Here is a 56,210-nt window from a genome sequence, read left to right as displayed (position 1 = left end):
GGCGGACGGCAGGACGACCGGCACCGGGGCGCTCTACGGGGTGCCGGGCGGGCTGTCGTACGAGGGCGTCTACTACAACAAGAGCAGGGTGCGGAAGCTCGGGATCACCGTCCCGCCCGCCACGGTGACCGCGTTGGAGGAGCTGTTCGCCAAGGCCAAGGCGGCCGGTGAGACCGCGCTCGTCGCGGGCAACCTCGACGGCGGCCTCAACCACCCCTTCAACGTGCTCCTTTCGGCCTACCTGAAGCCGGCGGACCGGCAGGCGTGGGCGTTCGGGCACAAGGGCGCGAAGATCACCGGCCCGGAGGCCGTCACGGCGGCGACCACCCTCAAGCGCTGGATCGACAACGGGTACGTGACACCCAAGGTCAACGGCGTCAGTGACAACGACGCCACGGCGGCCTTCGCCAAGGGCGAGGGGGTCTTCCGCATCAGCGGCAACTGGGCGGCGGCCGCGGTCGCCAAGGGCCAGGGCTCCAACGCGGGCCTGTTCCCGATGCCCCCGGCCACGGCGGGCAGCACGCTGCGCACCACCGGCGCCGGCGTCTACTACTGCGTGTCCAGCAGGACCGAGAACGCCGCGGCGGCCGCCGCCTTCCTCGACTTCTGCGCCACCGGACAGGCCGCCGCCGTCACCGCCAAGGCGGGCTTCATGGCCCCGGACGCCTCCGCGATGCCCGCCCAGAGCGGTCTGCTCGGTGATGTCGCCACCGGCTGGCAGGCCATTGCCAAGGACTCCGGGCTGCAGCCGTTCATCCAGAACGCCTCCACACCGACCATGCCCGACACGCTGACCACCCAGCTCCAGCTGCTGGCGGGCGGGAAGGTCTCCGTGGAGAAGTTCCTCGCCGCCCTGCAGGCCGACTTCGACCAGTACCACTCATGACCGCCACGACCCACCCGACCCCCGACCGGACCGTCGGCCCCGTGCGGGCCCGCGCGATCGGCGCCCGCCCGCCCCGGGCGCCCGGCCGCGCACGGACCCTGCGGCGGCGCCGCCGTGCCGTGGCGCTGCTGTACCTCCTGCCCGCCCTGCTGCCGTACACGCTGTTCGCCGTCGCGCCCGCGCTGCACACCGCGTACCTGTCGCTGTTCGACTGGGACGGCGTGACCCTGCCGTCCTTCGTCGGGGGCGCCAACTACCGCCGTGTGCTCACCGATCCGCAGCTGCGCGCGGCGGCCTGGCACGCGGGGGCGCTGATCGTGTTCTTCTCCGTGCTGCCGATCTGCCTGGGGCTGGTGGCGGCCGCGATCGTCGCCCGCCGTCCGGGCCGGCGCGGCACCTCCGCCGTACGCACCCTGCTGTTCCTGCCGCAGGTCGTCCCGCTGGTCGCGGTCGCGGTGATCTGGCGCTGGGTGTACGCGGACGACGGCACCCTCAACCAGGCGCTGCGCGCGCTGGGTCTGGGGTCGCTCGCGGACTCGTGGCTCGGCAGTTTCACCTGGGCGCTGCCCGCGGTCGGGCTGATCGGCACCTGGGTGGTCGCGGGGCTGTGCATGGTGCTGTTCCTGTCCGGGACGCAGCGCATCGACCGGGAGATCTACGAAGCCGCGCGGATGGACGGGGCGGGCCCGGTGCGGGAGTTCTGGTCGGTCACCGTGCCGCTGCTGCGGCCGGAGATCGCGGTCGCCCTGTCCATCACGGTCATCGCCGCGCTGTCCAGCTTCGACCTCATCTACATCACCACCGGCGGTGGCCCGGGCAACAGCACGGTCGTACCGGGCGTCCTCATCTACCGGCTGGCGTTCGGCGGCGGTCAGGTGGGCTTGGCGAGCGCGCTGGCAGTCGTCCTGACCCTGGTGATCTCGGCGGCCGTGCTGGTGATCAACCGCCTTGCCAGGGAGGCCCCGTGACGAACCGCACCGTCTCCGGAACCAGCGTCTTCGAAACCGGCGTCTCCGGCCCGCGCGCCTCCGTGTCCAAGGGCGGCGGGCTCGCCGCGCCCGCGGTGCTCGTGATGTTCTGCGCCGCCGTCCTCGTGCCGTTCCTGTCGCTGCTGCTGGCCTCGGTGCAGCCCGCCGGTACACCGCTGACGGGCCTGGCGCTGCCGAAGGACGGCATCCATCTGGAGAACTTCGTCCACGCCTGGTCCGCGGCCGGCTTCGGGTCGCTGCTGCGCTCCAGCGCGGTGATCGCGCTGGCCGTCGTCCCGGCCGCCGTGGTCTGCGCGACGCTCGCCGGCTACGCGCTGGCCACGATGGACGTCCCCGGCGGCGGCGCGTTCTACGGCTATCTGCTGCTCGGGCTGGCCATCCCGACCGAGGTCACCGTCATCCCGCTCTACTACGACCTGCGGGCGCTCGGGCTGACCGACACCGTGCAGGGGCTGGCGCTGGCGGAGATCGCGGCCTTCATGCCGTTCGGCGTGTTCTGGATGCGGGCGCACTTCCTGACCATGCCGCGCGCCCTGATCGAGGCGGCCCGCCTGGACGGGGCGTCGTCGTGGTCGGTGCTCTGGCGGGTGCTGATGCCCAACTCCCGCCCGGCCGTCACCACGCTCGGAGTGCTGTACTTCGTGTGGAGCTGGAACCAGTTCCTGCTGCCGCTGATCCTCGTCCAGGACCCCTCGCGGCGCACCGCCCCGGCCGGGCTGGGCTTCTTCACCGGCCAGTACGACGTCGACGTGCCGCTGCTCGCGGCGGCGACGCTCATCGTGATCGCCCCGGTCGTCGCCGTCTACCTCTTCTTCCAGCGGCACTTCATCAACGGCGTCCTCAGTGGCGCGCTCAAGGGCTGACCGGCATCGTCTCAGGAGGCTCCCCCGATGGCAGAACTCGACGTGGCGTTGATCGGCGCGGGCGGCATCGCCCGCATCCATCTGTCCGCCTGGACCGCGCTCGGCGCCCGGGTCCGCGTGTACGCGCCGGACGGGCGGGCGCCCGGCCTGGCGCGGGAGTTCGGCGCCACCGCGGCCGGTTCGCCGGAGGAGGCGCTCAGGGGGGCGACCGTGGTCGATGTGTGCACGCCGACCGACACCCACCGCGAGATCTGTCTGGCCGCCGTCGCCGCCGGAGCGCATGTGCTGTGCGAGAAGCCCCTCGCGCTGACGACCGCCGACGCCGCGCACGTCGCTCAGGCCGCCGCGGCCGCGGGCGTACGGCTCTACCCGGGCCACGTGGTCCGCTTCTTCCCGGCGTACGCCCGGCTGCGCGACCTCGTCGCGGGCGGCGCGCTGGGCCGGGTGGCCGTGGCGCGGTTCACCCGCACCGGGTGCTATCCGACCTGGAGCCCCTGGTTCGCCGACCCGGCGCGGTCCGGGGGGATCCTGGTGGACCAGATGATCCACGACTTCGACATCGCACGCTGGCTGTTCGGCGAAGTCGTCCGTGTGCACGCACACACGGCGGGACACGTGACGGCCCCCGCGCCGATGGGGGCCGTCGCGGCCGGCACAGCCGTTCTCACCCACGCGGGCGGGTCCGTCACTCAGGTCGTGGGCGTGTGGGCGCCCGAGGACACCCCGTTCCGTACGACCTTCCACATCGCCGGGACCGGCGGGACGGTCAGCCACGACTCGCTGGCCGCGCCCGGACTGCGGATCGTCGGCGGTGCAGGCGGCGGGCGGGCCGACGGCATCCCCGCGGGCGACTTCGGTCAGTCGCCGTACGCCACTCAGATCAGGGAGTTCGCCGCCGCGTTCAGCGGCCGGGGGCCCGAGCCCCGGGTCGGCGCGGCCGACGGTGTGGAGGCCGTCCGTATCGCCGAGGCGGCGGCCGAGTCGGCCCGGACCGGCCGTGCCGTCACGATCCACCGGTCCGGAGAGAACGAGGCAATCGAGGAGAACGCAGCGTGAGGATCGCCGTCCTGTCCTTCGCCCACGTCCACGCGGCCGCGTACATCCGCCTGCTGCGGGACCACGCCGACGTGGAACTCGTCACCGCCGATCCGGACGCACCGCCCGGCGACCCCGACCGCGGCCCGACCCTGGCCGAGCGACTCGGGGCGCCGTACGCCGCGACCCTCGACGAGGTGTTCGCGACCCCGCTCGACGCGGCCGTGATCACCAGCGAGAACTCCCGGCACCGAGAGCTCGTGGAGCGGGCCGCGACAGCGGGCGCGCATGTGCTGTGCGAGAAGCCGCTCGCCACGACGGAAGCCGACGCACAGGCCATCGTGGCGGTGTGCGCCCGTGCCGGGGTGAGCCTCATGACGGCCTACCCGGTGCGGTTCGCCCCGGCGTTCGCCGCGCTGCGCGCCGCCTTGGAGGACGGCCGCCTCGGGCGGCTGGTGGCCGTGCACGGCACCAACAACGGCTGGAACCCCGCCCGTTCGCGGCCTTGGTTCGGCGACCGGGAGCTGGCGGGCGGCGGCGCGGTGATGGACCACACCGTGCACCTCGCCGACCTCATGGACGTCCTGCTCGGCGGCGAGCCGGCGGAAGAGGTGTACGCGCAGGCCAACACGGTCCTCGACGCCGATCTCGGCCTCGACGTGGAGACGGCGGGCCTGGTCACCGTCCGCTACCCGAGCGGCGTCACGGCCGCCGTCGACTGCAGCTGGAGCCAGCCCGCGCACCACCCGACGTGGGGCGGCCTGACCCTCACCTGCGTCGGCGAGCGCGGCATCGTGGAGTTCGACGCCTTCCCCCGGCTGCTCGGCGGTTTCGACGAGACGGCCGGCCGCGACCGCTGGGAGCCGGGCGGCGACGACCTGGACGCGGCGATGCTGGACGAGTTCCTGGACGCCTGCCGCACGGGGCGCCGCCCCCGCCCGGACGGCGAGGCGGGACTGCGCACCCTGCGCATCGTGCTGGCGGCGTACGAGTCGCTGCGGCGCGGGCAGCCCGCGCCGTTGAGCGCAGACCCGCTGCCGGACCGAACCGGCGGTGGGGCCTCCGCCGAAGAATCCGGGCGGCGCGCGTTCCCCGTCCCGCCCCGAGGCGCGGTGCCGGACTGAACCAGCGGTGGGGGCCTCCGCCCAAAACTCCGGGCGGCGCGCGTTCCCCGTCCCGCCCCGAGGCGCGGTGCCGGACTGAACCGGCTGAACCAGCTGTGGCGCCTGCGCCGGAGGAGCCGGGCCACGCCCGCCTTCCCGGTCCTGCCCGTGGAGCGCCGCCACAGCCTCGTACCGGACGGGTGAGGGCTGTGCGCCGGCTCGGGTGACCAAGCCCGGCGCCCGGGCGGCCGGCCCTGCGTCGGGGCCTCGGCGATCAGACCGGTCCCTGGCCGGCCCTGCGCCGGTGCCGTCGAGGCCTCGGCACCCAGACCGGTCCTCAGTTGCTGGAGTGCGGGTCCGGCTCCGGAGCCCGCCGCGCCGGGGCGCGGCCCGCCAGCGCCTCCAGCAGGAGTTCGACCGCCTCCTCGAAGGAGCTGTTCCCCATGGTGTGCAGCTCCTGGCGTACGCCGGTCAGCGCGGGGTACGACGCGGGGTCCAGCCGCTGGTAGACGTCCTGCCACGCCTGGTGGTCGGCGTCGCGCTGCTGTCGGGGGAGTGCCTGGAACGCGGCGTCCATGGCCGCATGGCTGAGCACGGTGTCGATGAACGTCAGATACAGGCGCGTCGCGTCGGCCGGCGCGAAGCCCGCGGACAGCAGCAGGGCGATCCCGGTCTCCACGGCACGGATCTCGTTCTCGCGCCGGGTCACCCGGTACGAGGCGAAGGCGGCCGCGCGCGGGTGGGCGAGGTATCCGGCGCGCACCCGGAGGGCCATCTCACGCAGCCCGGCCACCCAGTCGTCCCCGGGGACGAAGCCCGCCATGGCGTCGCCGATGATCCGGTCGGCGATGGCGAGCACCAGGTCGTCGGTGCCGTGGAAGTAGCGGTAGAGGGCGCTCGGATCGCAGCCGAGGGCCGTGCCGAGCCGGCGGACGCTCAGCGCCTCCGGGCCGTGCTCGCCGATCAGCCGCAGCGCGGTCTCCACGATCAGGTCCTCCGACAGCAGGACCCCTGCCCGGGTGGGGCGTCGGCGTCTGCGCTCCTGAGGGACACGGGTCGGCATACCGGGACTCCTCTCGCCACGGCCCCTCCGAGGGACCGCGTACCGGCAGTGAAGGGGCCCGTCCGCCTTATGTCAACAGGATTGACGCAAGGAGAAGCCCGGGTGTTCCATCACAGTCCCGCGCGGCTCTTCCCTCGTCCCCTTCCCGCGAGGAGCCTTCCATGCCATCTCCCGCTCCCCAGCCGTCCACGCCCCCCGTGGCCTCACCACCGTCCCCTTCGGGCGGACCGGGCACCGGGCTGCGCCGCTCCCTCGGTGTCGTCGACGGTGTCGCCATCGCCGCCTCCAGCACCGCCGCCACCACCAGCATCGCCATCGGCATGGGCACCATCGCCACCATCGTGGGCCTGCAGGCGCCGGCGCTCCTGCTCCTCGCCTTCCTGCCCGTGCTGGGCATCGCCACCGCGTACTCCCGCCTCAACCGCTCGGAACCCAACTGCGGCAACGGCTACACCTGGGTCGGCAAGACCCTCGGCCCCTGGCCCGGCTTCCTGACCGGCTGGGTCACCATAGTCGGCTCGGTCATCTTCTGCGCCTACACCAGCGCGGTCATGGGGTCGGTCGTCCTGGTCTTCGCCAACAAGGCCGGCCTCCACAGCCTGGCGGGCATCGCCCTCGATCCGGCGTCCACCGGCGTCAGCACGGCCGTCGGGCTGGTGCTCCTGCTCGGCCTCACTGCCCTCGCCGTCACCGGAACCCGCGCCACCACCCGCTTCCAGTTCGCGCTGCTGATCTTCGAGTACGCCGTGCTGCTGGGGTTCTGCGGCTGGGCCCTGATCACCGGCGACCAGTCCTTCTCCTTCTCCTGGTTCAACCCCTTCGCGATCTCCGACGGCACCGCCTTCGCCCAGGGCATGGTCCTCGCGGTGTTCTTCTTCTGGGGCTGGGACGCGGCCTTCAGCGTCACCGAGGAGACGAGGAAGCCGGGCGACGCGGCCCGCGGCGGCCTGATCGCCCTGGTCGCGATGCTCGGCCTGTTCCTCTTCGCCTCGGTCGCCTTCCAGCGGGAGATGAGCCTCACCGAACTCATCAGGAACGGCCCGCAGGCCCTGCCGTACCTCGGGCAGAAGCTGGCCGCCGAACCCTGGGCCACCCTGCCCGTGGTCGCCCTGATGTTCTCGGCCGCGGCCTCCGTGCAGTCCACGCTGATCCCCACGGCGCGCGGGCTGCTCGCGATGGGCCGCGACCGCACCATGGGGCCGCTGTGGACCCGGGTGCACCCGCGGTACGGCACCCCCGCCGCCGGAACCGTCGTCGTGCTGAGCATCGCCACCGTGATCGCCCTGCTCGCCGTCGCCCTCCCGCGGCTGAGCGACATGCTGCTGGCCGCCGTGAACGCCATCGGGCTGCTCGTCGCCTTCTACTACGGCCTCACCGCGCTCGCGTGCGCCGTCCGCTTCCGCTCCGCCCGTCACGAGGGGCTGCGCACGGCGGTGCTCGCGGTGGGCGTGCCCGCCGCGAGCAGCCTGGTGCTGCTCGGCCTCGGCGGCTACCTCGGATACTCGTACCTGACCATGAGCGACCACTTCGAACTCAGCCCCGACAACGGGTGGTTCATGTTCTCCCTGCCCGCCCTCATCGTCCTCGCCGGGCTCGGGATGGCCGCGGTCGCCAAGTACGTCCGCCGGTCGCCGTACTTCACCACCGGGCGCGGCACCGACGCCGAGGCGATCACCCTCCCCATGGACAGCGCGGCCGTCTGAGCCCGGCGCCGTCTCCCCGTCAGGTTCCTCCTCCCTGGAGTTCACTCCCCATGTCGCAGTCACAGGTCACGGGTCCGGCCGATCTCGTCTTCACGGGCGGCCCCGTCCACACCGTTGACCCCGCCCGCAGCCGCGCCACCGCCGTGGCCGTGCACGGCGGGCGGATCACGGCCGTCGGCCACGACGAGGTGCACGCACTGATCGGGCCGGGCACCGAGGTCGTCGACCTCGCCGGGAAGCTGCTGCTGCCCGGCTTCCAGGACGCCCACGTCCATCCGCAGGGAGCGGGCCTGGAACTCGGTCTGTGCCACCTCGCCGACACCGTCGACCCTGCCGAGTACCTGCGGCGGATCCGGGTGTACGCCGACGAGAACCCGGATGCCGAATGGATCACCGGCGGCGGCTGGTCCCTGGAGGCGTTCCCCGGCGGCGCCCCCACCGCCGCCGCCCTCGACGCGATCGTCCCCGACCGGCCCGTCTTCCTGCCCAACCGCGACCACCACGGCGCCTGGGTCAACACCCGGGCGCTCCAGCGGGCCGGCATCGACGCCCGCACCCCCGACCCCGCCGACGGCCGCATCGAACGCGACGCCGAGGGCAACCCGACCGGCATGCTCCAGGAAGGCGCCGTCCACCTCGTGGGCCGACTGGTGCCCGATCCCACCCCCGAGGAGCAACTGGCCGCCCTGCTGCGCGCCCAGGCCGTGCTCCACTCCCACGGTGTCACGGCCTGGCAGGACGCCATCGTCGGCGCCTACGCCAACATGACCGACCCGGCACCCGCCTACCGCGCCGCCCTGGACCGGGGGCTGCTCACCGCCCGCGTCGTCGGCGCGCTGTGGTGGGACCGTGAACGCGGCGCCGAGCAGGTCCCGGAACTCGTCGCACGGCGCGATGAGCTGAGCGGGGGCCGGTTCCGCGCCGGCACGGTCAAGGTCATGCAGGACGGCATAGCCGAGAACCACACCGCCGCCATGCTCGACCCGTATCTCACCGGCTGCGGCTGCGCCTCGGACACCAGCGGCATCAGCTTCGTCGAACCCGGCGAGCTGAAGAAGTACGTCACCGAACTCGACGCGCTCGGCTTCCAGGTCCACTTCCACGCCCTCGGCGACCGCGCGGTGCGCGAGGCGCTCGACGCCGTCGAGGCGGCCCGTACCGCCAACGGGCACCGCGACACGCGCCACCACCTCGCGCACCTCCAGGTCGTCCACCCCGACGACGTACGACGCTTCCGGGCCCTCGGCGCCACCGCCAACCTGCAGATGCTGTGGGCCGCCCACGAGCCGCAGATGGACGAACTCACCCTGCCCTTCCTGGGCCCCGAACGCGGCGCCCGGCAGTACCCGTTCGGCGATTTGCTGCGCGCCGGAGCGACGCTCGCCGCGGGGAGCGACTGGCCGGTCAGCAGCCCCGACCCGCTCCAGGCCGTCCATGTCGCCGTCAACCGCGTCTCCCCCGACGCGCCCGAGGGCACCCCCGAGTTCCTGCCCGGACAGCGCCTCGACCTGGGCGCCGCCCTCGCCGCGTACACAGCGGGCAGCGCCTACGTGAACCACCTCGACGCCCTCACCGGCAGCATCGTCGTCGGCAAGGCGGCCGACCTGGTCGTCCTCGACCGCGACCCGTTCACGGTTCCCCCCGAGGAGATCGCGACCACCCGGGTCCTGGAGACCTTCGTGGAAGGGGAACGCGTCCACGCGGCTCCTGACGCCTGACGGCATGGCAGCTGCAGGGGAACGGGTACGCTGCGGCAGCGTCCGCCGTACGGTCATGGCCCGTGGCCCGCCCAGCGGTACGTCCCGCGGGGTGAGAACCTCGACCCTGCTCACCGCCGGCCACCCCTCACCCAGAATGTTTTATATTCAACTATGACTCGACGGATCTTCATCGACAAGCAGAGCCCCAAGGCCTACCACGCGCTGGTCCAGACGTCCGAGGCCGTGCGCGCGACCGCCGCCGACGCGGGCCTGGAACGCTCCGTCGTGGAACTGGTCAACCTGCGCGTCTCGCAGCTCAACGGCTGTGCGTACTGCCTGGACGTGCACACCAAAGCGGCCCTGCGCGCCGGCGAGTCGACGCGTCGGCTGGGCGTGCTCGCGGCCTGGCGGGACACCGGCCTCTTCACTCCCCTGGAGCGGGCGGCCCTGGCGCTGGCGGAGGCGACCACCGTCCCGTCCGACGCCGCCGCGCAGGAGGCCGCCTACGCCGAGGCCCTGGAGGTCCTCACCGAGGACCAGATCTCGGCGGTGATCTGGGTGGCGGTCACCATCAACGCCTTCAACCGGGTGTCGATCCTGAGCAAGCATCCCGTGCACTAGGACGTCCCGTCAGCTGCACTAGGACGTCCCGTCAGCCCGGACGGGCCAACTCCAGGCCCGGTTGCTCGCCGAGCACCTGGTGGACACGCCTCTGGTGCGCTCCTGAGAACGCCTAGAGGGCGGTGAGGAGTTGCGGCGCCTGCTCCTTGATCAGCGTGTTCGTCCAGCGCATCTGCCGCAGTGTCCGCGGATGGCACCGGCTGACCAGCTCCAGGAGTTCCTCGTCGCGCAGGGCCTGTGCGGCCTGGGCGAGCATCTCCCAGTGCAGTGAGTTCCGGACGGCCGCCAGATGGAGGTCGCGCAGGTCGTGCAGGAGGAGCAGGCCCGTCGCGGGGCGCCGGCCGAGCGCTTCGGCGGTCTTCTCGCGCAGGGCGGCGAGGGCGCCGGGGGCCGGATCGTCCGGCGGCCCGGGCAGGTCGAGGCCGTGGCGGCGTCCCGTCTCGGCCAGCCGGGCGGTGTGCTCACGGGACCAGCGGGCGAGGTCCGTGGCGACGTGGTGGACCTCGTGGTCGGTGCGGTGGCGCTCCGCCACGGCCAACAGGTCACGTTCCAGGGAGCGTTCGCCGTCGTGCAGGGCGCGCAGGGTCGCGCTGACTCCGGTCGTCATGTCCGGCTCCCCTCCGGTGTTCCGGTGGCCTCCGCTCCGGTCGTCCCGGACCCGGTCGCCCCGGTACCGGGGGATCGGCGGGCGACGAGGGTGACGCGGGCGGCGGCCGTTTTGAACAGGGGCTGCCTGGAGACCGGGTCCCAGTCGGTGACCGTCGTCTCGTTGGCGGCCCGGCCGGCGCCGCCGTCCGGCGGGCGATGACCCTCGGGGGTGTCCCAGTAGCCGTAGTGGAACGGCAGGAACACCGTGCCGTCGCGCATCACGGTGGTCCGCAGCCGGGCGCGCACCGCGCCGCGCGGCGTGGTGATCTGCACGAGGTCGCCGTCGGACAGGCCCTGCCGGGAGGCCTCGGAGGGGGACAGCTCGGCCCATACGTCCGGGGCGGCGGCGTTGAGCTCGGGGACGCGGCCGGTCTTCGTCCGGGTGTGGAAGTGGTGCACGGTCCGGCCGGTGATCAACTGCAGCGGATACTCCGCGGAGGCCTCCTCGTGCGGGGGCAGGTACTCGGCGGCTTTGATGACGGCCTTGCCGTCCGGGTTGAGGGAGCGGTACTCGACGGGCTCCACCGCCGCCCCGGTGACGAGGTCCTTGCCGTAGCTCTCGCACGTGTCGGGGGCGGCGAAGGTGATGCCGTCGGTGTAGAGGCGCGCGGTGCCGTCGGGGGCTCCGGCGGTGCAGGGCCACTGGACGCCTCCCGCCTCGCGCAGGCGGTCGTAGCTCAGGCCCGTGTAGTCGCAGGGGCGTCCCGCGCTGCACCGCTGCCAGGCCGCGAACGCCGACTCCGGGTCGTGCCAGGTGATCAGCGGGCCGCCGTCCTTGTCGCGGAAGTCCATGCGGGCGGCGTAGGCGAGGAAGATGTCGAGGTCGGCGCGGGCCTCGCCGGGCGGGTCGACGGCCTTCTCCGAGAGGTGGACGGTGCGGTCGGCGTTGGTGACGGTGCCGGTCTTCTCGCCCCAGGTCGCGGCGGGCAGGACGACGTCCGCCCACTGCGCGGTCTCGGTGGGGAAGAGGTCCTGGACGACGACGAACAGGCGTTCCTGGGCGAGGATCGCGCGGATGCGGGACAGCTCCGGCAGGGAGACGGCCGGGTTGCTGCCGGTGATCCAGAGCATGCGGAGGGAGCCCTGTTCGGCGTTGCGGAAGATCTGCATCGCATGGGTGGGCGGCGCGTAGTGCGGGATGCGTTCGGGGGCGACGTTCCAGATCCGGGCGAGGTCGGCGACGTGCGTGTCGTTCTGCCAGTTGCGGAAGCCCGGAAGGTCGCCGTCGGCGCCGCACTCGCGGGTGTTCTCCGCGCTGGGCTGCCCGTTCATCTGGAGCAGCCCGCAGCCGGGGCGGCCCAGCATGCCGCGGACCAGGTGGAGGTTGTTGACCTGGACGGCGGCCGCGGTCGCCTGGTGGGACTGGTAGACGCCCTGCAGAACCGTCGACATCAGCCGCTTGGCGCTGCCGAGCATCTCCGCCGCGTGTTCGATGTCGGCGGCCGGGACGTCGCAGATCTCGGCGGCCCACTTCGGGGTGCACTGCTCGACGGCGGCGGCCAGTTCCTCGAAGCCGACAGTGTGCCGCCCGATGTACGCCCGGTCGATCCGGTCGGTGCGGATGACTTCGTGCAGCAGGGCGTTGAGCAGCGCGACGTTCGTGCCGGGGCGGGGGTCGAGGTGCAGGTGGGCTTGGCGGGCCACGTGGGTGCGGCGCGGGTCCACGCAGAGCAGGGTGGGCGGTGCGGGGCCGGCGAGCCGGTCCAGGACGCGCGCCCACAGCACCGTCTGCGTCTCGGCCATGTTGTGTCCGAACAGGGCGATGGTGTCGGCGTGGTCGACGTCCTCGTAGGAGCCGGGCTGCCCGTCGCAGGCGAACGTCTGTTTAAGGGCCTCGGCGGCGGTGGCCGTGCACAGGCGGGTGTTGCCGTCGAGGTGGTTGGTACCGATGCCTGCGCGGGCGAGGACGGCGAGCGTGTAGTACTCCTCCAGGAACAGCTGTCCGGTGGTGTAGAAGCCGACGGCTCCCGGCCCCTGCTCCTCCAGCAGTTCGCGGGAACGGGTCACGATCCGGTCCAGCGCGGTGTCCCAGTCGGTCTCCACCAGTCGCCCGCCCTCGCGCACCAGCGGCCTGGTGAGCCGGTCCGGAGAGTGGTTGGCCTGCCAGCCGTAGAGGTCCTTGGGCCCCAGCCGGCCCCGGTTCACCCGGTCCCCGGCCCGGCCCCGTACGCCGACGATCCGCCCGTCCCGTACGGCGATGTCCATGGCGTCGCCGTTGGAGTGCAGCAGGGACGCCGAGGGCACCCAGCGGTCCACGTCGTCCTCGGTGAGGCCGGACGCCAGGTGGGTGTCGGTGCGGGTGGGCCAGGGGGCGCCGGGCCCGTAGGGCGTGCGGGCTCCCCAGGGGTCCTGGATGCGGTCGGTTCCCTTCACCACCACGTCACCTCCGCCGGTCGGACCACAGCCCTCGGCGAGTACCCCGATCCGGCCGTCCCGTGCGTCACACACGAAACCGGGCGACTGACCGGTACGCCTCCCGGCGAGCATCCCCGGCACCCCCTCCACCCTGTCCGCGCTGTCCGCGCTGTCCACGCCGACTGACCCGCTTGTCCCGGAGGCCGACCGTGCCGCACCCGCGCTCACTCGCGACGACAGATCCCCCAGGAACGAGTCGTCCGGCCCCGCCCGCGGGAACCCGCCGGCGTGGGCGCTGCCGACTGGGAGCCCGGGCCGCCATCGGCCGTACACACCAGCTCATTTCACACCGTACGACCACGATTCCGGTCAACCATCCCTCTGGCCACAGCGCTTGACTCAACCGGATTCGACCCCTTTCTCACTCGTTCTCGTGGTGTTCACACCCCCCTCCGCCGGCCGTCCCCGCAGGTCATGAGAAAGTTGCGGCCACGAACCACCCAGGGGGGTCTGTGACACGACATCAAAAACGGTCCACGAAGCGCAGAACGTCGCTGGTGCTTCTGACGGCCCTCGGCACGGTTGCCGGGGGCCTGCTCGTGGGCGCGGTACCGGCCGGTGCCGCGACCTGGACCACTCTCGCGGCGGGCGTGGCCTACCGTCAGTACGACCTGTCGGCCGCGGCCGGCACCACGCACGTGCATGTGCTGAGCGTCGACCTGACGAACACCCACGTCCGCCTCGGCCTGCTGTACCCGGGGAAGGTGGCCTCCCGCGCCACCGTCTCCCAACTGGCCACCGCGCAGAAGGCCGTCGCCGGCGTCAACGGTGACTTCTTCAACATCTCCGAGGTCCAGCACCCGGGCGTCGCCGCGACGGGCGCCAGTGTGGGCCCGGCGATCACCAACGGGGCGGCGCTCAAGGGCGCGGTCCCGGACGCCCAGCGGTTCGGGCCCGAACTGCCGCCGGGCACCAGCACGAAGAACGTCGTCGGCGTCAGCACCGACGGGCGGGCCCGGCTGGACAGCCTGGCGCTGAACGGGTCGGTCAGCACCCTCGGCCGGCGCCTGCCCCTGGGCGGCCTGAACCAGTACGCGCTGGCGGAGAACTCCATCGGCGCGTACACGTCCGACTGGGGCAGCGTCTCCCGGGCGCGGGCCACCTGCGGCACGGACACCGACCGGGCCGCGCCGTGCAGCACCAGCACTTACGAGGTGACGCTGAAGAAGGGCGTGGTCGTGTCGGCCTCGGCCACCCCGGGCAGCGGCGCCATCGCGGCGGGTACCACGGTGCTCGTCGGGCGGGAGGCGGGCGCCCAGCGTCTGCGGAGGTTCGTCAAGGGCCAGCGGGTCGCGGTGCGGTACGGCCTCACGGCGGCGTCGCAGCGCGCGTACCGCTTCGCCCTCGGGGGCTACCCGGTGCTCTCCGGCGGGCAGTCGCTGGCGGGGCTGGACGCGCGGACCTCGGCCGTGCGTACGGCCGTGGGCATCTCGAGCGGCGGGCAGCGCGTCCTGCTGTTCGCGGTGGACGGGGCACCCGCGTACCGCAAGGGCCTGACGATCGCCGAGGTCGCCAAGGCCCTGAAGAGCCTCGGCGCGACCGAGGGCTTCAGCCTGGACGGCGGCGGTTCGACGACCCTGGTCGCCCGGGCGCCGGGCGCCACCAAGGTGACGGTGCGCAACCACCCCTCCGGGGGTGCCGAGCGTCCGGTCCCCAACGGCATCGGCGTCTTCACGCAGTGATCCCGCACGGCCTCACGGCCGCAGGCTGCCGACGATGTCAGCCGTCGCCGTGAGGCCGCTGTGGATGGTGGGGGCCATGCTCGTACCGGCCAGGAAGAAGCCGAGCAGCAGGCAGACCAGAGCGTGCGAGATCTTCAGCCCGCCGTTGCGCAGGAAGATCACCGCCAGGATCAGCAGCAACAGCACCACGGAAATGGAAACGGCCACGTCAACCTCCTCCGCCACGTCTGCTTTCGCGGCATTCGGCCGCAAGTGTGGCGTAGCGGAGGGTTCGTCCGTGCGGCTGACCTGTCCTCCGAACGAGTGGTGTCCCTGCGATGCCTACGCCGAGCGGTGGGCGTCGAGGAACGCCTCCAGGCCGGCCAGGTCGTCGGTGTTGAGGTAATCGACGCCGGCGGCGAGGAGTTCGCCCCACAGCGCGTCCCGGGCGGGGCCCGCCACGTCGGGGGTGGCCCAGAAGCGGACCTTCTGCCCCCGGTCGTGCGCCGCCCGGACGATGGTGCGCAGCTTCTCCCGCTCCGCCGCCGGGAAGGCGCCGACGCCGCGCCAGGTGAAGTTGAGCGTCCAGTTGTCGCTGATCAGCGAGGCGAAAGAGGCCTCGGTGCTGCCGAGATCGGCGAGGCGGCCGTCGTAGAAGGCCCGGCGCACGGTCTGCGCCGCCATGGGCACACGGGCCGCTCGGTCACCCGAGATGACGGCGGTGACCGGTCCGCGGTGCACCCGGCCGTGGGCGTAGGTGGTGAACAGGTGCTTGTAGCGGCGCAGTTGGCGATCGAGTTCGAGGTACGTGGACGCACCCTCGGTCTTTATGTCGATCAGGAGCTGCAGCGGGGTGCGGTGACCGCGGTACACGGAGCCGTGGTTGGCCTTGACGCGGGCGGCGAGCGGCGCGAGGTACAGCGACTCCAGGGTGCGGGCCGGGTCGAGGTCCACGGGGTCGTGGGCGACGAGGAGTTGTCCGTCGACGAGGAAGATGTCGGCCTCGACACTGCCGAAGCGGTGGTCGAGGGCGTCGAGGAGGGGGCGCGGGTGCTCGTAGTCGTTGTGGGCGTGGGCGCGCCACAACGGGCGGGGACGGTGCTTGTCCTGTTCGTCGGCGAACGCGCTGCCGGCCGGCGGGGCGAGCACGCCCGCGAGCGCGGCGCCGAAGGTGGTCAGGGCTCTGCGACGGGTGATGAGGGCCATGCTCTGCCTCCCTGTGGGGCGGGTCGGAACCACAGGGAGTATGGGACGAAGCCGGCCCCAACGAACCTGTACATGCCAGGAGTTGGCCGACCCGCCGCCCCTTGTTCACTCCTTCGGTGCGGGCGCACGAAAAAGCCCGCCCCAGGTGGGGCGGGCTTCACCAGGTGACGATCAGGGAGCTTGCAGGTCGACCAGTTCGGCCACGGCCGAGCGGTGCACACCCGCCGTGCCGTAGGCGATCGAGTCCGCCTTGGCCCGCTTCAGGTACAGATGCACCGGATGCTCCCACGTCATACCGATACCGCCGTGCAGCTGCAGGGCCTCCTCGGCGGCGCGGACGGCGACGGGCGCCGCGTAGGCCTGGGCGACGGCGACCGCCACAGCCACCTCCTCGCCGTGCTCGCCGCTCGCCAGCGCGTCGGCCGCGTTACGGGCGGCGGCGCGGAGGTTGACGACCTCCAGCCACAGCTGGGCCAGCCGGTGCTTGAGCGCCTGGAAACCGCCGACGGGCCGGTTGAACTGCTTGCGCTCCTTCAGATAGCGCACGGTTTCCGTCAACGCCCAGTCGGCGAGCCCGAACTGCTCGGAGGCGAGCAGTCCGGCGCCGGCCCGCAGGGCGCGTCGTACGGCGGGTTCGGCGTCGCCCAGCAGGCGCCCCGGCGCCCCGTCGAGGACGACTTTCGCCACCGGACGGGTCAGGTCCAGGGACGCCTGCGGGGTGACGGTCACGGCGTCCGACCGCACCGCGTACAACCCGCCGTCGTCCGCGGGCACCAGCAGTACGTCGGCCACGGCGGCGTCCGCGACACCGGTCAGCTCCCCGTGCAGAGAGCCGTTCTCATGGCGTACGACCGGGTAGGCGCCGCCCGCCGGGACGTTCAGCGCGACGGCGAGGGCGCCGATGGCACGTCCGGACGCCAGCTCGGCGAGCAGGTCGTCGGCGATGGGGGTCCCCCCGCTCGAGCGAAGCCGAGAGTGGGGGAAGGCGAGCAGGGCCTCGGTGGCGACGACGGCGCTGGTCAGGAAGGGCACGGGAGCGACCGCGCGGCCCAGCTCCTCCAGGACGACGGCGGCTTCGCGATGCGTGGCGCCCTGGCCGCCCTTGGCCTCGGGTACGAGGAGTCCGGCGAGGCCCATGCCGTCGGCGAGGGCCTTCCACGCCTCCAGGTCGTGCGGGGCGTCCGACTCGGTCCGGGCGATCACGCCGGCCGCGTCGCAGTGGTCGGTGAGCAGATCGCGGACGGCGGCGCGGAGAGCCTCTTCCTCCTCCGAGTACAGCAGGTCGGGCTGTGTGCTCGTCGTGCTCATCGGGCGAGGTCCTTCCATGCGACGTCCTTGTCGGTGCGCGGCTCGGCGGGCAGGCCCAGGACGCGCTCGGCGACGATGTTCAGCAGGACCTCGCTGGTCCCGCCCTCGATGCTGTTGCCCTTGGAGCGCAGGTAGCGGTAGCCGGCCTCGCGTCCGGTGAAGTCGACGAGTTCGGGCCGGCGCATGGTCCAGTCGTCGTACAACAGGCCTTCTTCGCCGAGGAGTTCGACCTCCAGGCCGCTGATCTCCTGGTTGAGGCGGGCGAAGGCGAGCTTCATGCCGGCGCCCTCGGGGCCGGGCTGGCCCGCGACGAGCTGCTGGCGCAGGCGCTCGCCGGTGAGGCGGGCGACCTCGGCCTCGACCCAGAGCTTCAGCAGCCGCTGGTGCAGGTCGTGGGTGCGCAGTTCGGGGCGTTCCCGCCAGGCCTTGGCGACCGGACCGATCATGCCGCCCTCGCGGGGCAGCCGCATGCCGCCGATGGCGACGCGTTCGTTGTTCAGCGTGGTCTGCGCGACCCGCCAGCCGTCGCCGACCTCGCCGAGGCGGCGGGCGTCGGGGATGCGGACGTCGGTCAGGAAGACCTCGTTGAACTCGGCCTCACCGGTGATCTGCCGCAGCGGCCGCACCTCGACACCCGGGTCGGTCATGTCGCAGACGAAGTACGTGATGCCCCGGTGCTTGGGCTCGTCCGGGTCGGTGCGGGCGATGAGGATGGCCCAGCGGGCGATGTGGGCGCTGGAGGTCCACACCTTCTGCCCGTTGACCACCCACTCGTCGCCTTCCCGCACGGCCCGAGTGCCGAGCGCGGCCAGGTCGGATCCGGCGCCCGGCTCGCTGAACAGCTGGCACCAGACCTCCTCGCCGGTCCACAGAGGCCGCAGATAGCGCCGCTTCTGCTCCTCCGTACCGAACTGCAGGATGGTCGGCGCGGCCATCCCGAGGCCGATGCCGATGCGCCGCGGGTCGTTGTCGGGGGCGCCCGCGGCCTCCAACTCGGCGTCCACGACGGCCTGGAGCGAGCGCGGCACACCGAGGCCGCCGAGGCCCTCCGGGTAGTGCACCCAGGCGAGCCCCGCGTCGAAGCGGGCCCTGAGGAAGTCGAGGCGATCGGTCGTGGCCGGCGGATGCGCGGCCAGCAACTCCTGTGTGCGGCGCCTGAGTTCGCCTGCGTCGACGGTCATGCGGCGGCTCCGTTCTCCAGCGACGGTACGACGGCGACCCGGCCGGTGGTGACGCCGTCGGCGACCCGCTGGACCGCCGCGGCGGCCCCGTCGAGCGGCACGCGCTCACTCACCAGCGGCTTGATCGCGCCCCGGGCGGCCAGGTCGGTGAGCTGCTCGTGGCAGTGCTGGACCAGCTTCGGGTTCTTGGTGTTGTACAGGCCCCAGTGCAGGCCGAGGATCGAGTAGTTCTTCACGAGGGCGTGGTTGAGCGCCGGGCTGGGGATGGTGCCGCTCGCGAAGCCCACGACGACGATCCGGCCCTCGAAGGCGACGACCTTGGCGGACTGGGCGTAGGCCTCGCCGCCGACGGGGTCGTAGATCACGTCGGCGCCCCGGCCGCCGGTGGCCTCCTTGACGGCGGCGACGACATCCTCGCTCCGCCGGTCGATCACCACGTCACAGCCCAGCTCCCGGGCGACGGCGGTCTTGTCGGCGCCGCCCACGACACCGATGACCGTGGCGCCCGCCGCCTTGCCGAGCTGCACGGCCGCGCTGCCGACCCCTCCTGCGGCAGCGTGAACCAGCAGCGTCTCGCCGGCCTCCAGCCCGGCCCGGCGGTGCAGACCGAACCAGCCCGTCTGGTAGCCGATGTGCAGCGCGGCGGCCTCGGCGTCGTCCAGCGACTCGGGCGCGGGAAGGAGAGCGGCGGCGTCGGCGACGGCGTACTCGGCGAAACCGCCGTACGGCAGCGCGGGGTTGGCGATCACGCGGCGGCCGTCCTCGGTCTCGCCGCAGATCTCCACGCCCGGGGTGAACGGCAGCGGCGGCCTGACCTGGTAGTGGCCCCGGCACATCAGCACGTCCGGGAAGTTGATGTTCGCGGCGCGCACCTTCAGCAGGACCTGGCCCTCGCCGGGCGTGGGCCGCTCCACCTCCTGGAGCCGCATCACCTCGCTCGGCTCGCCGTTCTCGTGCACCTGCCATGCCTGCATGCGGAGCCTCCACGGGACTGCGTTGTCCGACCGGGACGACCGGGCCGGGATGACCGGGGTCACTCGCATACTAAGCGGTCGCTTGCCGATCAGGGAACAGTCAGATGCGTCACGACCGCTTGGGCCGCGCCCGTACGTGTATCCGCTCCCCCTGGGGTCCGAACAGGCTGAGGAACTCCGCCGGCCCCTCCCCCGTCGACCCGAACCAGTGCGGCACCCGGGTGTCGAACTCGACCGCTTCCCCCGAGGTCAGCACGATGTCGTGATCGCCGAGGACCAGCCGCAACCGCCCGGACATCAGGTACAGCCACTCGTAGCCCTCGTGGGTGCGCGGATCCGGCTCCTCCGTCGCCTGCGGTACCAGCACCTTGAAGGCCTGGAGACCGCCCGGCTGGCGGGTCAGCGGCCAGTACGTGCGCCCGTGCCGCACCATCGGCTGGGTCCGCACCCGGGGATCGCGCACCGCCGGCGCGCCCACCAGCTCGTCCAGCGCCACCTCGTGCGCCCGCGCGATCGGCAGCAGCAGTTCCAGGCTGGGCTTGCGCAGGCCCGACTCCAGCCGGGAGAGCGTGCTCACCGAGATGCCGGTCGCCTCGGACAGCCCGGCCAGCGTCGCGCCCCGCTCCTTGCGGATGCGCCGCAGCCGCGGACCGACCTCCGCGAGGACCTCGTCCATGTCGTCGTCGCTCATGAAGGACATTGCAGTTTCGGCAAACGTGTTTGTCAAGGCGGCAGAGGGCGGGCCACTGTCGCGGTGGAGGTGGTCACACATGACCGAGAACAGCACCGAGACATACGAAGTGATCGTGATCGGCGGCGGTACGGCGGGCCTGTCCGCCGCCCTCGTCCTGGGCCGGGCCCGGCGCCGCACCCTGGTCGTCGACGCGGGCGAGCCACGCAACGCGCCCACCGCCCACATGCACGGCTACCTGTCCCGGGACGGGATGCCGCCCGCCGAGTTCCTGGCGGCCGGCCGCGAGGAGATCGCCCGGTACGGCGTGGAGCTCGTCCGGGACCGGGCGGTGGACGCCACGAAGGGCGAGGACTTCGTCGTGCGGCTGGCGGGCGGGCGGACCGTACGCGCCCGGCAGCTCGTCGTCGCCACCGGTCTGAGGGACGAGCTGCCCCCGGTCGAGGGCCTCGCCGCGCGCTTCGGCCGGGACGTGCTGCACTGTCCGTACTGCCACGGCTGGGAGGTGCGCGACCAGGCTTTCGGTGTGCTCGCCACGAGCCCGTCGAGCGTGCACCAGGCGCTGATGGTGACCCAGTGGTCGAAGGACGTGATCCTCTTCCTGCACACGGTCGCCGAGGAGGAGCTGTCCGACGCGGACCTGCGCCGGCTCGCCGCCGCCCGGGTCGACGTGGTGCCCGGCGAGGTGGCGGGGGTCGTCGTCGAGGACGACCGGCTCACCGGGGTCCGGCTCGCTGGGGGCACCCCCTCCGGGCGAGGGAAGGTGCACGACCGCGAGACGCTGTTCGTGGCGCCCCGGGCGGTCCCGCAGACCGGCCTGCTGGAGCGGCTGGGTGCCGAGATGACCGAGACGCCGTTCGGCACGTACCCCGTGGTCGACGCGCGCGGCCTGACCACCGTCCCCGGCCTCTGGGCGGCGGGCAACGCGTCCGGATTCGCCGAGCAGGTGATCAACGCGGCGAGCCGCGGCTACCGGGCCGGGGCCGCGATCAACGGGGAGCTGCTCATGAGCGACCTCGACGCGGCCGTCCGGGACGGGGAAGGGACGGTGCAGGTGTAGTCGGCCCGCCGGCGTAGCACCATGGCTGCATGCTGCTGACCCGGCTCGCCGATGTGTCCCGGGAGGTCGCCGCCACCTCGGCGCGCTCCCGCAAGATCGCTCTGCTCGCCGAGCTCTTCCGGGACGCGGAGCCGGACGATGTGCCGGTCGTCATCCCGTATCTGGCGGGACGGCTCCCGCAGGGGCGGCTCGGCGTCGGCTGGAAGGTGCTCAGCCGCCCGGTCGCCCCGGCCGACGCGCCGAGTCTGACCGTGCGCGAGGTGGACGCCCGGCTCACCGAGCTGGGCAAGGTGTCGGGCACCGGCTCGCAGGCCGAACGCGCCCGGCTCGTCGGGGAGTTGATGGGCGAGGCCACCGCGGAGGAGCAGCGGTTCCTGCTCGGGCTGATCACCGGCGAGGTCCGGCAGGGCGCGCTGGACGCGGTCGCGGTGGAAGGGCTGGCGGAGGCGACCGGGGCACCGTCGCCGGACGTCCGGCGGGCGGTGATGCTGGCGGGCTCGCTCCAGACGGTGGCGCAGGCGCTGCTCACGGACGGTCCGACGGCCCTGGACCGCTTCCGGCTCACCGTCGGCCGCCCGGTCCTGCCGATGCTCGCGCACACCGCGTCCTCGGTGACCGAGGCGATCGGCAAACTCGGCGCCTGCGCGGTGGAGGAGAAGCTGGACGGCATCCGCGTCCAGGTCCACCGGGACGGAGACAGCGTACGGATCTACACCCGCACCCTCGACGACATCACCGACCGTCTGCCCGAACTGACGTCCGCCGCACTGGAGTTGCGTGGTTCCCGCTTCGTCCTGGACGGCGAGGTCATCGCCTTCGACGACACCGGCCGGCCCCGCTCCTTCCAGGAGACCGCGGGCCGCGTCGGCTCCCGCGTGGACGTGGCCACGGCCGCACGGGCCGTCCCCGTCTCCCCCGTCTTCTTCGACGCGCTGTCCGTGGACGACCGGGACCTGCTCGACCTGCCGTTCACCGAGCGGCACGCGGAGCTGGCCCGGCTGGTGCCCGAGCCGATGCGGGTGCGCCGGGCGGTGGTGTCCGGCCCGGAGGACCTCCCGGCGGCTGAGGAGTTCCTCAAGGAGACGTTGCTGCGCGGCCATGAGGGCGTGGTCGTGAAGTCCCTCGACGCCCCCTACAGCGCGGGCCGACGCGGGGCGTCCTGGCTGAAGGTCAAGCCCGTCCACACGCTCGACCTGGTGATCCTGGCCGCCGAGTGGGGCCATGGCCGGCGCACCGGCAAGCTCTCCAACCTGCACCTCGGCGCCCGCACCGCCGACGGCGGCTTCGCCATGCTCGGCAAGACCTTCAAGGGCATGACCGACGCCATGCTCACCTGGCAGACCGAGCGCCTGAAGGAGCTGGCCGTCGAGGACACCGGCTGGGGGGTGACCGTACGCCCCGAACTCGTCGTCGAGATCGCCTACGACGGCCTGCAGCGCTCCACCCGCTACCCGGCCGGCGTCACCCTCCGCTTCGCCCGCGTGGTCCGCTACCGCGAGGACAAGCGCCCGGAGGAGGCGGACACGGTGGAGACCCTGCTCGCCGCGCACCCGGAGGTACGGCCGTGACGGAGAAGACGGGCAGGACAGAGAAGACGGCCAAGACGGAGAAGACGGGGAAGCTCACGAAGCACAGCGCGGGCCTGCTGTTGTTCCGAAACACCGATGACGGTCCGGAGGTGTTGCTGGGGCATATGGGCGGCCCGTTCTGGGCGCGGAAGGACGCCGGGGCGTGGACGGTCCCGAAGGGCGAGTACGACCCCGACGAGCCGGCGTGGGAGGCCGCCCGCCGCGAGTTCCAGGAGGAACTGGGGGTGGCGCCGCCCGACGGCGAGGCGATCCCGCTCGGGGACGTCCGGCAGACGAACGGCAAGATCGTCACGGCCTGGGCGGTCGAGGCGGACCTCGACCCGGCGTCGATCGCGCCCGGCACGTTCGTCATGGAGTGGCCGCCGCGGTCCGGGCGGACGCAGGAGTTCCCCGAGCTGGACCGGGTCGCCTGGTACGGCCTGGACCGGGCGCGCGAGGTGATCGTGAAGGCCCAGGCCGCGTTTCTGGACCGGCTGGCGGAGCACTCGGACTGAGCGGACGCGTACGCGTTGCGGGGCCCACCGCGGCGCGGGAAGGTCGAAGCACAGCCAGTCCCCAGGAGGTCGGTCATGCCCATCGCTACGGTGAACCCGGCGAACGGCGAGACGCTCAAGACGTACGAGGCCATGGGCGAGGAGGAGCTCGAACGCCGGCTCCAGCTCGCGGAGGCCACGTTCCGCACGTACCGCACGACGGCGTTCGCCGAGCGCGCCCGGCTGCTGAACCGGGCCGCCGACCTCCTCGACGAGGACCAGCCGGAGATCGCCCGGGTGATGACCACCGAGATGGGCAAGCCGGTGAAGCAGGCGCGCGCGGAGGCCGCGAAGTGCGCCAAGGCGATGCGCTGGTACGCCGACCACGCCGAGGAACTGCTCGCCGACGAGGAGCCGGCCGAGGCCGATGTGAAGGACTCCGGTGCCTCACGCGCCCTGGTCCGCTACCGGCCGATGGGCCCGGTGCTCGCGGTGATGCCGTGGAACTTCCCCCTGTGGCAGGTGGTCCGCTTCGCCGCGCCCGCGCTGATGGCAGGCAACGTCGGCCTGCTCAAGCACGCCTCGAACGTCCCCCAGACCGCCCTCTACCTCGAGGACCTGTTCCACCGGGCCGGCTTCCCCGAGGGCTGCTTCCAGACCCTGCTCATCGGCTCCGGCGCGGTCGACGACATCCTGCGCGACGAGCGGATCAAGGCGGCCACCCTCACCGGCAGCGAGCCCGCGGGCCGGGCGGTCGCCTCCACCGCCAGCGAGATGATCAAGAAGACGGTGCTGGAGCTGGGCGGCAGCGACCCGTACGTCGTCATGCCCTCCGCGGACGTCGACCGGGCCGCCCGGGTCGCGGTGACGGCCCGCGTGCAGAACAACGGGCAGTCGTGCATCGCCGCCAAGCGGTTCATCGTGCACACGGACGTGTACGACCGCTTCGCCGAGCGCTTCACCGAGGGGATGAACGCGCTGACGGTCGGCGACCCGCTGGCGGAGGACACGGAGGTCGGCCCGCTGGCGAGCGAGCAGGGGCGCGGCGACCTGGAGGAGCTGGTGGACGACGCCAGGCGCAGCGGCGCGCAGGTGCTGTGCGGCGGCGAGCGCCCCGACCGGCCCGGCTGGTACTACCCGCCGACCGTCCTCGCCGGCGTCACCCGCGAGATGCGCATCCACCGCGAGGAGGCCTTCGGACCGGTCGCCACCCTCTACCGGGCCGCCGACCTCGACGAGGCGGTCCTCATCGCCAACGACAGCCCGTTCGGGCTGAGTTCCAACGTCTGGACGCGCGACGGTGCCGAGGTCGACCGTTTCGTCCGGGATCTGGAGGCGGGCGGCGTGTACGTCAACGGCATGACCGCGTCCCACCCGGCCTTCCCGTTCGGCGGGGTGAAGCGGTCGGGCTACGGGCGTGAGCTGTCCGGGCACGGAATCCGGGAGTTCTGCAACATCACCACCGTTTGGCACGGTGCGTGAGCGCTGCGCGGCTACGATCCCGGGTGTGAACCGCGAAGTGACTCTGCCTCTGATCGTCGACGACCGCGGGACCTTGCAGGTGGCCGCGGCCGACGTGAGCAAGCTGTTGCGGACGTTGGGGGGCCGGTGGCTGCATCTGGTCGAGGCCGGGGCGGAGGGGCTCGACGAGGACACCGTCGCCGCACTGACGATCGAGCTGGCGAAGCTGGCCGATCGTATCGATGTGGCGTGCATCGCGCACAGCAGTGGTAGTACGTCTTAGCCGACGCTCGGGTGGCTGAGTCAGGGGCGCGGGGAACTGCGCGACCAGCCACGGCGCACCCGCAGATCGCCTCGCGCAGCTCCCCGCAGGGCGTTACCGGATCGGCATCCCGGACAGCGTCCGGGCGATGACGAGCCGCTGGATCTCGCTCGTCCCCTCAAAGATCGTGTAGATGGCCGCATCCCTGTGCATCCGCTCCACCGGATACTCCCGCGTGTAGCCGTTGCCTCCGAGAATCTGCACGGCCTGGGCCGTGACCTTCTTCGCCGTCTCGCTGGCGAAAAGCTTCGACATGGAGCCCTCGGCCGCGGTGAACGGCTTCCCGTTGACCGCCATCCAGGAGGCGCGCCAGACGAGGAGACGGGCCGCGTCGATCGACGTCCGCATGTCCGCGAGCTGGAAGGCGACACCCTGGTTGTCGATGATCGGCCGCCCGAACTGCTCACGCGTCTTGGCGTAGTCGAGAGCGACCTCGTACGCGGCGCGGGCCGTACCCACGGCCATCGCACCCACGGCGGGCCGGGACGCCTCGAACGTGGCCATCGCGGCGTTCTTCACGCGCTCGCCGCCCGCCTTGGCCCTCTCCCGGGCACGCGCGAGCCGCTCGTCGAGCCTCTCCTTGCCGCCGAGGAGGCAGGAGCCGGGGACCCGGACGTCCTCCAGGACGACCTCGGCGGTGTGCGAGGCTCGGATGCCGTGCTTCTTGAACTTCTGCCCCTGGGACAGGCCCGGCGTGTTCGGCGGGATGATGAAGGACGCGTGGCCCTTGGAGCCCAGCTCGGGGTCGACGACCGCGACGACCACGTGGACGTTGGCGATGCCGCCGTTGGTCGCCCAGGTCTTCGTGCCGTTGATCACCCACTCGTCCCTGGCCTCGTCGTAGACGGCGCGCGTCCGCATGGAGGCGACGTCGGAACCGGCGTCGGGCTCGGAGGAGCAGAAGGCGGCGACCTTGACATCATTCGCGTCGCCGTACATCTGGGGGATCCAGGTGCCGATCTGCTCCTCGGTGCCGTTGGCGAGGACGCCCACCGCGGCCAGGCCGGTGCCGACGATGGACAGGGCGATGCCGGCGTCGCCCCAGAACAGCTCCTCCATGGCCATCGGAATGCCGAGGCCGGTGGCGTCGAAGTACTGCTGGGCGTAGAAGTCGAGGGAGTAGATGCCGACCTTCGCGGCCTCCTGGATGACCGGCCAGGGAGTCTCCTCACGCTCGTCCCATTCGGCGGCCGCGGGGCGGATGACATCAGCGGCGAAACCGTGCAGCCAGTCCCGGACCTCCTTCTGTTCGTCGTTGAGCTCCATGGTGAACTCGGCCATGTCCCCTCCAGCGGCGGTACGTGCATGTTACTAGCGGTAACACGAGTCTGTTACCCGTCGGTAGGAAAAGTCAACTCCTGATGACAGCTCGGCAGCCCGTTCGATGTCAGGCTGCCGTCAGGTGTTAGTTTGCGCAGGCGTCACCGAATCAGCACGGGTGGGGAGAGCACATGGACACCACACAGCGGACCGAGCAGCAGCGATCCGCCGACCGTCGTCGGCGCGAGTTGCTGGAGGCCGCGGACCGGGTGGTGCTGCGGGACGGACCTCAGGCGTCGATGAACGCGATCGCCGCCGAGGCCGGTATCACCAAGCCGATCCTCTACCGCCACTTCGGGGACAAGGGCGGACTCTACGCCGCCCTCGCCAAGCGGCACACGGACGCGTTGCTGGACTCGCTGCGGGCGGCGCTGGACGCCCCGGCGGAGCGGCGGGAGCGGGTCGAGGCCACGTTGGACACGTACCTCGCGGCGATCGAGGCCCGGCCTCAGGTGTACCGGTTCCTGATGCATCCCGCGGAGGGGTCGTCCGGGGACCAGGGGTTCGACGTCGGTAAGCATTCCGTGCCTTTGCTCCGCAGGATGGGCGAGGAATTGGCTCAGGTGATCGAGGATCGCCTGGATCTCGGGCCCGGAAGTCAGCAGCTTGCCCGGGTATGGGGGCACGGGATCGTCGGGATGATGCACGCGGCGGGTGACTGGTGGTTGGGTGAGCGGCCGTGTTCCCGGGCTGAGCTGGTACGGAGCCTCGCCGACCTGTTGTGGGGCCGGCTGGCCGCCGCGGGGGACAAGATGGGGGGTCCGGGGTTCTGACGGTCGTCTCCCGTCTGCCGGACGGATGTGGCTGGTCGCGCCCCCGGTGGGGTCCCCCCGCTCGAGCGCGGCCGAGGGTGGGGGAGGAGCCGCACATCGGTACAGTCCCGCACCCCTACGTGGGCAATCCCACCCGGTGCCAGGAGGCGCGGGTCACCTGGCGCATCAGCCTCCGCTTGCGCCAGCCGCCCACACGGTCCGCGTAGACCTTGCCCTCCAGGTGATCGCACTCGTGTTGCAAGCATCTGGCAAAGAATCCCGTGCCGTGCACGGTGATCGGCTCCCCCGTCATCGTGAAGCCCTCGACCACCGCGTGGTCGTAACGCTCCGTTCCCGCCTCCAGCCCCGGTAGGGACAGACAGCCCTCGGGCCCTCGGACCACCACGCCGTCGGCTTCGACGAGACGCGGGTTCACCACATGGCCCAGATGGCGGACGTCCTCGTCGTCGGGGCAGTCGTAGACGAACACCCGCAGGGACTCCCCCACCTGGTTGGCGGCCAGGCCCACGCCCCGCGCGGCGTACATCGTGGCGAACATGTCCTCGACGAGGCCGGCGAGTCCGGGGCCGAAGTCGGTGACCTCGCGGCAGGGTTCCCGCAGGACGGGGTCGCCGAGCAGGGTGAGCGGCCGGACGCGCCCTCGGGCGCCCGGGATGGAGCCGTGTCGCATGGCGGCAAGGGTACGGTCCTTTCTGACACGCGCATGCCGTGGGCAGCGGGAGGCGGTCCCGGGATTCGGGAGTGCGAATGGATCTCGATAGGCTGACCACCTACCACGTTGCCGTCAGGCTTCAGGCGCGGCGCGTACGCAAGGAGGATCGAGAACTGATGGCAGGCAACTCGGACCCGCTCACGCCGCGGGCCAAGCTGGCCGTGACCGCGGGCAAGGCGGTCGCTGCGGCGTCGCGCGCCGCGGGACGCGGCAGTGGATCGGTGATCGGCGGCCGGGTGGCACTCAAGCTCGACCCCGACCTCCTCGCCCGGCTCGCCCAGAACCTGGACGTCGTCCTCGTCTCGGCGACCAACGGCAAGACCACCACCACGCGGTTGATCGCGGAGGCGTTGCGGGCCGCGGGGCCGGTCGTGTCCAACGCGCTCGGCGCCAACATGCCGGCCGGCATCACCTCGGCGCTGGCGGGCGGTTCGGACGCCAGATACGGCGTGATCGAGGTCGACGAGAAGTACCTCGCGGGCGTGGCCCGGGACACCGACCCCAAGTGCATCGCACTGCTCAACCTCTCCCGCGACCAGCTCGACCGCGCGGCCGAGACCCGTATGCTCGCGGAGAACTGGCGTGAGGGGCTGGCCGGTTCCAAGGCCGTCATCGTCGCCAACGCCGACGACCCGCTGGTGGTGTGGGCGGCGTCCTCCTCCCCCAACGTGATCTGGGTCGCCGCCGGGCAGATGTGGAAGGACGACGCCTGGTCCTGCCCGTCCTGCGGTGGTGTGATGCAGCGTCCGGGTGACGACTGGTTCTGCGGCGAGTGCGGTTTCCGCCGGCCGACGCCGAGCTGGGTGCTCTCCGGCGACCACGTCCTCGACCCGCACGGCTCCGCCTGGCCGATCCACCTCCAGCTGCCGGGCCGCGCCAACAAGGCCAACGCCGCCTCCTCGGCCGCCGTCGCCGCCGTCTTCGGGGTGCCGCCGCAGGTGGCGCTGGAGCGGATGTACCAGGTGCAGGCCGTCGCCGGCCGCTACGACGTCGTCCAGTTCATGCAGCGCGACCTGCGGCTGCTGCTCGCGAAGAACCCGGCCGGCTGGCTCGAAACGTTCAGCCTGATCGATCCGCCGCCCACCCCGGTCATCCTGTCCGTGAACGCGCGGGGCGCCGACGGCACCGACACCTCCTGGCTCTGGGACGTCGACTACACGCGGCTGACCGGCCACCCGATCTTCGTCATCGGCGACCGCAAGCTGGACCTCGCGGTGCGTCTGGAGGTCGCCAACCAGCACTTCCAGGTCTGCGAGAGCGTCGACCAGGCCGTGCAGATGGCACCTCCGGGCCGTATCGAGGTCATCGCGAACTACACCGCCTTCCAGGACCTGCGCCGCCGCGTCGGCAACTGAGCACGAGGGACCATCACGTGATGAGTGACAACCAGCTGCGGGTCGTCTGGGTCTACCCGGACCTGCTCAGCACCTACGGCGACCAGGGCAACGTCCTGGTCGTGGAGCGCCGGGCGCGGCAGCGTGGCCTCGACGTGGCACGCCTCGACGTGCGCAGCGACCAGCCGATCCCGACCTCCGGCGACATCTACCTGATCGGCGGCGGCGAGGACCGGCCGCAGCGGCTCGCGGCCGAGCGGCTGCGCCGCGACGGGCACCTGTACCAGGCGGTGCAGAACGGCGCGATCGTGTTCGCGGTGTGCGCCGGCTACCAGATCCTGGGCCACGAGTTCGTCAACGACCTCGGTCAGCGCGAGCCGGGCCTCGGTCTGCTCGACGTCACCACGACCCGCGGCGAGGGCGAGCGGTGCGTCGGCGACGTCCTCGCCGACATCGACCCGCGCCTCGGCCTGCCGCCGCTGACCGGCTTCGAGAACCACCAGGGCATCACCCATCTCGGCCCGACCGCCCGCCCGTTCGCCCGCGTCCAGATCGGCAAGGGCAACGGCACCGGCGACGGCACCGAGGGTGCGTTCAACGACACCGTGTTCGGTACGTACATGCACGGTCCGGTGCTCGCCCGCAACCCGCTCATCGCCGACCTGCTGCTGAAGCTGGCGCTCGACGTGAACGCGCTGCCGCCGACCGACGACCGCTGGTACGAGGCGCTGCGCAACGAACGCATCGCGGCGGCGCAGCAGCCTGCCTGAGCTGTCTGTTCACCTGCTTTTCAGGGTGCCGTCAGCAGCCCGTCTGACGGTGCATCCGCACAGGTGAGCAGGCACGTCCAGCAGGCGGACGTGTGCTTCGGCCCCGCCCCCTCGTGCCGCTAGGGTGGCGGGGATCGAGCCGGACAGCGTGGTCCGGACCCGGCCCACGTGAAGAAGGTTGTTTCGGGCTATGCGCATTGGTGTCCTCACGTCCGGCGGCGACTGCCCCGGCCTGAACGCCGTCATCCGGTCCGTCGTGCACCGTGCCGTCGCCGACCACGGCGACGAGGTCATCGGCTTCCGGGACGGCTGGAAGGGCCTCCTGGAGTGCGACTACCTCAAGCTCGACCTCGACGCCGTGGGCGGCATCCTCGCCCGCGGCGGCACCATCCTCGGTTCCTCCCGTGTCCAGCCCTCGCATCTGCGGGACGGCGTGGAGCGGGCCCGCGGCCATGTCGCGGAACTCGGCCTCGACGCCATCATCCCGATCGGCGGTGAGGGCACGCTCAAGGCGGCCCGGCTGATGTCGGACAGCGGCCTGCCCATCGTGGGCGTGCCGAAGACCATCGACAACGACATCGCGGTCACCGACGTCACCTTCGGCTTCGACACCGCCGTCGGCGTCGCCACGGAGGCCCTCGACCGGCTCAAGACCACCGCCGAGTCCCACCAGCGGGTCCTCGTCGTCGAGGTCATGGGGCGGCACACCGGCTGGATAGCGCTGCACTCCGGCATGGCCGCCGGCGCCCACGCCATCGTCGTACCCGAACGGCCCTTCGACATCGAGGAGCTGGCCCGGCGGGTGGGCGAGCGGTTCGAGGCGGGGAAGCGGTTCGCGATCGTCGTCGCGGCCGAAGGGGCCAAGCCGGCGCCCGGGACCATGGCCTTCGACGAGGGCGGCAAGGACATCTACGGGCATGAGCGGTTCGCCGGGATCGCCCGACAGCTGTCCCTCGAGCTGGAGTCGCGGCTCGGGAAGGAAGCGCGGCCGGTGATTCTGGGGCATGTGCAGCGGGGTGGTACGCCGACGGCGTACGACCGTGTGCTGGCGACCCGGTTCGGGTGGCATGCGGTGGAGGCCGTGCATCGGGGTGAGTTCGGCCGGATGACCGCTCTTCGGGGGACCGACATCGTGATGGTGCCGTTGGCGGAGGCGGTCGAGACGCTGAAGACCGTTCCGGAGGAGCGGTACGCCGAGGCGGAGACCGTCCTGTAGGAGAGCCGTGAACTCCAGCTGCCCCCGGTGACAGAGGTCGCCGGGGGCAGTTCTAGTCTGGGGGCGGCAGGAAACGTACAACCCCCCACGAATCAGGAGCCGGCGGATGGATCACAGCGGGCACGGCACGACCATGGATCTGCCGCCGTTCACGCTGGGGCAGGGTCTTCAGTGGTCGGCGGACCCGTTCTTCCTCGTCGCCTGCCTGGTGGGGCTGGGCCTGTACGCCTGGGGGGTCGTGCGACTGCGGCGGCGCGGGGACGCGTGGCCGGTGGCGCGGACCGTGTCGTACGTCGCCGGTGTGCTGAGCGTGGCCCTCGTGATGTGCACCAAGCTGAACGACTACGGGATGGTCATGTTCAGCGTGCACATGGTGCAGCACATGGTGATCAGCATGCTGTCGCCGATCCTGATCCTGCTCGGCGCCCCGATCACCCTGGCGCTGCGTGCGCTGCCGACGGCGGGGAAGGGGCGCAAGGGGCCGCGTGAGCTGCTGCTGATGCTGCTGCACAGCCGGTACATGCGGATCATCACCCACGCGGCGTTCACGATCCCGATGTTCATCGCGAGCCTGTACGCGCTGTACTTCACACCGCTCTTCGACTTCCTGATGGGCTCCAAGGCGGGCCACATCGCGATGATGGTGCACTTCCTCGCCGTCGGTGTGGTGTTCTTCTGGCCGATCATCGGCGTGGACCCGGGTCCGCACCGGCCCGGCCATCTCCTGCGGATGCTGGAGCTGTTCGCGGGCATGCCGTTCCACGCGTTCTTCGGCATCGCGCTGATGATGGCGTCGGCGCCGATGGTCGAGTCGTTCGAGAACCCGCCCGCCTCCCTCGGCATCGACGCGCTCTCCGACCAGAACGCGGCCGGCGGCATCGCCTGGGCGTTCAGTGAGATTCCGTCGGTGCTGGTGCTGATCGCGCTGCTGTTCCAGTGGTACAGCTCCGAACAGCGGCAGGCGAAGCGCAAGGACCGGGCCGCCGACCGCGACGGCGACAAGGAACTCGAGGCATACAACGCCTATTTGGCCTCACTGAACGCACGCCAGGGCTGAAAGGCTTTCCGTTCAGTAGCATGAAATGCGTTGACACAACCGCCGGGGGGAGCGGTGATGGCATGTCGCGCATTGACGCACAGGGTTGGCGTTCTGCTGGTTTTCCTGCTGGTGCTGAGTGGATGTGAGCGCGGGGCTCGGCTGTCCGTGGTGAAGGCCGTCGCCATCGGGGTTCCGTCACTCGCGCCCTTCTTCGACGAGCGGCTGGGGCTCGGGCGTGACGCCCGCGTCCCCTCCGGGCCGGTGCCGGGCGGCGGCCTGCAACAAGGGGACACGCCCGGCCTGTACGGCGGTACCCGCGAGGCGTCCGTCTGTGACGTCGAGCGGTTGGAGGACTTCCTCACCGACCCCGCCAACGCACGCAAGGCCCAGGCCTGGGCCGATGTCCTGGACACCACCCGGGCCGGGATTCCGGAATACCTCGACCGGCTCACTCCTGCACTGCTGCGTCACGACACGCTCGTGAAAAACCATGACTACAAGAAGGGGAAATCCGTCTCCTTCGACTCGCTGCTCCAGGCCGGAATCGCGATTCTCGTCGATGAACGAGGGCTTCCGGCCGTGAAGTGTTCGTGTGGAAATCCGCTGCGGCCTTTCCAGGGGGACACGGATCGCATTTCCGTCACCTTCGGCGGTGACAACAAGAAGTGGCGGGGATACGACCGTGCCTCCGTCGTCGCCGTCGAGCCCGCGCCCCGCAACCTGCCCCGGCTCGCCCTCGTCGACGTCGACGAGCCCGGGCGGGGCATCGAGCGGCCGGTGGGGACGGCGGGCGAGAAGGACACCACGTTCAACGCGAGCAGGAAGCGTGCGGTGCCGGCCGTGGCCGGGGCGACGTTCGGGGAGGCGAGCCGGCGGCTGACGGAGCGGGGTTTGGCGGTGGCCTACGAGGGCGGGGCACCACCGGCCGACGAGGCGCGGGTCGTCGGGTCGGATCCGGCGGCGGGGACGGGGCTGCCGTTCGGGGAGTACGTGACGTTGAGGGTGGCGGGAGCTTCTTCGGGCGGGGACGGGAGTACGGCTCCGGATGGGGGCCGGACCACTCCCCCGGGCACGCCGATCCCCGAGCCTTCGGAGACGGACGGCACGACGACAGGGGGGCCTTCGGGGACCTCGACGCCGCCGTCGTCCTCTCCGGCGGGGACCTCTGTGCCGCCACCGCCCTCCCCTTCGAAGACCTCGGCCCCGCCACCGTCGTCCTCCTCGGCGCCTCCTCCACCACCGTCGTCCTCCTCGGCGCCTCCTCCCCCACCACCGCCGTCCTCCTCCCCTCCCCCGCCGTCCTCCGCCTCCGCACCCCCTGCCTCGTCCGCGCCGCCTCCACCGTCATCGCCCCCCGCGCCACCTCCCTCCTCGGCCTCCCAGCCGCCCAGCGGGAAGTCCTCGCCCCCGTCGGCGCCCCCGCCACCGCCCTCGTCCGCGGCCCCTCCGCCCACCACGGCCACCGCCACCGGCACAGCGACCGCGACGCCCCCGGCACCCCAGTCAGCCGTAGAGCCGTAAGCCCGAAGAACCCGGGAGTCGCCGGATGCCTTCAGGATCACCGACGTCGGGAGTGGGCCGGGTCATCGCCGGCCGTTATCTGCTGCTGCACCGGCTGGGCAGCGGCGGCATGGGGCATGTCTGGCTGGCGCACGACCGGAGACTCGCCTGTGAGGTGGCGCTGAAGGAGGTCGTGTTCCGGGAGCCGGCCGGAGCCGAGGAGCGGGAGGCGCGGGTCGCCCGGGCGCGGGCGGAGGCGCGGCACGCGGCGGGGCTGCGTGATCATCCGCATGTGGTGACGGTGCACGACGTGCTGGAGCACGAGGGGCTGCCCTGGATCGTCATGGAGTACGTGGCGGACGCGGTCGACCTGCGGGAGCTGGTCGCCCGGCAGGGCCCGCTCGCCCCGGCCGAGTGCGCGCGCGTCGGTCTGGCGGTGCTGGACGCGCTGGCCGCCGGACACCGCCGGGGCGTTCTGCACCGGGATGTGAAACCGGCGAACATCCTGCTCGCGCCGGACCGCACCGGGGCGCCGTACGGAAGGGTGCTGCTCACGGACTACGGGATCTCCGTGCAGCCGGCCGCAGGTGAGCCGCGCTACACGCTGGCGTCCGCGCTCGTCGGTACGGCGGGGTATCTGGCGCCGGAGCGGGCGACGGGCGGGGCGCCGACGCCGGCCGCCGATCTGTTCTCGCTGGGGTGCACGCTCTACTTCGCGGTCGAGGGGCGGGGGCCGTTCGAGCGGGAGTCGCAGCTCGCCCAGCTGACGGCGGTGGTCACGGAGGAGCCACGGCCACCCGTGCGCGCCGGTGCGCTGGAGCCCGTACTGCGGGCGCTCCTCGCCAAGGATCCGGGGCGGCGGCCGGACGCGGCGGCCACGGAGGCCCTGCTCGGCGGGATCGTCACGGCGCAGGCGGACGGGGCGAACACGCGCACGAGGACCGGTCCGTCGCCGGAGCGGCGCTGGAGCGGGAGTCCGGCGCGCCCGGGCCCGTCCGGCAGGCACCGGCGCTCCCGCGTCCCGCCGGCCGTGCTCGCCGGGCTTCTCGCGCTGGCGCTGGCGGGCGGCGGCGCCTGGTACGCGCTGGGCCGGCAGGCGTCCAGTGAGGGGACCGTCCTGCCGTACGGCGAGGCCGTCGGGCTGGGCCGGACGCTGCGGGACGGGGACTGTGTGCTCGCCGACTGGCCCGGCGGCGCCCGTTTCAGCAGCGTGCCGCGGCTGACGCTCGATCCGGGGTGCCGGGTCGCCGACGGTCAGGTGATGGGGTTCGTCGGCGCCGGGTCGGCGGCTGCGGCGCGGGGGCAGGGGGCGGCCGCGTGCGAGGAGCTGACCTCGGAGATCCGCGGGCGGCTCGCGGACGTGCGCAGCTACGCGGTCGTACCGACGGAGGACGGTTTCGCGGACGCGGGGCGGCGTACGGCCTGTCTGGTGCTGGGGGCGCACGGGCCGGTGTACGGGCCGCCGGGGCGGCACCGCCGGCCGGGGTCGGCGTTCGCCGACACGGCGACGATGCAGAAGCGGGACTGTCTGGACACCCGGTCGAACCGGGATGCCCGGCTGGTGTCCTGCGCCGGGCCGTACGACGAGCTGGTGGTCGGGTTCACCCGGCTGGGGGCCGGGGTGACGCTCGCCGAGGCGCGGACGGAGTCGGACGCGGCCTGTGCGCGGGAGGCTCCGCCGGGCGACCACGGCTTCGATCCGTCGGTGTACGAGTCCGGGTCGTGGAGCAGCGGCGGAGCCTGGAAGTCCGGAACGCATTACGTCGTCTGCACCGTACGGAGGCAGAACGGGGGCACCATGGAGGGGGACACACCCTGAGGAGGGTGTGCCGGAGGAGGGTGTCGCGATGCCCGGTTCCACGGACGGTTCCACGAAGACCATGGGGGTGCTCACCCTCGGCGGTCTCGTCGTGGTGACGGCCTACACGGTGGCGCTCGGCAGCAACGGCTGGCTGTGGTTCGGCTGGGTCGTGCTCGGGCTGATCACGCTCGCGATGGTCGTGATGCGCACGACGTGATGCGCACGACGTGAAACTCACTCCGGGGCGAGGCGGGCCGCCGAGTGCACTCCCGGCTGGTACTTCGGCAGCCGGGCGGTGATCTTCATGCCCGCCCCGGGTGCGGTCTCGATGACCAGGCCGTAGTCGTCGCCGTACACCTGGCGGAGCCGGTCGTCGACGTTGGACAGGCCGATGCCGCCGGAGGGGCTGACCTCGCCCGCCAGGATGCGGCGCAGCAGTTCCGGGTCCATGCCGGTGCCGTCGTCCTCGATGACGACCAGGGCCTCGGCACCGGCGTCCTGGGCGGTGATCCGGATGTGGCATTTGTCGGCCTTGCCCTCCAGGCCGTGCTTGACGGCGTTCTCGACGAGGGGCTGGAGGCAGAGGAAGGGCAGGGCGACCGGCAGGACCTCCGGGGCGATCTGCAGGGTGAGCGAGAGGCGGTCGCCGAAGCGGGCCCGCACCAGGGCCAAGTAGTGGTCGATGGCGTGGAGTTCGTCGGCGAGGGTGGTGAAGTCGCCGTGCCGGCGGAACGAGTAGCGGGTGAAGTCGGCGAACTCCAGGAGGAGTTCGCGGGCGCGTTCGGGGTCGGTGCGGACGAAGGAGGCGATCACGGCGAGCGAGTTGAAGATGAAGTGCGGGGAGATCTGGGCGCGCAGGGCCTTGATCTCGGCCTCGATGAGGCGGGTGCGGGACTGGTCGAGGTCGGCCAGCTCCAGCTGGACGCTCACCCAGCGGGCCACTTCGCCGGCCGCGCGGACGAGGACGGCGGACTCGCGGGGCGCGCAGGCGACGAGGGCGCCGTGCACCCGGTCGTCGACGGTGAGCGGGGCGACGACGGCCCAGCGGACGGGGCAGTCAGGGGCGTCGCAGGTCAGCCGGAAGGCCTCGCCGCGGCCGGCGTCCAGCGGTCCTGCCAGGCGGGCCATGATCTCGGTGCGGTGGTGGGCGCCCACGCCGTCCCAGACCAGCACCTGTTGACGGTCCGTCAGGCAGAGGGCGTCCGTGCCGAGCAGGGTGCGCAGCCGGCGGGCCGACTTGCGGGCGGTCTCCTCGGTGAGGCCGGCCCGCAGCGGAGGTGCCGCGAGGGAGGCGGTGTGCAGGGTCTGGAAGGTGGCGTGCTCGACCGGAGTGCCGAGACCGCCGAGGCTCTCGGGGCGGGCGGTGCGCCGGCCCAGCCAGAAGCCGAGGGCGAGGAAGGGGAGGATCGCGATGCACAGGCCCGCCAGGAAGCCGCTCATGCCTTGACCTCCGCCGCCCGCAGCTCCTCCGCGCGCAGTTCCTCGGGGAGGTGGAAGCGGGCCAGGATCGCCGCCGTACCCGCCGGGACCCGGCCCGGGGTGGCGAGGGACACCAGGATCATGGTGAGGAAGCCCAGCGGTACGGACCACAGGGCGGGCCAGGCGAGCAGGGCGTGCAGCGTGCCCGCCACGGGGAGGCCCGCCATGGTCGCGGCGACGGCGGCGAACGCCGAGCCGCCGCCGACGAGCATCCCGGCGGCCGCGCCGGGCGGGGTGAGCCGGCGCCACCAGATGCCGAGGACGAGCAGCGGGCAGAAGGAGGACGCCGAGACGGCGAAGGCGAGTCCGACCGCGTCGGCCACCGGCAGCCCGCCCACCAGCACGCTCGCCGCGAGCGGTACGGCCATCGCGAGGCCGGTGCCGAGCCGGAAGTGCCGTACGCCGCGGGAGGGCAGGACGTCCTGGGTGAGCACGCCCGCCACGGCCATCGTGAGTCCGGAGGCCGTGGACAGGAACGCGGCGAAGGCGCCCCCGGCGACCAGCGCGCCGAGGAGGTCGCCGCCGAGGCCGCCGATCACACGGTCCGGCAGCAGCAGGACCGCGGCGTCGGCGTCGCCGGTGAGGGCCAGTTCCGGGGCGTAGAGGCGGCCGAGTGCGCCGTAGACGGGCGGGAGGAGGTAGAAGCCGCCGATCAGGGCGAGGACGGCGACGGTGGTGCGGCGGGCGGCGACGCCGTGCGGGCTGGTGTAGAAGCGGACGACGACGTGCGGCAGCCCCATGGTGCCGAGGAAGGTGGCGAGGATCAGCCCGTACGTGGCGTACAGGGGGCGTTCCTCGCGGCCGACGGCGAGGGAGGTGGACATGCCGCCGTTGCTGCCGCGGTCGGCGGTGGGGACGGCCGTGCCCTCGGGGAAGGTGAGGCGGGTGCCCCGGTCGATGCGGTGGGTGCCGGCGGGGAGGCTGAGTTCGGCGTCCTTGTGCGGGCGGCCGTCGACCGTGCCGCTCACCGTGACGGTCAGAGGCCGGTCCAGTCTGAGGTCGAGGGTGTCGTCGACGCGGACGGAGCGCTGCTCGCGGAAGGCGGGCGGTTCCTCGAAGGCGTGCCGGGGGGCGCCGTCACCCTGCCAGGCGAGGATCAGGAAGAGGGCGGGGACGAGGAGGGCGGTGAGTTTGAGCCAGTACTGGAAGGCCTGGACGAAGGTGATGCTGCGCATGCCGCCCGCGGCGACGGTCGCGGTGACGACGACGGCGACGATCAGTCCGCCGAGGGTGTCGGGCGCGCCGGTCAGGACCGTCAGCGTCAGCCCGGCGCCCTGGAGCTGGGGCAGGAGGTAGAGCCAGCCGACACCGACGACGAAGGCGCCCGCGAGGCGTCGTACGGCCTGGGAGGCGAGGCGGGCCTCGGCGAAGTCGGGGAGGGTGTAGGCGCCGGAGCGGCGCAGGGGGGCGGCGACGAAGAGGAGGAGGACGAGATAGCCGGCGGTGTAGCCGACCGGGTACCAGAGCATGTCCGGGCCCTGGACGAGGACCAGACCGGCGATGCCCAGGAAGGACGCGGCGGAGAGGTACTCGCCGCTGATCGCGGCCGCGTTCAGGCGGGGGCCGACGGTGCGGGAGGCGACGTAGAAGTCGGAGGTCGTGCGCGATATGCGCAGGCCGAAGGCGCCGACGAGGACCGTCGCCACGACGACGAGGGCGACGGCGGGGACGACGAAGGTCGAGTTCACGGCGCTGCCGCCCCTCGCCCCACCGCTCCCTGGCGCAGCGATCCCTGGCTCATCGATCCCTGCCTCATGGGTCTTGTCTCATGGGTCTTGCCTCATCGGTCTTGCCTCATCGGTCCTGGCTCATCGGTCCTGGCTCATCGGTCCTCGACCAGGCGTACGAGGTCGCGTTCGTTGCGTTCGGCGCGGCGCACGTACCAGCGGGCCAGGAGGACCAGCGGGGCGTACAGGCCGAAGCCGAGGACCGCCCATTCCAGGAGGCGGGCGTCGGGCATCGCCGCGAACAGCAGGGGCAGCGGGCCGACGAGCAACCCGAGGACGGCGAACACGGTGAGCGCGGCCCGCAGCTGGGTGCGCATGAGGGAGCGGACGTAGGTGTGCCCGAGGGTGGTCTGCTCGTCGATCTCGGTGCGCGGGCGGTAGTAGCCGGAGGTGCGGCGGGTGCGGCGGGGCGGGCCGGTGACGACGACGCGGCGCTCGGCGGGGTCCTGGTTCGGCACCGTCACGGCCTCCTCATCAGCAGATCCCGCAGCTCACGGGCGTGGCGGCGGCTGACCTGGAGCTCCTCGCCGCCGACCAGGACGCTCACCGTGCCCGCGTCCAGTCGCAGTTCTCCTATGTGGCGCAGGGCGACGAGATGGCGGCGGTGGATGCGGACGAAGCCGCGGGCCCGCCAGCGTTCCTCCAGGGTGGACAGCGGGATCCGTACGAGGTGGCTGCCGCGGTCGGTGTGCAGCCGGGCGTAGTCGCCCTGGGCCTCGACGTGGGTGATGTCGTCGACGGCGACGAACCGGGTCACACCGCCGAGCTCGACGGGTATGTGGTCCGGGTCGGGCTCGTGCACGGGGATGCGCGGGGCGGTGCCGCGCGGCTCGGCGGCGCGGATCTCGACGACGCGGCGCACCGCCTCGGCGAGGCGTTCCTTGCGGACGGGTTTGAGGACGTAGTCGACGGCCTTGAGGTCGAAGGCCTGGACGGCGAAGTCCTCGTGGGCGGTGACGAACACGACCAGGGGCGGCCGGGCGAAGCCGGTGAGCAGCCGGGCCAGGTCGAGTCCGTCCAGGCCGGGCATCTGGATGTCGAGGAAGACGACGTCGATGGCCTCCGGGCCGTCCGGACCCGACTCCAGCGCCCGGTTGATCCGGCGTAGCGCCTCGGTCGCGTCACCGGCGCCCTCCACGCTCCCGATCCGGGGATCCGCGGTGAGCAGGTAGAGCAGCTCCTCCAGTGAGGGGCGTTCGTCGTCGACGGCGAGGGCGCGCAGCATGAACGTGGAGTGTAGGGGCGATCCGCACGTCTGGACACGTGCCGGGTGTGGACGTATCCGCTGCGTACGCTGCCCGCATACAGTGCCCGCATGAACAGCGGCCCTGCCTCCTTCGACGAACTCGACCGGAAGATCCTCACCGCGCTCATGGCGAACGCCAGGACGAGCTTCGCCGAGATCGGCACGGCGATCGGCCTGTCGGCGACGGCGGTCAAGCGCCGGGTGGACCGGCTGCGGGACACCGGGGTGATCACGGGGTTCACGGCCACGGTGAAGCCGTCGGCGCTGGGCTGGCGCACGGAGGCGTACGTCGAGGTGTACTGCGAGGGGGCGGCGCCGCCGCGGCGGCTCGCGGAGGTGGTGCGCAACCATCCGGAGATCACCGCGGCGATGACGGTGACGGGCGGCGCGGACGCGCTGCTGCACGTGCGGGCGCGGGACGTGGAGCACTTCGAGGAGGTGCTGGAGCGCATCCGTGTCGAGCCGTTCATCCGGAAGACGATCAGTGTGATGGTGCTGTCGCACCTGCTGCCGGAGAGCCCGGAGGCGGGCGCCACCCACGCGGCCCCGGACAGCGCAGCAGACATGCGCTGAGCAGGCAGAATACGCAGCATTCCTGCGCGGACACGCAGCTTTTCTTCCTTGTCGGGCGTCCCGGTCGCTTTCTACCGTGGTGTCAACCCCAAGTCGACATCGCAGGAAAAGCGGAGGAACCCCTCTGTGACCGTGAGCCGTGTGCCGCGCCTTCGGCGCTTCCTGGTCTGTGAACCCAGACACTTCGCCGTGCAGTACGCGATCAATCCCTGGATGCATCCCGACTCCCCCGTCGACGTCGACCTCGCGCGGGAGCAGTGGCAGTCGCTGATCCTCGCCTATCGCGCCCACGGCCACACCGTCGACACCGTGGAGCCGGCCCCGGGCCTGCCCGACATGGTCTTCGCCGCGAACTCCGCGGTCGTGGTGGACGGCCGTGTCTTCGGTTCCCTCTTCCACGCGCCCGAGCGGCGCCCCGAATCCGTCCACTACGACACCTGGTTCAAGGCGGCGGGCTACGACGTCCACCGGCCCGAGTCCGTGTGCGAGGGCGAGGGCGACCTGGTGTGGACGGGCCGGTACCTGCTGGCCGGCACGGGATTCCGTACCACCCGTGAGGCGCACCGCGAGGTGCAGGAGTTCTTCGGGCACCCGGTGATCAGCCTGACGCTGGTGGACCCGCACTTCTACCACCTGGACACGGCGCTGTTCGTCCTCGACGACGAGAACATCTCCTACTACCCGGAGGCGTTCTCGCCCGGCAGCCGGGAGGTGCTGGCCCGCCTCTACCCGGACGCGGTGCTCGCGACCCGCGAGGACGCGCTGGCGTTCGGGCTCAACTCCGTCTCCGACGGCCGCCATGTCTTCATCGCCCCGCGGGCCGAGGCCCTCGCCGCCCGCCTGGCCGACCGCGGCTATGTCCCCGTCCCCGTCGACCTGTCCGAGTTCCAGAAGGCCGGCGGTGGCATCAAGTGCTGCACCCAGGAGATCCGTTCATGACCGCACCCGCTCGTACGCGTACCTCCGCCGACCTGATCCGGGCCGAGGAGCCCGTGCTCGCGCACAACTACCACCCGCTGCCCGTGGTCGTCGCGCGCGCCGAGGGCACGTGGGTGGAGGACGTCGAGGGCCGCCGCTACCTCGACATGCTGGCCGGCTACTCGGCCCTCAACTTCGGCCACCGCCATCCGGCGTTGATCGAGGCCGCCCACCGCCAGCTCGACCGGCTCACCCTCACCTCCCGCGCCTTCCACAACGACCGGCTGGCCGAATTCGCCGAGCGGCTCGCGGAGTTGACCGGCCTCGACATGGTGCTGCCGATGAACACCGGCGCGGAGGCGGTCGAGAGCGGCATCAAGGTGGCCCGCAAGTGGGCGTACGAGGTGAAGGGCGTCCCGGCCGACCGGGCGACGATCGTCGTCGCCGCGGACAACTTCCACGGCCGGACGACGACGATCGTCAGCTTCTCCACGGACGAGACGGCGCGGACGGGCTTCGGGCCCTTCACGCCGGGCTTCCGGATCGTGCCGTACAACGACCTGGCCGCGCTGGAGGCGGCGGTCGACGAGACCACGGCCGCGGTGCTGATCGAGCCGATCCAGGGCGAGGCGGGCGTCGTGATCCCGGACGACGGCTATCTGGCGGGGGTGCGTGCGCTGACCCGCCGGGCGAACTGCCTGTTCATCGCGGACGAGATCCAGTCGGGGCTCGGGCGCACGGGCCGCACGCTGGCCGTCGAGCACGAGGAGGTCGTGCCCGATGTGCTGCTGCTGGGCAAGGCGCTGGGCGGCGGGATCGTGCCGGTGTCGGCGGTCGTCGCGCGGCGGGAGGTGTTGTCGGTGCTGCGGCCGGGTGAGCACGGGTCGACGTTCGGCGGCAATCCGCTGGCGGCGGCCGTCGGGACTGCGGTCGTGGAGCTGCTGGAGACCGGTGAGTTCCAGCGCCGGGCGGCCGAGTTGGGGGTGGTCCTGCGGGACGGGCTGACCGGGCTGGTCGGCAAGGGGGTCGTCGGCTTCCGCTCGCGCGGGCTGTGGGCGGGAGTCGATGTGGATCCCGCGGTCGGTACCGGGCGGGAGATCGGGGAGCGGTTGCTGCGGGAGGGGGTGCTGGTGAAGGACACCCATGGGTCGACGATCCGGCTGGCACCGCCGCTGACGATCACCGGTGAGGAACTCGGGTCGGCGCTGGGGGCGTTGGAGAAGGTGCTGGGCTGAGAGGGCGGTAAGGGGGCTGGGCGAGGGTGGCGACCTCGGGGAGGGGGCCCTTGCGGGGGCCCGGGCGAGGGGCTGGCAAGCGCTGGGGGCGCCGCCGCCGGGTGCGCGCCGCGGTTCCTCGCCCCCGCCAACGGGTGCGCGCCGCGGTTCCTCGCCCCCGCCGCCCCTACCCATTCCCCTCCCCAGGGGCTCCGCCCCTTCGACCCCGCCGGGGGCTCTCCCCCCCGGACCCCTGGCGGGGCTGTGCCCTGGCACCCCCGCATGGTTGCACCCCAGGACCACCAGGGGCCTCGCCCCTACGACCCGCCGGAGGCTTTGCCCCCGGACTCCATGCGGGGCTGCGCCCCGGCACCCTCCGCATGACTACACCCCACAACCACCAAGGGCCCCGCCCCTACAACCCGCCAGAGGCTCCACCCCCCGACCCCTGGCGGGGCTGCGCCCCGGCACCCCCGCATGATTGCGCTCCCACGACCAGCAAGGCACTTCGGCCCTACCCCGGGTCAGGGCCCCGTCCCGCCGCCCGGGGCGAGGCTGCACCTCTGCATCCCCGCGGGGGTGCGCCCCACGACCACGTCGGCACAGGGGCGGCCCGTCCCCAACGCCGAGCGGGGGGCTGCTGAGGGCGGGGGTGTGGTCGAGGGCCGTACAAGTGGCCCGGCCGTACTCGTGCGGGCAGGGTGAAGATGGGGGCAGGAGGTGGTAGACCACTCTCAGCGACAGAGAGGTCGGCCGTGGGCACACAGAACGAGGACGACGTGGCCCGCCGGCGGTTCGACGTGGCGGATGCCGCGCCCCTGCTGCTCGACGGGCGGGGCGTGGTGACGAGCTGGACCAGGGACGCCGAGCGGTTGCTGGGGTATCCGGCCGCCGAGGCGGTGGGGAAGGACCTGGGCGGGCTGGTGACCCACGCGGACGCCGGGCGGGTGCCGGACGTGCTCGAGCGGTGCCGCCGGGAGGGCGGATGGGCGGGGCTGCTGTCGGCCCGGCGCCGGGACGGTGAGCCGGTTCCGGTGATGGCGCGGATCACTTCGGCCGACGAGCCCGGTGGTCCGGCGCGCTGGCTGGTGCTGCTGAACGAGATGGGCGACGCCCCCGGCTGGAGCATGAGCCGCTCGATGTTGGAGCAGATGGTGAGCGGCTCGCCGATCGGCATCGCGATCGTGGACGCCGACCTGCGCTTCGTGTGGTCGAACGCGGCCCTGTCCCGGTTCGGCGGCGGCCCGCCCGAGCGCCGGCTGGGCCTGCGGCTGGCGGACGTCCAGCCGGGTCTGGACGCCGAGGCGGTCGAGGCCCAGATGCGCCACGTGCTGGAGAGCGGCGAGCCCGTCAACGGGTACGAGCACGTGGGGCGGGTCCGGGCGGCGCCGCACCGGGAGACGGCGCACATGCTGTCGTTCACCCGCCTCGACGACGACCACGGCAACCCGATGGGCGTCTACTACACGGTCGTGGACATCACCGACCTCCACCGCGCCCGACAGCGCCTGGCCCTGCTGGACCAGGCCGGCCGGCGCATCGGCCGCAGTCTGGACATCGTGCGGACCGCGCAGGAGCTCGCCGACGTGGCGGTGCCGGGCTTCGCCGACGCCGTGGCCGTGGACCTGCTGGAGGCGGTGCTACGGGGGGCGGAGCCGGTGGTGGGGCAGGCGGGGGACGGGTCCGTCGCGGGGCAGGCAGGGGACGGGTCCGTGGCGGAGCAGGCAGGGGGCGGGGCCGTGGCGCTGTGGCGGGCCGGGCAACGGTCCCCCTCCGGGTCCGCTTCCGGACCCGGGTTCAGGTTCGGGTCCAGCGCCGGGTCCGGGTCGGGGTCGGGGTCCGAGGCGTCTGGCCACTCCGATCCCGTCGTCGCCTATCCGGCCGACTCGCCGCCGGTCCACTGCCTGGTCGGCGGGCGGGCGTGGCTCTCGGAGCGGCTGGGGCCGGAGGCAGAGAGCTGGCGGCCGGTCCTGCCGGCGGTCGGCGGGGAGCACGCCGGGCCGCCGAGTGTGCTGGTCGTGCCGGTCCGGGCGCGCGGCACCACCCTCGGTGTCACGACGTTCCTGCGCCGCCCCACCCAGGAGCCCTTCGGCCAGGACGACGTCGTCCTCGCCGAGGACCTGGTCTCGCGGGCGGCCGTCTGCGTGGACAACGCCCGCCGCTACACCCGCGAGCGGGACGCGGCGCTGGTGCTCCAGCGCAGCCTGCTCCCCCACAGCCTGCCCGAGCAGGACGCCGTCGAGGTGGCCGCCTGCTACCGGCCGGCCGACGAGCTGACCGGCCTGGGCGGCGACTGGTACGACCTGATCCCGCTGTCGGGGGCCCGGGTCGCCCTCGTGGTGGGCGAGGTGCCCGGGCACGGCATCGACGCCGCCGCGGCCATGGGCCGGCTGCGCACCGCCGTCCGTACGCTCGCCGCCCTGGACCTGCCGCCCCACGAGGTCCTCGCCCACCTCGACGACCTGGTCGCCCGCACGGCCCACGAGGAGGGCGGGCCGGAGGCCGGGACGGAGTCCGTCGGGTCCGGGTGCCTGTACGTCGTCTACGACCCCGTCGACGGGCGGTGCGCGATGGCTGCCGCCGGGCATCCCGCCCCGGCTGTCGTCCTGCCCGACGGCACGGTCACCTTCGTCGACCTGCCGCAGGGACCGCCCCTGGGCGTGGGCGGGCCGCCGTTCGAGTCGGCCGAGCTGCAGCTGGCACCGGACAGCACGCTCGCGCTGCACACGGACGGGCTGCTGGCCCACGGCGAGGAGTGGGCGCTCGACGCGGACCGCGACCGGCTGCGGCGGGCCCTGGAGCGGCCGGCGCCCTCGATCGACCTGCGCTGCCGGACAGTGATCGACGTCCTCGTCCCGGAACGCCCGCACGACGACGTGGCCCTGCTGATGGCCCGCACCCGGCGCCTGCCCCCGGACCGGGTCGCGGACTGGGAGCTGCCCGTCGACCCGGCCGCGGTCGCCGAGGCCCGCAAGGCCGCGAGCCGCCGGCTGGCCGACTGGGACCTCACGGAGTTGTCGTTCACCACGGAGCTGGTGGTGAGCGAACTCGTCACCAACGCCATCCGCTACGCCTCCAGCCCCATCCGCCTGCGTCTGATCTGCGGGCGCACCCTGATCTGCGAGGTCCACGACGGCGGCGCCACCGCACCCCATCTGCGCCACCCGCGCACCACGGACGAGGGCGGGCGCGGACTGCTGCTGGTCTCGCAGGTCACCCGCCGCTGGGGCACCCGCTTCGTCCCGGACGGAAAGATCATCTGGGCTGAGCAGCCGCTCACGGGCCCCGGGGTGTGACGCGGCCCCGGCTCCCCGCATCACGGGACCCGGCTCCCCGCATCACACCTCCCCACCTCACACCCCGTGCGAAAATGACGCAAAGCCGGCAGATGGGGCATGGGTCATGAACGACACGGCGATCGACTACGCGGCGGTGTTCCAGGCCCTGCCCGGGATGGTGGCCCTCCTGACGCCCGGGCTGGTCTACGCGGACGCCAACGAGGAGTTCCTGCGCCTGGCCGGCCGCAGGCGCGAGCAGGTGATCGGACACCACCTCTTCGAGGTCTTCCCGGACAACCCGAACAACCCCGCCGCGGACGGCATGCGCAACCTCGAGGCCTCGCTGCGCCGGGTGCTGACCACCGGCGAGCGCGACGCCATGGCCCTGCAGCGGTACGACGTCGAGTCGCGCACCCGGCCCGGGGAGTGGGAGGAGCACTACTGGAGCCCGGTCAACGCACCGGTGTGCGGACCGGACGGCTCGGTGGTGCTGCTGGTGCACCGCGTCGAGGAGGTCACCGAACTGATCCGGGCCCGGGCCGGCCGCGCCGCCGGCCCGGCCGGGAGCCGGGGACGGGTGCTGGAGGCCGAGCTGTACACGCGCGCCCGTGAACTCCAGGAGCTCAACGAGCGCCTGCGCCGGGCGCACGCCCGCGAGCGCGAGGTGGCCCTCGCCCTCCAGGAGGCGATGCTGCCCGCCCGCCGCCAGGTCCGCCACCACGGCACGGCCGTGCGCTACCGGCCCGCGGTCGGCGCGCTCAACGTCTGCGGTGACTGGTACGACCTCGTCGACCTCGTCGGCGGCCACCGCATCGGCGTCTCCGTCGGCGACGTCGTCGGGCACGGCCTGGAGGCCGCCGGGGTGATGGGCCAGCTCCGCAGCGCGCTCAGCGCCGCCTCCCGGGTCGCCGAGGGCCCCGCCCAGGCGCTGAACGTTCTGGGCCGGTACGCCCACGTGGTGGACGGCGCCGAGTCGGCGACGGCGGTCACGACGTTCATCGACTTCGACCACCACACCATCACCTACAGCAGCGCCGGCCATCCCCCGCCGGTGCTGGTGCACCCCGACGGCCGGGTGGAGTTCCTCGACCGGGCCACCGATCCCCCGCTCGACGCCCACCCCGACCCGATGCCCCGGCCGCAGGCGACCACCGCCTTCGACTCCGGCGCCACCCTCACGCTGTACACCGACGGCCTGGTGGAACGGCGGCACGAGGACATCGACACCGGCCTGGCCCGCCTGGCCGACGCGCTCGTCGGCCACCGGTCCGCGGACCCCGAGACCCTCGCCGACGCCGTCCTGCTGGAACTGCTGCCGCCCGGGGGCGCCACGGACGACACGGCGCTCGTGATCGTGCGGCTGTGAGGGAGGCCCGGGACACGCGCGATGACGCCCCGTCAGGCCGCCGGGTTCCGACCATCACCGCCCCCGCCTACACTGGCACCCCACACCATGCCGGTTGACCTGCTGGAACACGGCGGCCCCGCCGATCCGCCGAACTGAGGAGCGATCCCTTGTTCTACTACCTCCTGAAATACGTGGTGTTGGGACCGCTGCTGAGAGTGCTGTTCCGGCCCCGAATAGAGGGGCTCGAACACGTTCCGGCATCGGGAGCGGCGATCGTCGCGGGCAACCACCTGTCGTTCTCGGACCACTTCCTGATGCCCGCGGTCCTCAAGCGGCGCATCACCTTCCTGGCCAAGGCCGAGTACTTCACGGGTCCCGGCATCAAGGGCCGGCTGACCGCGGCCTTCTTCCGCAGCGCGGGGCAGATCCCGGTCGACCGCTCCGGCAAGGAGGCCGGCCAGGCCGCGATCCGCGAGGGCCTCGGCGTCCTGAGCAAGGACGAGCTGCTCGGCATCTACCCGGAGGGCACCCGCTCGCACGACGGCCGCCTCTACAAGGGCAAGGTCGGCGTCGCGGTGATGGCGCTCAAGGCCGGTGTACCGGTCATCCCCTGCGCGATGATCGGCACCTTCGAGGCACAGCCACCGGGCAAGCTGATCCCCAACATCCACCCCGTCGTCATCCGCTTCGGCAAGCCCCTCGACTTCTCCCGCTACGCAGGAATGGAGAACGAGAAGGCGGTCCTGCGCGCGGTGACCGACGAGATCATGTACGCGATCCTGACCCTGTCCGAGCAGGAGTACGTCGACCAGTACGCGGCCGTGGTCAAGGCGGAGGAGGCGGCGGCGAAGGAGAAGGCACGCAAGTTCCCGCGGCTGCCGCTCAGTTGACAGCACCGAGACAGCAGCGAGGGGCGGCCGGTGCGATCCGGCCGCCCCTCGTCGTCCGTGGTCGCGCTTACGGCTTGGGCGTGGCGTGCGGGGCGCAGGTCACGTCCGCGGTGTCCAGCTTTCCGGTGAGGAGGTAGGCGTCCACCCGGGTGTTGATGCAGGTGTTGACCAGGCTGGTGACGCCGTGGGAGCCCGCGTCCTTCTCGGTGATCAGGCGGGAGCCCTTGAAACGCTCGTGCAGTTCGACGGCGCCCTCGTAGGGGGTGGCCGCGTCACGCTCGGACTGCACGATCAGCACCGGCGGCAGGCCCTTGTGGGTCTTGACGTTCACCGGGGTCTGCTGCTTGCCCGGCCAGAAGGCGCACGGCAGGTTCATCCAGGCGTTGGCCCAGGTCAGGAACGGGTAGTCCTTGTGGAGCCGGGTGTTGTCGCGGTTCCACTTGCTCCAGCTGGTCGGCCACTTGGCGTCGGTGCACTCGACGGCCGTGTAGACGGCGTTGCCGTTCTCCGAGGCGATGTTGCCGGCCGTGTCGGTCATGTCCGGGGCAGCCGCGTCGACGAGGGCCTGGGTGTCACCGGCGAAGTACTTGCTGAAGACGGTGGCGACCGGGATCCACGAGGAGTCGTAGTACGGGGCGCCCTGGAAGAAGCCGATCAGCTCGGCCGGGCCGACGACCCCGCCGATGGGGTTCTTCTTGGCGGTGGCGCGCAGCTGAAGCCACTTCGCCTGGACAGCGGCGCGGGTGGTGCCGAGGTGGAAGGTGGCGTCGTTGGCGGCGACCCAGTCCTGCCAGTCCTTCCAGCGGCCCTCGAAGGCGACGTCCTGGTCGAGGTTGGCCTCGTACCAGATCTTCTCCCGCGACGGGTTGACGACGCTGTCGGCGATCATGCGGCGGACGTGGCCGGGGAAGAGGGTGCCGTAGACGGCGGCGATGTAGGTGCCGTAGGAGACGCCGAGGAAGTTCAGCTTCTTCTCACCGAGCGCGGCGCGGATGACGTCCAGGTCGCGCGCGGTGTTCGGCGTCGTCATGTACGGCAGCATCTCGCTGCTGCGCTCGTAGCAGCCCTCGGCGTACTCGCGGGCGAGCTTTATCTGGGCGAGCTTGTCGGCCTCGCTGTCCGGGACCGGGTCGGCCTTGGGCGCCTTGACGAACTCCTGCGGGTCGACGCACGAGATGGGCGCCGACTTGCCGACGCCGCGCGGGTCGAAGCCCACGAAGTCGTAGGCCTTGGCGACGTTGGCCCAGACGGGGGCCTTGGTGGTCACGCGGCGCGGGAAGCGCAGCCCGGAACCCCCCGGACCACCGGGGTTGTAGACGAGCGCACCCTGGCGCTCCCCCTTGGTCCCCGTGTTGCCGATGCGGTCGACGGCGAGCTTGATCTGCTTGCCGTCGGGCTTGGCGTAGTCGAGCGGCACGGTGACCCAGCCGCACTGGATCGGCTTCTCCAGGCCCCAGTCGGCGGGACAGTCCTGCCAGTCGATCCCGGCCTTCGCGGCGCGCTCCGCGGCGATCGCGGCACCGCGCATCTCCCGGTCCTGCCCGGACCGGCTGCTGGTGGCGCTGGCCGTGGGCGCGGCGACCGCTCCGGCCAGCAGGGTCGCGGCGACGAGCACGCCGGCCGAGCCGAACGCCGCCGTCCGCCTGTTCGGTCGTATGTCCCTCAAGTGGGGCCCTCCCCGTACCTAGTGACGACTTGTAGGGGGATCCTTGCGGCTGTGAGGTCCCTGAGAACAGGTGTCACTGACCTTCTTTGCCAATCCGATAACCGGAGAGGGCCGTCCCGCTCACCGGATGAACTGGTCGGTCACGCCAGAAAGTTGAGGGCCTCGTCCAGCACACGCCGCAGCCGCAGCCCGTCCTTGGCGACGGCGGTCACCAGGGCGGCGGGCCCGGCGAGCGGCACCAGGGTGGCGCTGTCGGCGAGGACGCGGGCGGACACGGGGCGCTCGGCGAACTCGGGCCGTACGACGACCAGTTGCCCCACAGCGCGACGCCCCGCCAGCACGGCGGGCCCGTCCCAGCCCCCTGGAGCGCCGGGCCCGCAGGCAAGCTCCTGATCGAGCGTCACACGCCCACCGACCCGCACGACGAGCCGACTGCGGAGCCGTCCGGGCTCCTCCCCCGCCCGCCCCAGCACCTGTTCCTCGCGGAGCACGAGCCGCGCACCGGGGGCGAGGTCGACGCGGGTGGTGACGTGGAGGTCACTGCCCTTGGCGGAGATCAACGGTTCGGGCAGCCAGTGCAGTTCACCACCGTCGGCGACATCGATCCGTACGTCGTAACGGGCCTCGTCCTTGAGCTGCCCCGGCAGGGCGATGGTGGCGGCCGCCGACCCCAACCGCAGCCGGGCGCCCCTCTCCACACTCGCCTCGACGGCGAAGCGGTCCCCGCCCAGGGGCCCGCTCATGGCCCCGACGAGCATGACCCGGGCCTCCCCCTGATCGCCCCGGGTCCGCCGCAGCGCGAGGGGTCCGTCGCTCTCGAGAACGGGCAGCGATGTCCCGCCGCGCCCGTCCTCCCGCGCCCGGATCCGCGCCGTGGCGTGCACACCCCTCATGTCACGCCACCCATGCGGCAAGCTGCGCCCGCACCCAGGCGGCCACGTCGCTCACACCGCTCTCGCTCCTCAACGACTGGAAGACGACCGGCAGTTCCGCACGCTGCGCCTTGGCATCGGCAGCCATCCGGGCGAGGTCGGACCCGACGTACGGCGCGAGGTCGGTCTTGTTGACGACGAGAAGGTCGGCGGTGGTGACACCGGGTCCGCCCTTCCGCGGAATGTCGTCCCCACCGGCGACGTCGATGACGAAGATCTGCGCGTCCACGAGCCCCTTGGAGAAGGTGGCGGTGAGATTGTCCCCACCGGACTCGATGAGGATCAGATCGAGCGGCCCGACCTCGTCCTCCAGGTCCTCCACAGCTTCGAGGTTGGCCGAGATGTCGTCCCGGATCGCGGTGTGCGGACAGGCACCCGTCTCGACGGCCGTGATCCGCTCCGGCGGCAGCACGGCCTCCCTGAGGAGGAACTCGGCATCCTCCCGCGTGTAGATGTCATTGGTGACGACGGCCAGGGACAACTCGTCACGCAACGCACGACAGAGCGCGGCAACGGTGGCCGTCTTCCCGGACCCCACAGGACCCCCGAGCCCGATCCGGAGAGCCCGCCGCGACCCGTCCCCACGACGAGCATCGGCACTGACAGCAGGGGGGCCGTCATGAGTGTGGTCGAGGTGCATGTGCGGCTCCTTGGGGAGGGGACGGGGGCAGGAAGGAGGGTGGTGGGACAGGGGCAGGAAGGCGGGTTTTCGGCTGGGGGCCGAAGTCACGGCGGAGCGGGTGCCGAAGCTCCGGTGGGACGGGCAGGAAGGCGGGTTTTCGGCTGGGGGCCGAAGTCACGGCGGAGCGGGTGCCGAAGCTCCGGCCGGACGGGAGGGCGAAGCCCCCGACAGGCATGCAGGGGACGGCACCCCCTGCCAGGGGTGCAGGGGACGGAGTCCCCGCCGGGGTCCAGGGGCGAAGCCCCTGATGGGGCCACCTCCCGCCCAACCGAGACGGGCGGGCGGCACCCCCGCCGGGGTCCAGGGGCGAAGCCCCTGGTAGGGCCACCCCCTGCCCAACCGAGACGGGCGGGCGGGCAATCCCGGCCGGGGTCCAGGGGCGAAGCCCCTGGTAGGACTCCCCCGCCCAACCGAGACCGGCGGGCCGGCAGGCAATCCCCGCTGGGGTCCAGGGGCGGAGCCCCTGGTGGGGGCACCTCCTGTCCGACCGAGACGGGCGGGTGGGTGGGCAAAAAGGCTCAGGAGGCGAACAGACGTACCGGCCACGCCGCATGCACCTCCGCCCCGATCTCCAGCAACGGCGCGGACGCCGAGGGGAGCGCGTCGACGCCCTCGGCCAGGACGGCCATCCCCGCCGTCACCGCCCGGTCCACCACCCGGTCCAGCTCCGGCGCCAGACGGGCCAGCACCGCCGTGGCCTCGAACGGGTCCAGGCTCAGCAGCCGCACCACCGCCGTCGCCGCCCCGCTCACACTCTCGTACGCCGCGCAGTACGCCGCGTCCTCCGGCCCGAGGCCGGCCGCGCGGGCCGTCAGGCCCAGCACGACCGGCTGATGGGCCCCCTTGGGGAACTCGCGTGCCACGGCGGCCAGTTCGTCACTCGGCCAGGTCGCCCGAGCGGCCCGCATCAGCTGGCGCCCCAGCTTCCGTGCCGCCACCCGCAACGCGGGCGACGGCGTCCGCGCGTCGGCCGCCGCCTCGAGTTCGCCCGGCGCGACCCCGGCCGCGGCCGCCGCGGCCAGCGCCGCCGCCACCAGCCCCGCCGTGTGCAGCCGCCCCCGGCAGAAGTCCTCCAGGCTCGCCGCATCGGTGATCCGCCCGGCCTCGACGGCCTCCTCCGCCCCGCCGGAGTGCGCGTGTCCTCCGGCGGGAAAGCGGCCGTCGGCCAGGACGAGTAGTGCTGCCCGTGTCATACCGACGCCGTCAGAAGAGGAAGTAGCGCTGGGCCATGGGCAGTTCGGCCGCCGGCGTCGCCTCGACGAGCTCCCCGTCGATGTGCACGGCGAAGCTGTCGGGGTCGACCTCGACCCGCGGCCGGGCGTCGTTCTCCCGCATGTCCGCCTTGGTCACGCCCCGCGTGGAGTCGATGGCGACGAACTTCTTGCCCAGCTGCAGCCGCTCCGGCAGCCCGTCCTCGATCGCGAGCGGCGCCACGAAGTTGAACGAGTTGGAAGCCGGCGCCCGCCCGATCGCGCCGTACATCGGGCGCGGCAGGATCGGCTGCGGGGTCGGGATCGAGGCGTTGGCGTCGCCCATCTGCGCGTACGCGATCTGCCCGCCCTTGATGACGAGGTGCGGCTTGACGCCGAAGAACGCCGGCTCCCAGAGAACGAGGTCGGCGAGCTTGCCGGCCTCCACCGAGCCGATCTCCCTCGCCAGCCCCTGCGCGAGCGCCGGGTTGATCGTGTACTTGGCGACGTACCGGCGTACGCGGTGGTTGTCGGCGCGGCCGTCACCCGGCAGCGCGCCCCGTCGCCGCTTCATCACATGCGCCGTCTGCCAGGTCCGCATGATCACCTCGCCGACCCGGCCCATCGCCTGCGCGTCGGAGGAGATGATCGAGATCGCGCCGAGGTCGTGCAGCACGTCCTCCGCCCCGATCGTCGACGGCCGGATCCGCGACTCGGCGAACGCCAGGTCCTCCGGCACCGCCGGGTTCAGGTGGTGGCACACCATCAGCATGTCGAGGTGTTCCTCCGCGGTGTTCACGGTGAACGGCCGCGTCGGATTGGTCGAGCTCGGCAGCACGTGCGGCTCGGAGACGACGGTCATGATGTCCGGCGCGTGCCCGCCGCCCGCACCCTCGGTGTGGTACGCGTGGATGCCGCGTCCGGCGATCGCGGCGAGCGTGTCGCCCACGAACCCGGCCTCGTTGAGGGTGTCCGTGTGGATGGCGACCTGGATGCCCGTCCGGTCGGCGACCGTCAGGGACGCGTCGATGACCGCGGGCGTCGACCCCCAGTCCTCGTGCAGCTTCAGGCCCAGCGCGCCGCCTCGGATCTGCGAGAGCATCGCCTCGTGCGAGACGGTGTTGCCCTTGCCGAGGAACCCGATGTTCAGCGGGTACTGCTCCATCGCCTCCAGCATCCGGGCGAGGTGCCACGGGCCGGGCGTCACAGTGGTCGCCTTGGAGCCCTCGGCCGGTCCGGTGCCGCCGCCGACCAGCGTGGTGATGCCGGCGGACAGCGCCTCGTCGGCGATCTGCGGGCAGATGAAGTGGACGTGCGCGTCGATCGCCCCGGCGGTGAGGATCCGGCCGTTGCCCGCGATGACCTCGGTCTCCGGGCCGATCACCAGATCCGGGTGCACCCCGTCCATCGTGTCGGGGTTGCCCGCCTTGCCGATGCCGGTGATCCGCCCGTCGCGGATGCCGACGTCGGCCTTGACGATCCCCCAGTGGTCCACGATCACGACACCGGTGATGACGGTGTCGGGCGTACCCTCCGCGCGCGTGGCACGCGCCTGCCCCATGGACTCGCGGATGACCTTGCCGCCGCCGAACACCGCCTCGTCCCCGGCGATCCCGGGCCCGCCGGAACGGTCCTCCTCGATCTCGACGATCAGGTGGGTGTCGGCGAGCCGGATGCGGTCACCGGTGGTCGGGCCGAACAGGTCGGCGTACGCGGCGCGCGAGATCTCAGGCATCGAGGGCACCTCCGGTCTCCCCGCGCAGACCGGGCACGACACGGGCGCCGGTGAGCGGTACGAGTTCGACGTCGACGGGAATCCCGGGCTCGAAGCGCACGGCGGTGCCGGCGGCGACGTTCAGCCGCTTGCCGCGCGCGGCCGCGCGGTCGAACTCCAGACCGGGGTTGGCCTCGGCGAAGTGGTAGTGGGAGCCGACCTGGACGGGCCGGTCGGCGGCGTTGAGGACGGTGAGCCGGGTGACCTCGCGGCCCTCGTTGTAGACGATCGGGCCTGAGGCGAACAGGATCTCTCCGGGAATCATCGAGGCCCCTCTCAGACGATCGGGTCGTGGACGGTGACGAGCTTGGTGCCGTCCGGGAAGGTCGCCTCGACCTGTACGTCGTGGATCATCTCGGGGATGCCCTCCATGACGTCGTCCCGGGTGAGCAGCTTGCGGCCGGAGGCCATGAGCTCGGCGACCGTACGGCCGTCCCGCGCGCCTTCGAGGATGTGCGCCGTGATGATGGCCACGGCCTCGGGGTGGTTGAGCTTGAGGCCGCGGGCCCGGCGCTTCTCGGCGACGTCGGCCGCCACGTGGATCAGCAGCCTCTCCTGCTCGTGCGGGGTCAGTTGCACGTCCCACCTCACATCCTCGCTCCGGGCCGTGCGGGGCCCGATTGCCGCGGCCACGGGGCAACGTCCCTGGTGGCGTGGAGGGGCAGGCTAGTTGGACCGCGTTTCGAGCAAGTTAACCAAGCTGTGATCCTCAGGCCTGGGACTCCGCGTCCGAGATGCTCATCAACGCGCGCAGGCCGTCCCGCAGGATCTCCACCGGGGCGGGCCCGAACAGGGACTGCTGGGCGATGAAGCCCAGCACGGCGGCGATCATCGTGCGGGCCACGTGGTCCGGCGGAATGTCCGACCGCATCGTCCCGGCTTCCTGGTAGGCCTCGACGATCCGCCCCCACGCCGCGCGGACCGAGCCGTACCCCTCGCGCAGGACGGCCGCCAGCTCGTCGTTGCGCGGGACCTCCGACCACACCTGGACGACCAGACGGGGGAAGGCGGGGGCGCCGTCGAGGGTGAGGCTCTCCCGCAGGGCGAGGGTGCGGCTCAGCACGGTGACCACGAGCTGGTCGGGCGACGGGGGCGGGCTCTGCCGGGCCGCCGCCTCGAAGGCCGCACGGACCTCACCCAGCACCTCGGAGACGATCGCGGCGATCAGCTCCTCCTTGCCGCTGAAGTAGCGGTAGACCGCTCCGGCGGAGAGGTCGGCCTCCTTGAGCACGTCCTGCATCGAGGTGGCGTGGAAGCCGTTGCGGGCGAAGCAGAGCGCGGCGGCGTCGAGGATCTGCCGGCGGCGGGCGTCGAGGTGGGCCTGGGATACACGTGCCATGGCCCCAAACCTAAAACGAACGTTCCTTCTTGACAAGCGACGCCCCTCCGTCGCACGGTGGTGGCGCACCCAAAACGAACGATCCTTCTTTTTAATGGCTCGGCAGGCCGGACCGGCTCGCAGAGCCCAGAGGAGACCCCATGTCCACCGCTTCCGCCCCCACCACCAGGGCATCCGCCAGGCGCGCGATCGCGGTCGTCGTCCTCGCGCCGCTCCTTTCGGCCCTCGCCCTGTGGGCCTTCGCCTGGCCCGCCGCCCGCACGGCACCCCGCGACCTGCCCCTCGGCGTGGCGGGCCCGGCCGCCGCGACCGCCCAGATGGAGAAGCAGCTCCAGCGGCACGAGGGCGCCTTCGAGATCCACCGCTACGACGACGAGGCCGCCGCCCGGGACGCGATCGAGGACCGGGCCGTATACGGCGCCGTGGTCGTCACCCCGCAGGGCCCCGAGCTGCTGACCGCCTCGGCCGCGAGCCCGGTCGTCGCCCAGCTGCTGCAGCAGGCGGTGGCGCAGCAGGCCGCCGCCGGGGGAACGGAGA

The 56,210-nt window shown here is 72.4% G+C and carries 52 protein-coding genes and 1 pseudogene (2 of these 53 running past the window's edge); 29 read left to right on the top strand and 24 right to left on the bottom strand.

The genetic code is table 11. From position 1 onward, the window contains the following. The 5 genes in view from IE263_RS25350 to IE263_RS25330 are tightly spaced (at most 27 nt apart) and all read left to right on the top strand, a layout consistent with a single transcriptional unit that may run on beyond the window. Positions 1–886, top strand: partial view of an ABC transporter substrate-binding protein gene (locus tag IE263_RS25350; RefSeq protein ID WP_189940065.1) — the 3' portion only. Its footprint begins 473 nt before the window's first position; 886 of the gene's 1,359 nt are visible here — the last part of the coding sequence; the start codon falls outside the window, past its left edge; it ends in the stop codon at positions 884–886. After that, entirely contained in the window at positions 883–1,854 is a 972-nt protein-coding gene (locus IE263_RS25345) for a carbohydrate ABC transporter permease (RefSeq protein WP_189940064.1), read from the top strand. Before IE263_RS25350 ends, IE263_RS25345 begins: the two co-directional genes overlap by 4 nt. Then, entirely contained in the window at positions 1,851–2,738 is an 888-nt protein-coding gene (locus tag IE263_RS25340; protein WP_229911143.1) for a carbohydrate ABC transporter permease, read from the top strand. The genes IE263_RS25345 and IE263_RS25340 overlap by 4 nt, the downstream gene beginning before the upstream one ends. A gap of 27 nt (positions 2,739–2,765) precedes the next feature. Beyond that, on the top strand, positions 2,766–3,794 hold the full coding sequence (locus tag IE263_RS25335; RefSeq protein WP_189940063.1) for a Gfo/Idh/MocA family protein: 1,029 nt from the start codon (positions 2,766–2,768) through the stop codon (positions 3,792–3,794). Then, complete coding sequence (locus IE263_RS25330; protein WP_189940062.1) at positions 3,791–4,897, top strand: Gfo/Idh/MocA family protein; 1,107 nt, start codon at positions 3,791–3,793, stop codon at positions 4,895–4,897. The genes IE263_RS25335 and IE263_RS25330 overlap by 4 nt, the downstream gene beginning before the upstream one ends. 316 nt (positions 4,898–5,213) lie before the next feature. Here the strand turns inward: IE263_RS25330 and IE263_RS25325 are convergent, their stop codons facing one another. Then, entirely contained in the window at positions 5,214–5,939 is a 726-nt protein-coding gene (locus IE263_RS25325; protein WP_189940061.1) for a TetR/AcrR family transcriptional regulator, read from the bottom strand. A 161-nt stretch (positions 5,940–6,100) separates the two neighbouring features. On the opposite strand from IE263_RS25325, the gene IE263_RS25320 reads away from it, so the two are divergent. Together IE263_RS25320 and IE263_RS25315 are read left to right on the top strand one after the other, a co-directional pair. Next, the gene (locus tag IE263_RS25320) at positions 6,101–7,642 is read left to right on the top strand and encodes an APC family permease (protein ID WP_229911142.1); all 1,542 of its coding nucleotides are present in this window, start codon (positions 6,101–6,103) and stop codon (positions 7,640–7,642) included. Positions 7,643–7,692: 50 nt separating this feature from the next. Beyond that, positions 7,693–9,360, top strand: a complete 1,668-nt coding sequence (locus tag IE263_RS25315) for an amidohydrolase (RefSeq protein WP_189940060.1) — start codon at positions 7,693–7,695, stop codon at positions 9,358–9,360. Between the two features lie 18 nt (positions 9,361–9,378). On the opposite strand, the pseudogene IE263_RS48755 reads toward IE263_RS25315, so the two are convergent. Beyond that, positions 9,379–9,498, bottom strand: a pseudogene (locus IE263_RS48755) (pirin family protein); the annotation flags it as partial. A gap of 15 nt (positions 9,499–9,513) precedes the next feature. Between IE263_RS48755 and IE263_RS25310 the strand changes: the two are divergent. After that, the gene (locus IE263_RS25310; RefSeq protein ID WP_189940059.1) at positions 9,514–9,963 is read left to right on the top strand and encodes a carboxymuconolactone decarboxylase family protein; all 450 of its coding nucleotides are present in this window, start codon (positions 9,514–9,516) and stop codon (positions 9,961–9,963) included. A 112-nt stretch (positions 9,964–10,075) separates the two neighbouring features. Here IE263_RS25310 and IE263_RS25305 read toward each other — a convergent pair whose 3' ends face one another. After that, positions 10,076–10,570, bottom strand: coding sequence for a hypothetical protein (locus IE263_RS25305; protein WP_189940058.1), 495 nt, complete (start codon positions 10,568–10,570; stop codon positions 10,076–10,078). After that, positions 10,567–12,987: a molybdopterin oxidoreductase family protein gene (locus IE263_RS25300; RefSeq protein ID WP_189940057.1), complete on the bottom strand. Its 2,421-nt coding sequence runs from the start codon at positions 12,985–12,987 to the stop codon at positions 10,567–10,569. The genes IE263_RS25305 and IE263_RS25300 overlap by 4 nt, the downstream gene beginning before the upstream one ends. A gap of 491 nt (positions 12,988–13,478) precedes the next feature. Here IE263_RS25300 and IE263_RS25295 point away from each other — a divergent pair, with 491 nt between their 5' ends. Continuing rightward, the gene (locus IE263_RS25295; protein WP_189940056.1) at positions 13,479–14,708 is read left to right on the top strand and encodes a phosphodiester glycosidase family protein; all 1,230 of its coding nucleotides are present in this window, start codon (positions 13,479–13,481) and stop codon (positions 14,706–14,708) included. Positions 14,709–14,720: 12 nt separating this feature from the next. Here IE263_RS25295 and IE263_RS25290 read toward each other — a convergent pair whose 3' ends face one another. The 6 genes from IE263_RS25290 to IE263_RS25265 form a co-directional block, all read right to left on the bottom strand. Then, positions 14,721–14,915, bottom strand: a complete 195-nt coding sequence (locus IE263_RS25290; RefSeq protein ID WP_189940055.1) for a hypothetical protein — start codon at positions 14,913–14,915, stop codon at positions 14,721–14,723. Between the two features lie 114 nt (positions 14,916–15,029). Next, positions 15,030–15,893, bottom strand: coding sequence for a phosphatidylinositol-specific phospholipase C/glycerophosphodiester phosphodiesterase family protein (locus tag IE263_RS25285; RefSeq protein WP_189940054.1), 864 nt, complete (start codon positions 15,891–15,893; stop codon positions 15,030–15,032). Between the two features lie 171 nt (positions 15,894–16,064). Next, positions 16,065–17,201 carry an acyl-CoA dehydrogenase family protein gene (locus IE263_RS25280; protein ID WP_189940053.1) on the bottom strand — a complete coding sequence of 379 codons (1,137 nt, stop codon included), beginning with the start codon at positions 17,199–17,201 and terminating at the stop codon, positions 16,065–16,067. Next, entirely contained in the window at positions 17,198–18,382 is a 1,185-nt protein-coding gene (locus tag IE263_RS25275; protein ID WP_189940052.1) for an acyl-CoA dehydrogenase family protein, read from the bottom strand. The genes IE263_RS25280 and IE263_RS25275 overlap by 4 nt, the downstream gene beginning before the upstream one ends. Next, a complete protein-coding gene (locus IE263_RS25270) occupies positions 18,379–19,356 on the bottom strand; it encodes an NADPH:quinone oxidoreductase family protein (protein ID WP_189940051.1) in 978 nt (325 codons plus the stop codon). Before IE263_RS25270 ends, IE263_RS25275 begins: the two co-directional genes overlap by 4 nt. Positions 19,357–19,465: 109 nt before the next feature. After that, entirely contained in the window at positions 19,466–20,047 is a 582-nt protein-coding gene (locus IE263_RS25265; RefSeq protein WP_189940050.1) for a helix-turn-helix domain-containing protein, read from the bottom strand. Between the two features lie 79 nt (positions 20,048–20,126). Here IE263_RS25265 and IE263_RS25260 point away from each other — a divergent pair, with 79 nt between their 5' ends. From IE263_RS25260 to IE263_RS25240, 5 genes are all read left to right on the top strand, one after another. Beyond that, positions 20,127–21,107 carry an NAD(P)/FAD-dependent oxidoreductase gene (locus tag IE263_RS25260; RefSeq protein WP_189940049.1) on the top strand — a complete coding sequence of 327 codons (981 nt, stop codon included), beginning with the start codon at positions 20,127–20,129 and terminating at the stop codon, positions 21,105–21,107. A gap of 29 nt (positions 21,108–21,136) precedes the next feature. After that, positions 21,137–22,675, top strand: a complete 1,539-nt coding sequence (locus IE263_RS25255) for an ATP-dependent DNA ligase (RefSeq protein WP_189940048.1) — start codon at positions 21,137–21,139, stop codon at positions 22,673–22,675. Positions 22,676–22,749: 74 nt separating this feature from the next. Beyond that, a complete protein-coding gene (locus IE263_RS25250) occupies positions 22,750–23,190 on the top strand; it encodes an NUDIX hydrolase (RefSeq protein ID WP_229911157.1) in 441 nt (146 codons plus the stop codon). Between the two features lie 75 nt (positions 23,191–23,265). Beyond that, positions 23,266–24,651 (top strand): NADP-dependent succinic semialdehyde dehydrogenase, encoded by a 1,386-nt coding sequence (locus tag IE263_RS25245; protein ID WP_189940046.1) that lies wholly within the window; start codon positions 23,266–23,268, stop codon positions 24,649–24,651. Between the two features lie 25 nt (positions 24,652–24,676). Further along, entirely contained in the window at positions 24,677–24,913 is a 237-nt protein-coding gene (locus IE263_RS25240; protein ID WP_189940045.1) for a DUF6213 family protein, read from the top strand. 93 nt (positions 24,914–25,006) lie between these two features. On the opposite strand, the gene IE263_RS25235 is transcribed toward IE263_RS25240, so the two are convergent. Beyond that, on the bottom strand, positions 25,007–26,233 hold the full coding sequence (locus IE263_RS25235; RefSeq protein WP_189940044.1) for an acyl-CoA dehydrogenase family protein: 1,227 nt from the start codon (positions 26,231–26,233) through the stop codon (positions 25,007–25,009). Positions 26,234–26,403: 170 nt separating this feature from the next. Here IE263_RS25235 and IE263_RS25230 point away from each other — a divergent pair, with 170 nt between their 5' ends. Further along, positions 26,404–27,045: a TetR/AcrR family transcriptional regulator gene (locus IE263_RS25230; RefSeq protein ID WP_189940043.1), complete on the top strand. Its 642-nt coding sequence runs from the start codon at positions 26,404–26,406 to the stop codon at positions 27,043–27,045. A 115-nt stretch (positions 27,046–27,160) separates the two neighbouring features. Here IE263_RS25230 and def read toward each other — a convergent pair whose 3' ends face one another. After that, a complete protein-coding gene (def, locus tag IE263_RS25225) occupies positions 27,161–27,715 on the bottom strand; it encodes a peptide deformylase (protein ID WP_189940042.1) in 555 nt (184 codons plus the stop codon). 158 nt (positions 27,716–27,873) lie between these two features. On the opposite strand from def, the gene IE263_RS25220 reads away from it, so the two are divergent. The 7 genes from IE263_RS25220 to IE263_RS25190 all read left to right on the top strand — a co-directional run bounded on the left by IE263_RS25220 (position 27,874) and on the right by IE263_RS25190 (position 35,634). Next, the gene (locus IE263_RS25220; protein ID WP_189940041.1) at positions 27,874–29,112 is read left to right on the top strand and encodes a MurT ligase domain-containing protein; all 1,239 of its coding nucleotides are present in this window, start codon (positions 27,874–27,876) and stop codon (positions 29,110–29,112) included. Between the two features lie 20 nt (positions 29,113–29,132). Further along, complete coding sequence (locus tag IE263_RS25215; protein WP_189940040.1) at positions 29,133–29,861, top strand: type 1 glutamine amidotransferase; 729 nt, start codon at positions 29,133–29,135, stop codon at positions 29,859–29,861. A gap of 190 nt (positions 29,862–30,051) precedes the next feature. Then, on the top strand, positions 30,052–31,077 hold the full coding sequence (locus IE263_RS25210; RefSeq protein WP_189940039.1) for a 6-phosphofructokinase: 1,026 nt from the start codon (positions 30,052–30,054) through the stop codon (positions 31,075–31,077). A 106-nt stretch (positions 31,078–31,183) separates the two neighbouring features. Then, a complete protein-coding gene (locus IE263_RS25205; RefSeq protein WP_189940038.1) occupies positions 31,184–32,134 on the top strand; it encodes a cytochrome c oxidase assembly protein in 951 nt (316 codons plus the stop codon). A gap of 57 nt (positions 32,135–32,191) precedes the next feature. Further along, positions 32,192–33,637, top strand: coding sequence for a PASTA domain-containing protein (locus tag IE263_RS25200; protein ID WP_189940037.1), 1,446 nt, complete (start codon positions 32,192–32,194; stop codon positions 33,635–33,637). 25 nt (positions 33,638–33,662) lie between these two features. Next, positions 33,663–35,435: a serine/threonine-protein kinase gene (locus IE263_RS25195; RefSeq protein ID WP_189940036.1), complete on the top strand. Its 1,773-nt coding sequence runs from the start codon at positions 33,663–33,665 to the stop codon at positions 35,433–35,435. A 28-nt stretch (positions 35,436–35,463) separates the two neighbouring features. After that, a complete protein-coding gene (locus tag IE263_RS25190) occupies positions 35,464–35,634 on the top strand; it encodes a hypothetical protein (protein WP_189940035.1) in 171 nt (56 codons plus the stop codon). A gap of 17 nt (positions 35,635–35,651) precedes the next feature. On the opposite strand, the gene IE263_RS25185 is transcribed toward IE263_RS25190, so the two are convergent. From IE263_RS25185 to IE263_RS25170, 4 genes are all read right to left on the bottom strand, one after another. After that, entirely contained in the window at positions 35,652–36,857 is a 1,206-nt protein-coding gene (locus tag IE263_RS25185) for a sensor histidine kinase (RefSeq protein WP_189940034.1), read from the bottom strand. Continuing rightward, positions 36,854–38,584 (bottom strand): sodium/solute symporter, encoded by a 1,731-nt coding sequence (locus IE263_RS25180; protein WP_189940033.1) that lies wholly within the window; start codon positions 38,582–38,584, stop codon positions 36,854–36,856. The genes IE263_RS25185 and IE263_RS25180 overlap by 4 nt, the downstream gene beginning before the upstream one ends. 134 nt (positions 38,585–38,718) lie before the next feature. Continuing rightward, positions 38,719–39,081 (bottom strand): hypothetical protein, encoded by a 363-nt coding sequence (locus tag IE263_RS25175; protein WP_189940032.1) that lies wholly within the window; start codon positions 39,079–39,081, stop codon positions 38,719–38,721. A 2-nt stretch (positions 39,082–39,083) separates the two neighbouring features. Continuing rightward, a complete protein-coding gene (locus tag IE263_RS25170; RefSeq protein ID WP_189940031.1) occupies positions 39,084–39,848 on the bottom strand; it encodes a LytR/AlgR family response regulator transcription factor in 765 nt (254 codons plus the stop codon). 90 nt (positions 39,849–39,938) lie between these two features. Between IE263_RS25170 and IE263_RS25165 the strand changes: the two genes are divergently transcribed. The 6 genes from IE263_RS25165 to IE263_RS25140 all read left to right on the top strand — a co-directional run bounded on the left by IE263_RS25165 (position 39,939) and on the right by IE263_RS25140 (position 48,090). Then, positions 39,939–40,442: an Lrp/AsnC family transcriptional regulator gene (locus tag IE263_RS25165; protein WP_189940030.1), complete on the top strand. Its 504-nt coding sequence runs from the start codon at positions 39,939–39,941 to the stop codon at positions 40,440–40,442. Positions 40,443–40,568: 126 nt separating this feature from the next. After that, positions 40,569–41,381 (top strand): dimethylargininase, encoded by an 813-nt coding sequence (gene ddaH / locus IE263_RS25160; RefSeq protein WP_189940029.1) that lies wholly within the window; start codon positions 40,569–40,571, stop codon positions 41,379–41,381. Then, on the top strand, positions 41,378–42,595 hold the full coding sequence (rocD, locus tag IE263_RS25155; RefSeq protein WP_189940028.1) for an ornithine--oxo-acid transaminase: 1,218 nt from the start codon (positions 41,378–41,380) through the stop codon (positions 42,593–42,595). Before ddaH ends, rocD begins: the two co-directional genes overlap by 4 nt. Before the next feature lie 734 nt (positions 42,596–43,329). Next, a complete protein-coding gene (locus IE263_RS25150; RefSeq protein ID WP_229911140.1) occupies positions 43,330–45,870 on the top strand; it encodes a SpoIIE family protein phosphatase in 2,541 nt (846 codons plus the stop codon). A 106-nt stretch (positions 45,871–45,976) separates the two neighbouring features. Beyond that, positions 45,977–47,218, top strand: coding sequence for a PP2C family protein-serine/threonine phosphatase (locus IE263_RS25145; protein ID WP_189940026.1), 1,242 nt, complete (start codon positions 45,977–45,979; stop codon positions 47,216–47,218). A 149-nt stretch (positions 47,219–47,367) separates the two neighbouring features. Then, a complete protein-coding gene (locus IE263_RS25140; RefSeq protein WP_189940025.1) occupies positions 47,368–48,090 on the top strand; it encodes a lysophospholipid acyltransferase family protein in 723 nt (240 codons plus the stop codon). A gap of 67 nt (positions 48,091–48,157) precedes the next feature. Here IE263_RS25140 and IE263_RS25135 read toward each other — a convergent pair whose 3' ends face one another. The 8 genes from IE263_RS25135 to IE263_RS25100 form a co-directional block, all read right to left on the bottom strand. Further along, positions 48,158–49,756, bottom strand: coding sequence for an alpha/beta hydrolase (locus IE263_RS25135; protein WP_189940024.1), 1,599 nt, complete (start codon positions 49,754–49,756; stop codon positions 48,158–48,160). A gap of 140 nt (positions 49,757–49,896) precedes the next feature. Next, positions 49,897–50,649 (bottom strand): urease accessory protein UreD, encoded by a 753-nt coding sequence (locus IE263_RS25130; protein ID WP_189940023.1) that lies wholly within the window; start codon positions 50,647–50,649, stop codon positions 49,897–49,899. 1 nt (position 50,650) lies between these two features. After that, positions 50,651–51,328 carry an urease accessory protein UreG gene (ureG, locus tag IE263_RS25125; RefSeq protein WP_189940022.1) on the bottom strand — a complete coding sequence of 226 codons (678 nt, stop codon included), beginning with the start codon at positions 51,326–51,328 and terminating at the stop codon, positions 50,651–50,653. A 560-nt stretch (positions 51,329–51,888) separates the two neighbouring features. Then, positions 51,889–52,563: an urease accessory protein UreF gene (locus IE263_RS25120; RefSeq protein WP_189940021.1), complete on the bottom strand. Its 675-nt coding sequence runs from the start codon at positions 52,561–52,563 to the stop codon at positions 51,889–51,891. A 10-nt stretch (positions 52,564–52,573) separates the two neighbouring features. Further along, a complete protein-coding gene (locus tag IE263_RS25115; protein WP_189940020.1) occupies positions 52,574–54,295 on the bottom strand; it encodes an urease subunit alpha in 1,722 nt (573 codons plus the stop codon). Then, on the bottom strand, positions 54,288–54,599 hold the full coding sequence (locus tag IE263_RS25110) for an urease subunit beta (protein WP_189940019.1): 312 nt from the start codon (positions 54,597–54,599) through the stop codon (positions 54,288–54,290). Before IE263_RS25110 ends, IE263_RS25115 begins: the two co-directional genes overlap by 8 nt. An 11-nt stretch (positions 54,600–54,610) precedes the next feature. After that, positions 54,611–54,913, bottom strand: coding sequence for an urease subunit gamma (locus IE263_RS25105; protein WP_189940018.1), 303 nt, complete (start codon positions 54,911–54,913; stop codon positions 54,611–54,613). Positions 54,914–55,043: 130 nt separating this feature from the next. Further along, complete coding sequence (locus IE263_RS25100; RefSeq protein ID WP_189940017.1) at positions 55,044–55,673, bottom strand: TetR/AcrR family transcriptional regulator; 630 nt, start codon at positions 55,671–55,673, stop codon at positions 55,044–55,046. A gap of 140 nt (positions 55,674–55,813) precedes the next feature. Between IE263_RS25100 and IE263_RS25095 the strand changes: the two genes are divergently transcribed. Then, a protein-coding gene (locus IE263_RS25095) for an ABC transporter permease (RefSeq protein WP_189940016.1) crosses the window boundary here: on the top strand, positions 55,814–56,210 show its beginning. The gene runs 617 nt beyond the window's last position; 397 of the gene's 1,014 nt are visible here — the first part of the coding sequence; the start codon lies at positions 55,814–55,816; its stop codon lies off the right edge, out of view.

The organism is Streptomyces aurantiogriseus, assembly GCF_014649375.1.
GTDB lineage: Bacteria > Actinomycetota > Actinomycetes > Streptomycetales > Streptomycetaceae > Streptomyces > Streptomyces aurantiogriseus.
This window is presented reverse-complemented; position numbering and strand designations above follow the sequence as displayed.

What these genes read in the sequence shown, in the direction of transcription:
- IE263_RS25345 (WP_189940064.1), top strand. Translation starts at nt 883, where the DNA reads ATGACCGCCACGACCCACCCGACCCCCGACCGGACCGTCGGCCCCGTG.
- IE263_RS25335 (WP_189940063.1), top strand. Translation starts at nt 2,766, where the DNA reads ATGGCAGAACTCGACGTGGCGTTGATCGGCGCGGGCGGCATCGCCCGC.
- IE263_RS25325 (WP_189940061.1), bottom strand. Translation starts at nt 5,939, where the DNA reads ATGCCGACCCGTGTCCCTCAGGAGCGCAGACGCCGACGCCCCACCCGG.
- IE263_RS25320 (WP_229911142.1), top strand. Translation starts at nt 6,101, where the DNA reads ATGCCATCTCCCGCTCCCCAGCCGTCCACGCCCCCCGTGGCCTCACCA.
- IE263_RS25315 (WP_189940060.1), top strand. Translation starts at nt 7,693, where the DNA reads ATGTCGCAGTCACAGGTCACGGGTCCGGCCGATCTCGTCTTCACGGGC.
- IE263_RS25310 (WP_189940059.1), top strand. Translation starts at nt 9,514, where the DNA reads ATGACTCGACGGATCTTCATCGACAAGCAGAGCCCCAAGGCCTACCAC.
- IE263_RS25305 (WP_189940058.1), bottom strand. Translation starts at nt 10,570, where the DNA reads ATGACGACCGGAGTCAGCGCGACCCTGCGCGCCCTGCACGACGGCGAA.
- IE263_RS25285 (WP_189940054.1), bottom strand. Translation starts at nt 15,893, where the DNA reads ATGGCCCTCATCACCCGTCGCAGAGCCCTGACCACCTTCGGCGCCGCG.
- IE263_RS25280 (WP_189940053.1), bottom strand. Translation starts at nt 17,201, where the DNA reads ATGAGCACGACGAGCACACAGCCCGACCTGCTGTACTCGGAGGAGGAA.
- IE263_RS25275 (WP_189940052.1), bottom strand. Translation starts at nt 18,382, where the DNA reads ATGACCGTCGACGCAGGCGAACTCAGGCGCCGCACACAGGAGTTGCTG.
- IE263_RS25270 (WP_189940051.1), bottom strand. Translation starts at nt 19,356, where the DNA reads ATGCAGGCATGGCAGGTGCACGAGAACGGCGAGCCGAGCGAGGTGATG.
- IE263_RS25265 (WP_189940050.1), bottom strand. Translation starts at nt 20,047, where the DNA reads ATGAGCGACGACGACATGGACGAGGTCCTCGCGGAGGTCGGTCCGCGG.
- IE263_RS25260 (WP_189940049.1), top strand. Translation starts at nt 20,127, where the DNA reads ATGACCGAGAACAGCACCGAGACATACGAAGTGATCGTGATCGGCGGC.
- IE263_RS25255 (WP_189940048.1), top strand. Translation starts at nt 21,137, where the DNA reads ATGCTGCTGACCCGGCTCGCCGATGTGTCCCGGGAGGTCGCCGCCACC.
- IE263_RS25245 (WP_189940046.1), top strand. Translation starts at nt 23,266, where the DNA reads ATGCCCATCGCTACGGTGAACCCGGCGAACGGCGAGACGCTCAAGACG.
- IE263_RS25235 (WP_189940044.1), bottom strand. Translation starts at nt 26,233, where the DNA reads ATGGCCGAGTTCACCATGGAGCTCAACGACGAACAGAAGGAGGTCCGG.
- IE263_RS25230 (WP_189940043.1), top strand. Translation starts at nt 26,404, where the DNA reads ATGGACACCACACAGCGGACCGAGCAGCAGCGATCCGCCGACCGTCGT.
- def (WP_189940042.1), bottom strand. Translation starts at nt 27,715, where the DNA reads ATGCGACACGGCTCCATCCCGGGCGCCCGAGGGCGCGTCCGGCCGCTC.
- IE263_RS25220 (WP_189940041.1), top strand. Translation starts at nt 27,874, where the DNA reads ATGGCAGGCAACTCGGACCCGCTCACGCCGCGGGCCAAGCTGGCCGTG.
- IE263_RS25215 (WP_189940040.1), top strand. Translation starts at nt 29,133, where the DNA reads ATGAGTGACAACCAGCTGCGGGTCGTCTGGGTCTACCCGGACCTGCTC.
- IE263_RS25210 (WP_189940039.1), top strand. Translation starts at nt 30,052, where the DNA reads ATGCGCATTGGTGTCCTCACGTCCGGCGGCGACTGCCCCGGCCTGAAC.
- IE263_RS25205 (WP_189940038.1), top strand. Translation starts at nt 31,184, where the DNA reads ATGGATCACAGCGGGCACGGCACGACCATGGATCTGCCGCCGTTCACG.
- IE263_RS25200 (WP_189940037.1), top strand. Translation starts at nt 32,192, where the DNA reads ATGGCATGTCGCGCATTGACGCACAGGGTTGGCGTTCTGCTGGTTTTC.
- IE263_RS25195 (WP_189940036.1), top strand. Translation starts at nt 33,663, where the DNA reads ATGCCTTCAGGATCACCGACGTCGGGAGTGGGCCGGGTCATCGCCGGC.
- IE263_RS25190 (WP_189940035.1), top strand. Translation starts at nt 35,464, where the DNA reads ATGCCCGGTTCCACGGACGGTTCCACGAAGACCATGGGGGTGCTCACC.
- IE263_RS25185 (WP_189940034.1), bottom strand. Translation starts at nt 36,857, where the DNA reads ATGAGCGGCTTCCTGGCGGGCCTGTGCATCGCGATCCTCCCCTTCCTC.
- IE263_RS25170 (WP_189940031.1), bottom strand. Translation starts at nt 39,848, where the DNA reads ATGCTGCGCGCCCTCGCCGTCGACGACGAACGCCCCTCACTGGAGGAG.
- IE263_RS25165 (WP_189940030.1), top strand. Translation starts at nt 39,939, where the DNA reads ATGAACAGCGGCCCTGCCTCCTTCGACGAACTCGACCGGAAGATCCTC.
- rocD (WP_189940028.1), top strand. Translation starts at nt 41,378, where the DNA reads ATGACCGCACCCGCTCGTACGCGTACCTCCGCCGACCTGATCCGGGCC.
- IE263_RS25145 (WP_189940026.1), top strand. Translation starts at nt 45,977, where the DNA reads ATGAACGACACGGCGATCGACTACGCGGCGGTGTTCCAGGCCCTGCCC.
- IE263_RS25130 (WP_189940023.1), bottom strand. Translation starts at nt 50,649, where the DNA reads ATGAGGGGTGTGCACGCCACGGCGCGGATCCGGGCGCGGGAGGACGGG.
- ureG (WP_189940022.1), bottom strand. Translation starts at nt 51,328, where the DNA reads ATGCACCTCGACCACACTCATGACGGCCCCCCTGCTGTCAGTGCCGAT.
- IE263_RS25120 (WP_189940021.1), bottom strand. Translation starts at nt 52,563, where the DNA reads ATGACACGGGCAGCACTACTCGTCCTGGCCGACGGCCGCTTTCCCGCC.
- IE263_RS25115 (WP_189940020.1), bottom strand. Translation starts at nt 54,295, where the DNA reads ATGCCTGAGATCTCGCGCGCCGCGTACGCCGACCTGTTCGGCCCGACC.
- IE263_RS25110 (WP_189940019.1), bottom strand. Translation starts at nt 54,599, where the DNA reads ATGATTCCCGGAGAGATCCTGTTCGCCTCAGGCCCGATCGTCTACAAC.
- IE263_RS25100 (WP_189940017.1), bottom strand. Translation starts at nt 55,673, where the DNA reads ATGGCACGTGTATCCCAGGCCCACCTCGACGCCCGCCGCCGGCAGATC.